This window comes from Acinetobacter sp. 1207_04 (assembly GCF_052850415.1).
Genome location: NZ_VXCQ01000011.1, coordinates 1 through 57,671 on the forward strand (window position 1 = coordinate 1; position 57,671 = coordinate 57,671).

General features: G+C 37.9%; 53 protein-coding genes and 1 other RNA gene (1 of these 54 running past the window's edge). 33 read left to right on the top strand and 21 right to left on the bottom strand.

All coding sequences use genetic code 11. From position 1 onward, the window contains the following. The 3 genes from FW754_RS10945 to FW754_RS10955 all read left to right on the top strand — a co-directional run. Window positions 1-217, top strand: a 217-nt coding sequence (locus FW754_RS10945; protein ID WP_446324659.1) for a citrate/2-methylcitrate synthase, incomplete at its 5' end; no start/stop codon positions are given. An 853-nt stretch (window positions 218-1,070) separates the two neighbouring features. Further along, window positions 1,071-1,199: a hypothetical protein gene (locus tag FW754_RS10950; RefSeq protein ID WP_446324660.1), complete on the top strand. Its 129-nt coding sequence runs from the start codon at window positions 1,071-1,073 to the stop codon at window positions 1,197-1,199. A gap of 203 nt (window positions 1,200-1,402) precedes the next feature. Continuing rightward, window positions 1,403-2,437: a metallophosphoesterase gene (locus FW754_RS10955; protein ID WP_446324661.1), complete on the top strand. Its 1,035-nt coding sequence runs from the start codon at window positions 1,403-1,405 to the stop codon at window positions 2,435-2,437. Window positions 2,438-2,521: 84 nt separating this feature from the next. Here the strand turns inward: FW754_RS10955 and glnG are convergent, their stop codons facing one another. Next, on the bottom strand, window positions 2,522-4,015 hold the full coding sequence (gene glnG, locus FW754_RS10960; RefSeq protein WP_409510580.1) for a nitrogen regulation protein NR(I): 1,494 nt from the start codon (window positions 4,013-4,015) through the stop codon (window positions 2,522-2,524). Continuing rightward, entirely contained in the window at window positions 4,005-5,111 is a 1,107-nt protein-coding gene (glnL, locus tag FW754_RS10965) for a nitrogen regulation protein NR(II) (RefSeq protein WP_419346654.1), read from the bottom strand. The genes glnG and glnL overlap by 11 nt, the downstream gene beginning before the upstream one ends. Window positions 5,112-5,496: 385 nt before the next feature. Between glnL and rimO the strand changes: the two genes are divergently transcribed. The 12 genes from rimO (at window position 5,497) to lpxA (ending at window position 17,892) form a co-directional block, all read left to right on the top strand. After that, the gene (gene rimO, locus FW754_RS10970) at window positions 5,497-6,840 is read left to right on the top strand and encodes a 30S ribosomal protein S12 methylthiotransferase RimO (RefSeq protein ID WP_409510578.1); all 1,344 of its coding nucleotides are present in this window, start codon (window positions 5,497-5,499) and stop codon (window positions 6,838-6,840) included. Window positions 6,841-6,900: 60 nt separating this feature from the next. Next, complete coding sequence (gene pyrH / locus FW754_RS10975; RefSeq protein WP_409510577.1) at window positions 6,901-7,629, top strand: UMP kinase; 729 nt, start codon at window positions 6,901-6,903, stop codon at window positions 7,627-7,629. Between the two features lie 77 nt (window positions 7,630-7,706). After that, a complete protein-coding gene (gene frr, locus FW754_RS10980; protein WP_409510576.1) occupies window positions 7,707-8,261 on the top strand; it encodes a ribosome recycling factor in 555 nt (184 codons plus the stop codon). 8 nt (window positions 8,262-8,269) lie between these two features. Then, window positions 8,270-9,019: a polyprenyl diphosphate synthase gene (uppS, locus tag FW754_RS10985; RefSeq protein ID WP_409510575.1), complete on the top strand. Its 750-nt coding sequence runs from the start codon at window positions 8,270-8,272 to the stop codon at window positions 9,017-9,019. 2 nt (window positions 9,020-9,021) lie between these two features. Continuing rightward, window positions 9,022-9,849 (top strand): phosphatidate cytidylyltransferase, encoded by an 828-nt coding sequence (locus FW754_RS10990; RefSeq protein WP_409510574.1) that lies wholly within the window; start codon window positions 9,022-9,024, stop codon window positions 9,847-9,849. Further along, entirely contained in the window at window positions 9,850-11,046 is a 1,197-nt protein-coding gene (gene ispC / locus FW754_RS10995; RefSeq protein ID WP_409510573.1) for a 1-deoxy-D-xylulose-5-phosphate reductoisomerase, read from the top strand. Window positions 11,047-11,049: 3 nt separating this feature from the next. After that, window positions 11,050-12,405, top strand: coding sequence for an RIP metalloprotease RseP (gene rseP, locus FW754_RS11000; protein ID WP_409510572.1), 1,356 nt, complete (start codon window positions 11,050-11,052; stop codon window positions 12,403-12,405). Between the two features lie 42 nt (window positions 12,406-12,447). Next, window positions 12,448-15,012 carry an outer membrane protein assembly factor BamA gene (bamA, locus tag FW754_RS11005; RefSeq protein WP_419346665.1) on the top strand — a complete coding sequence of 855 codons (2,565 nt, stop codon included), beginning with the start codon at window positions 12,448-12,450 and terminating at the stop codon, window positions 15,010-15,012. 47 nt (window positions 15,013-15,059) lie between these two features. Further along, on the top strand, window positions 15,060-15,545 hold the full coding sequence (locus FW754_RS11010) for an OmpH family outer membrane protein (RefSeq protein WP_409510570.1): 486 nt from the start codon (window positions 15,060-15,062) through the stop codon (window positions 15,543-15,545). A gap of 3 nt (window positions 15,546-15,548) precedes the next feature. Beyond that, on the top strand, window positions 15,549-16,619 hold the full coding sequence (lpxD, locus tag FW754_RS11015; RefSeq protein ID WP_409510569.1) for a UDP-3-O-(3-hydroxymyristoyl)glucosamine N-acyltransferase: 1,071 nt from the start codon (window positions 15,549-15,551) through the stop codon (window positions 16,617-16,619). A gap of 2 nt (window positions 16,620-16,621) precedes the next feature. Then, window positions 16,622-17,107 (top strand): 3-hydroxyacyl-ACP dehydratase FabZ, encoded by a 486-nt coding sequence (gene fabZ, locus FW754_RS11020; protein ID WP_409510568.1) that lies wholly within the window; start codon window positions 16,622-16,624, stop codon window positions 17,105-17,107. Then, on the top strand, window positions 17,104-17,892 hold the full coding sequence (lpxA, locus tag FW754_RS11025; protein ID WP_409510567.1) for an acyl-ACP--UDP-N-acetylglucosamine O-acyltransferase: 789 nt from the start codon (window positions 17,104-17,106) through the stop codon (window positions 17,890-17,892). Before fabZ ends, lpxA begins: the two co-directional genes overlap by 4 nt. 64 nt (window positions 17,893-17,956) lie before the next feature. On the opposite strand, the gene FW754_RS11030 is transcribed toward lpxA, so the two are convergent. Further along, entirely contained in the window at window positions 17,957-18,376 is a 420-nt protein-coding gene (locus FW754_RS11030; protein WP_446324662.1) for a YbgF trimerization domain-containing protein, read from the bottom strand. A 308-nt stretch (window positions 18,377-18,684) separates the two neighbouring features. On the opposite strand from FW754_RS11030, the gene ffs reads away from it, so the two are divergent. Next, window positions 18,685-18,781: signal recognition particle sRNA small type (gene ffs / locus FW754_RS11035), an RNA gene on the top strand. A gap of 41 nt (window positions 18,782-18,822) precedes the next feature. Here the strand turns inward: ffs and FW754_RS11040 are convergent. From FW754_RS11040 to FW754_RS11055, 4 genes are all read right to left on the bottom strand, one after another. After that, window positions 18,823-19,503 carry a regulatory protein RecX gene (locus FW754_RS11040; RefSeq protein WP_446324663.1) on the bottom strand — a complete coding sequence of 227 codons (681 nt, stop codon included), beginning with the start codon at window positions 19,501-19,503 and terminating at the stop codon, window positions 18,823-18,825. A 151-nt stretch (window positions 19,504-19,654) separates the two neighbouring features. Beyond that, a complete protein-coding gene (gene recA / locus FW754_RS11045) occupies window positions 19,655-20,695 on the bottom strand; it encodes a recombinase RecA (RefSeq protein ID WP_409510564.1) in 1,041 nt (346 codons plus the stop codon). A 170-nt stretch (window positions 20,696-20,865) separates the two neighbouring features. After that, entirely contained in the window at window positions 20,866-21,306 is a 441-nt protein-coding gene (locus FW754_RS11050) for an RNA-binding S4 domain-containing protein (protein ID WP_446324664.1), read from the bottom strand. Next, window positions 21,290-21,985: an HAD-IA family hydrolase gene (locus FW754_RS11055; RefSeq protein ID WP_446324665.1), complete on the bottom strand. Its 696-nt coding sequence runs from the start codon at window positions 21,983-21,985 to the stop codon at window positions 21,290-21,292. Before FW754_RS11055 ends, FW754_RS11050 begins: the two co-directional genes overlap by 17 nt. Window positions 21,986-22,403: 418 nt before the next feature. Here FW754_RS11055 and FW754_RS11060 point away from each other — a divergent pair, with 418 nt between their 5' ends. The 3 genes from FW754_RS11060 (at window position 22,404) to FW754_RS11070 (ending at window position 25,161) form a co-directional block, all read left to right on the top strand. Further along, complete coding sequence (locus FW754_RS11060) at window positions 22,404-23,402, top strand: putative oxygenase MesX (protein ID WP_446324666.1); 999 nt, start codon at window positions 22,404-22,406, stop codon at window positions 23,400-23,402. A gap of 85 nt (window positions 23,403-23,487) precedes the next feature. After that, window positions 23,488-24,516, top strand: a complete 1,029-nt coding sequence (locus FW754_RS11065) for a methionine synthase (RefSeq protein WP_446324667.1) — start codon at window positions 23,488-23,490, stop codon at window positions 24,514-24,516. Window positions 24,517-24,666: 150 nt separating this feature from the next. Further along, window positions 24,667-25,161 carry a flavin reductase gene (locus FW754_RS11070; RefSeq protein ID WP_409510502.1) on the top strand — a complete coding sequence of 165 codons (495 nt, stop codon included), beginning with the start codon at window positions 24,667-24,669 and terminating at the stop codon, window positions 25,159-25,161. Window positions 25,162-25,196: 35 nt separating this feature from the next. On the opposite strand, the gene FW754_RS11075 is transcribed toward FW754_RS11070, so the two are convergent. The 5 genes from FW754_RS11075 to FW754_RS11095 form a co-directional block, all read right to left on the bottom strand. Beyond that, the gene (locus FW754_RS11075) at window positions 25,197-25,895 is read right to left on the bottom strand and encodes a DUF1826 domain-containing protein (RefSeq protein WP_409510501.1); all 699 of its coding nucleotides are present in this window, start codon (window positions 25,893-25,895) and stop codon (window positions 25,197-25,199) included. Window positions 25,896-26,106: 211 nt separating this feature from the next. Then, entirely contained in the window at window positions 26,107-27,960 is a 1,854-nt protein-coding gene (locus FW754_RS11080) for an alkyl/aryl-sulfatase (protein WP_446324668.1), read from the bottom strand. Between the two features lie 163 nt (window positions 27,961-28,123). Continuing rightward, complete coding sequence (locus tag FW754_RS11085; RefSeq protein WP_409510499.1) at window positions 28,124-29,245, bottom strand: NAD(P)-dependent alcohol dehydrogenase; 1,122 nt, start codon at window positions 29,243-29,245, stop codon at window positions 28,124-28,126. A 263-nt stretch (window positions 29,246-29,508) separates the two neighbouring features. Next, window positions 29,509-30,744: an OprD family outer membrane porin gene (locus tag FW754_RS11090; protein WP_446324723.1), complete on the bottom strand. Its 1,236-nt coding sequence runs from the start codon at window positions 30,742-30,744 to the stop codon at window positions 29,509-29,511. Between the two features lie 304 nt (window positions 30,745-31,048). Continuing rightward, complete coding sequence (locus tag FW754_RS11095; RefSeq protein WP_446324669.1) at window positions 31,049-33,451, bottom strand: arylsulfatase; 2,403 nt, start codon at window positions 33,449-33,451, stop codon at window positions 31,049-31,051. 568 nt (window positions 33,452-34,019) lie between these two features. Between FW754_RS11095 and FW754_RS11100 the strand changes: the two genes are divergently transcribed. From FW754_RS11100 to FW754_RS11125, 6 genes are all read left to right on the top strand, one after another. After that, entirely contained in the window at window positions 34,020-35,783 is a 1,764-nt protein-coding gene (locus FW754_RS11100; protein ID WP_446324670.1) for a sigma-54-dependent Fis family transcriptional regulator, read from the top strand. 304 nt (window positions 35,784-36,087) lie between these two features. Further along, a complete protein-coding gene (locus FW754_RS11105) occupies window positions 36,088-37,542 on the top strand; it encodes a benzaldehyde dehydrogenase (RefSeq protein ID WP_446324671.1) in 1,455 nt (484 codons plus the stop codon). A 61-nt stretch (window positions 37,543-37,603) separates the two neighbouring features. Continuing rightward, entirely contained in the window at window positions 37,604-37,972 is a 369-nt protein-coding gene (locus FW754_RS11110; protein ID WP_419346699.1) for a cupin domain-containing protein, read from the top strand. A gap of 128 nt (window positions 37,973-38,100) precedes the next feature. Next, the gene (locus tag FW754_RS11115; protein ID WP_446324672.1) at window positions 38,101-39,096 is read left to right on the top strand and encodes a formylglycine-generating enzyme family protein; all 996 of its coding nucleotides are present in this window, start codon (window positions 38,101-38,103) and stop codon (window positions 39,094-39,096) included. Window positions 39,097-39,320: 224 nt separating this feature from the next. Continuing rightward, window positions 39,321-40,172 carry a 3'(2'),5'-bisphosphate nucleotidase CysQ family protein gene (locus FW754_RS11120; RefSeq protein ID WP_446324673.1) on the top strand — a complete coding sequence of 284 codons (852 nt, stop codon included), beginning with the start codon at window positions 39,321-39,323 and terminating at the stop codon, window positions 40,170-40,172. 104 nt (window positions 40,173-40,276) lie between these two features. After that, a complete protein-coding gene (locus tag FW754_RS11125; RefSeq protein ID WP_409510492.1) occupies window positions 40,277-41,014 on the top strand; it encodes a histidine phosphatase family protein in 738 nt (245 codons plus the stop codon). Between the two features lie 112 nt (window positions 41,015-41,126). Here the strand turns inward: FW754_RS11125 and FW754_RS11130 are convergent, their stop codons facing one another. Both FW754_RS11130 and rpsT read right to left on the bottom strand, forming a co-directional pair. Further along, window positions 41,127-42,302 (bottom strand): hypothetical protein, encoded by a 1,176-nt coding sequence (locus FW754_RS11130; RefSeq protein WP_446324674.1) that lies wholly within the window; start codon window positions 42,300-42,302, stop codon window positions 41,127-41,129. Between the two features lie 312 nt (window positions 42,303-42,614). Next, the gene (rpsT, locus tag FW754_RS11135) at window positions 42,615-42,881 is read right to left on the bottom strand and encodes a 30S ribosomal protein S20 (protein WP_409510490.1); all 267 of its coding nucleotides are present in this window, start codon (window positions 42,879-42,881) and stop codon (window positions 42,615-42,617) included. 214 nt (window positions 42,882-43,095) lie between these two features. On the opposite strand from rpsT, the gene FW754_RS11140 reads away from it, so the two are divergent. The 8 genes from FW754_RS11140 to FW754_RS11175 all read left to right on the top strand — a co-directional run bounded on the left by FW754_RS11140 (window position 43,096) and on the right by FW754_RS11175 (window position 52,335). Continuing rightward, a complete protein-coding gene (locus tag FW754_RS11140) occupies window positions 43,096-43,770 on the top strand; it encodes an NAD(P)H-binding protein (RefSeq protein ID WP_409510489.1) in 675 nt (224 codons plus the stop codon). 11 nt (window positions 43,771-43,781) lie between these two features. Then, entirely contained in the window at window positions 43,782-44,288 is a 507-nt protein-coding gene (gene rraA, locus FW754_RS11145; RefSeq protein WP_419346714.1) for a ribonuclease E activity regulator RraA, read from the top strand. Between the two features lie 51 nt (window positions 44,289-44,339). Beyond that, window positions 44,340-45,128: a glutathione S-transferase N-terminal domain-containing protein gene (locus tag FW754_RS11150; RefSeq protein ID WP_446324675.1), complete on the top strand. Its 789-nt coding sequence runs from the start codon at window positions 44,340-44,342 to the stop codon at window positions 45,126-45,128. Window positions 45,129-45,257: 129 nt separating this feature from the next. Next, window positions 45,258-45,614, top strand: coding sequence for a hypothetical protein (locus FW754_RS11155; RefSeq protein WP_446324676.1), 357 nt, complete (start codon window positions 45,258-45,260; stop codon window positions 45,612-45,614). 8 nt (window positions 45,615-45,622) lie between these two features. Beyond that, window positions 45,623-46,303 (top strand): hypothetical protein, encoded by a 681-nt coding sequence (locus FW754_RS11160; protein WP_446324677.1) that lies wholly within the window; start codon window positions 45,623-45,625, stop codon window positions 46,301-46,303. Between the two features lie 382 nt (window positions 46,304-46,685). Continuing rightward, window positions 46,686-50,144 carry a transcription-repair coupling factor gene (gene mfd / locus FW754_RS11165; protein ID WP_446324724.1) on the top strand — a complete coding sequence of 1,153 codons (3,459 nt, stop codon included), beginning with the start codon at window positions 46,686-46,688 and terminating at the stop codon, window positions 50,142-50,144. Window positions 50,145-50,380: 236 nt separating this feature from the next. Next, complete coding sequence (locus FW754_RS11170) at window positions 50,381-50,815, top strand: HIT domain-containing protein (protein WP_409510484.1); 435 nt, start codon at window positions 50,381-50,383, stop codon at window positions 50,813-50,815. A 71-nt stretch (window positions 50,816-50,886) separates the two neighbouring features. Continuing rightward, complete coding sequence (locus tag FW754_RS11175; RefSeq protein WP_409510483.1) at window positions 50,887-52,335, top strand: adenylate/guanylate cyclase domain-containing protein; 1,449 nt, start codon at window positions 50,887-50,889, stop codon at window positions 52,333-52,335. Window positions 52,336-52,425: 90 nt separating this feature from the next. Here FW754_RS11175 and fdx read toward each other — a convergent pair whose 3' ends face one another. The 7 genes from fdx to FW754_RS11210 all read right to left on the bottom strand — a co-directional run. Further along, on the bottom strand, window positions 52,426-52,764 hold the full coding sequence (gene fdx, locus FW754_RS11180) for an ISC system 2Fe-2S type ferredoxin (RefSeq protein ID WP_409510482.1): 339 nt from the start codon (window positions 52,762-52,764) through the stop codon (window positions 52,426-52,428). A 16-nt stretch (window positions 52,765-52,780) separates the two neighbouring features. Continuing rightward, window positions 52,781-54,640, bottom strand: coding sequence for a Fe-S protein assembly chaperone HscA (gene hscA, locus FW754_RS11185; RefSeq protein ID WP_446324678.1), 1,860 nt, complete (start codon window positions 54,638-54,640; stop codon window positions 52,781-52,783). A 44-nt stretch (window positions 54,641-54,684) separates the two neighbouring features. Then, window positions 54,685-55,200 carry a Fe-S protein assembly co-chaperone HscB gene (hscB, locus tag FW754_RS11190; RefSeq protein ID WP_409510480.1) on the bottom strand — a complete coding sequence of 172 codons (516 nt, stop codon included), beginning with the start codon at window positions 55,198-55,200 and terminating at the stop codon, window positions 54,685-54,687. Window positions 55,201-55,298: 98 nt separating this feature from the next. Continuing rightward, a complete protein-coding gene (gene iscA / locus FW754_RS11195) occupies window positions 55,299-55,619 on the bottom strand; it encodes an iron-sulfur cluster assembly protein IscA (protein ID WP_409510479.1) in 321 nt (106 codons plus the stop codon). 47 nt (window positions 55,620-55,666) lie between these two features. After that, window positions 55,667-56,053 (bottom strand): Fe-S cluster assembly scaffold IscU, encoded by a 387-nt coding sequence (iscU, locus tag FW754_RS11200; RefSeq protein ID WP_409510478.1) that lies wholly within the window; start codon window positions 56,051-56,053, stop codon window positions 55,667-55,669. 105 nt (window positions 56,054-56,158) lie between these two features. Beyond that, window positions 56,159-57,376, bottom strand: a complete 1,218-nt coding sequence (locus FW754_RS11205; protein ID WP_446324679.1) for an IscS subfamily cysteine desulfurase — start codon at window positions 57,374-57,376, stop codon at window positions 56,159-56,161. A gap of 1 nt (window position 57,377) precedes the next feature. After that, window positions 57,378-57,671, bottom strand: the 3' portion of a protein-coding gene (locus tag FW754_RS11210; RefSeq protein WP_409510476.1) for an Rrf2 family transcriptional regulator. 183 nt of this gene lie beyond the right edge of the window; only the last 294 of its 477 coding nucleotides appear in the window; the start codon falls outside the window, past its right edge — the gene reads right to left on this strand; it ends in the stop codon at window positions 57,378-57,380.

Here is a 57,671-nt window from a genome sequence, read left to right on the forward strand (position 1 = left end):
GTTCTGTAATGCAGACTTCTTCCATGCATCGGCATACCATTTCATGGACATTGCAACCAAGCTATTTACACCAATCTTTGTGATGAGTCGTGTAACAGGTTGGGCTGCACATGTCATGGAGCAACGTGCAGACAATCGTATTATTCGTCCAAGTGCGGATTATACGGGTCCTGAGCTGCGTAAAGTAACGCCAATTGGTGAGCGTGAAGCTGCTTAAGTTTATGAATCTTAAAGACCTCAACTATTTTCATGGTTGAGGTTTTTTTTATGATTTTCTAAATAACTAAATGGTTATTTGGAAAGTAAAATAGGTCTTCAGTGATATAACCTGTTTCTTCTAGAATTGTGAGATAAAATTTGGTTGCTGAATATGCAATTGTGTTGATTCTTCGACTCTTAAAGGGTGTAAGCACTTTTGAATTTTATCAATTTTTTTGTAGAATTGAGTGATATTTTGGTCAGTATCAATTTTTTGAGTTTGCTGGCTAAGATAAGCGATCTGACTTCAATTAATTGAGGGAGTGCTTTAGTTTGCTTTGCTGTACATGCTTTTAAATGATAATAATAGAGTTCGGTAAGCGAACACTTTCATCTTCATAATGGCGTAATCAATAAAGTTTCTGGGCATTTTGATCATAGCCTGAAAATCACAACATTTGCTTGCCACCGACTGTGGAAAAAGTAGTATCTATCGCACTCAAAGCAATAGCAATGAGCATAAAATATCTAATTTTCATAAGTGCTTCTTTTTATATATTGGTGCTATTTTCTGTTGTGCTGAAATTTCTGAAAATTTCAAAAAAAGATATTTTTTTGCTGCGTATTGGATGTGAAAAGATGATGAAATATTTGATTTTTATACGATATTTTATTTTTTTGTTTAGTGGTTTATCTGTTTATGGTATTTAATGCTTGTCATAATAATTGAATATAATCAGTTGGTTTATTGAATTTAAAAATTTATTATCAAAAAAATAAATCGTAATAATGTCATTATGAAGAGTTGAATATAAAACTTTTTTCCGTCCTATGCATTGTGTTTAAATCATCGTAAATCTAGGGAGATGGATGTGGCTGTAAATGGGCTTTCAATTGATGCGTTAGAAGCTCAGTTGAAAGAATTTGAGCCTGAAACTATTATGATTGAACGAGCGATTGAGAGTACATTGGTTTTTAAGTTAGCTAAAATAATCATTTGAATTTTGTCTTAATTCATCCACATATTCATCAGTTAGATGATCAATATTTAGACAAGGTGAGAAATTTAATGAATAATTTTGCATTTCATTTAGATGACTAATGTTTGGAAAATTGGTTAGGTGCAAATTTTTGAAAAGCATCTGCTGTGTGATGAAAACAACTGAATCTGTGTTTGTGGATAAATCTATTGTTAGGGGGATTAATGAACAACGCATTTGTACAGACATTATTCGATGAACCTCTTGATATTGTAGGTGATATTCATGGTGAAATTGAAGCTTTAAATCATTTGTTAGATGTCTTGGGTTATGATGAACAAGGTCATCATCCTGAGCAACGTAAGCTTATTTTTGTGGGTGATTTATGTGATCGTGGGGTAGACAGTTTTGCGGTGATTCAGCGTGTAAAAGCATTGGTTGAGCAAGGGAAAGCTCAATGTGTTTTAGGTAATCATGAATTAAATTTGCTGATTGATGCAAAGCGTGAGGGCAATGGTTGGTTTTTTGGTTCGCCACATGAAGATGATCATAAATCTTTTACATCAAGGCAGATAAATCATCAAGAAAGATTGAATATTTTAAATTTTTTGGCAACTTTGCCAATTGCATTAGAGTCGGAAAAGTTACGCGTTGTACATGCCTGCTGGGATCAAAACTCAATTGATATACTTAAAAGTATGCAAGGACTTGGAACTCGTCAGGCGTATGATCAATTTGTACAAATGACAGAAAATCATGTTCGTGAAACAGGCATTGCAGAACAGGCAAAACGTGAATCGGCGCAATATCGGTCACAGATGAAAAACCCACAAGCAGACATTCCATTTTTACCCTATTTGGCACAGCAAGACCTTGTAGAGCAAATGCATAACCCAATGAAAGTATTGACTTCAGGTGCTGAACTTTTGGTTGATCAGCCTTTTTATGTCGGTGGGAGATGGCGCATGATCGATCGCTCTGCATGGTGGGCGCATTATCAAGATGAAATTCCTGTGATTATTGGGCATTATTGGCGAAATTTTAAAATGACGGATGAGAAAACAGGATTTTTTAAATATATTGATGCAGTACAATGGTTTGGTCAAAAAAAGAATGTTTTTTGTGTCGATTACTCTGTGGGTAAGCGCTATGTTGATCGTCAGTATGATCGGGCATATACAAGTCAATTGATTGCATTACGTTTTCCTGAAAATATTTTGTTGTCTGAAACAGGCGAGCAATGGGAAACGAGCAATTAATAGTGGTTGTTGAACATTTTAGTGAATGTATAAAAATGCCCTGAATCATCAGGGCATTTTTTGTTAAAGTTAAATGATTACAGCTTAATCTGCTAATGCACTTTTACTGCTTTCATCTTCGTCTTCATCTTCTACAGAATCTAGACCAAGCTCTTTAAGTTTACGTGTCAGTGTATTACGTCCCCAACCGAGCAATTCAGCTGCATGACGTTTACGTCCACGAGTTTGTTGTAGTGCCGCATTAATTAAGGTTTTCTCAAACATCGGTGTAGCAATGTCGAGAATTTTCATTTCACCATTTTTAAGTTTTTGAATCGCCCATTGACCTAGCATTTCATCCCAATGATGCAGTGCAATCCGATCAATACCTGTGATCGCTTGTCCAGTTTCATCTACTTTGCTAAGTGGAATTTGTTTGAGTTCTGAAGGTAGATCCTCGGGATACACTTCACGCCCTGTAATCATTACAGTGAGCCAACGACAGGTATTTTCAAGTTGACGCACATTCCCTGGCCAAGGTAGTTGCTTGATGTATTCTTGGGTTTCAAGACGTAAGATTTTCGGACTTACGCCAAGTTCTTTGCCTGCACGGGCAAGGAAATGTTGCGCAAGCATTGGAATATCTTCTGAGCGATGTGCCAATTTGGGTATATGAATACGAATGACATTGAGTCGATGATAGAGATCTTCACGGAAGCGACCATCATGAACCAATTTTTCCAAATCTTGATGTGTCGCTGCGACAATACGTACATCCACTTTGACTGGAATATGTCCACCAACACGATAAAACTCACCATCTGCCAATACACGCAATAAACGTGTCTGTGTTTCAAAAGGCATATCGCCAATTTCATCTAGAAATAGTGTACCGCCATTGGCTTGCTCAAAACGTCCTTGACGTTGGGTATTCGCTCCAGTAAATGCACCTTTTTCATGTCCAAAAAGTTCGGTTTCAATCAAATCTTTTGGAATGGCTGCCATATTCAGTGCAATAAAAGGCTTATTGCCACGAGGTGAGTGGCGATGTAATGCATGTGCAACCAACTCTTTACCTGTGCCAGATTCGCCATTAATCAACACTGTAATGTGCGATTGCGATAGGCGACCAATGGCACGAAATACTTCCTGCATGGCAGGAGATTCACCAATAATTTCAGTTGACTGAATTGGTTGCGTGGTTTTTGCAGATTCTTGTTGTTGTAGCTTATTGATATGCAAAATTGCACGATTCACCAGTGCAAGTGCTTCATCAATATCAAAAGGCTTAGGTAAGTATTCAAAAGCCCCAGTTTGATAGCTTGATACTGCTGACTCTAAGTCTGAGTGTGCTGTCATAATAATGACAGGTAAATCAGGGTAGTTGCTTTTAACCTTTGCTAAAAAGGTTAGGCCATCAATACCAGGCATGCGAATGTCAGTCAAAATGACATCAGGCGCATTATGAGGGAGTTCATCGAGTGCAGATTGTGCTTCTTCAAAACTCGTCACATCAAAGCCTTCTTCCTTGAATGTTTTTTCCAACACCCAACGCATGGCACGGTCGTCATCAATGACCCAGATTTTATTATGTGACATGGTTTGTCTCCCAAGGTAAATAAAGGCTAAATATTGTTTTTCCAGGAACTGATTGACAGTCAATCATTCCATTATGTTGATGCATGATATTTTGTGCGATGCTTAAGCCCAAACCTGTACCACTTGCACGTGCAGTCACGAGCGGATAAAACACCGATTCGATAATATCTTCGGGAATGCCGAGTCCATTGTCTTCAATATCGATACGAAGTGTTGAGCGATGTAATGTGCCATTAATAGTGACCAGTCGCTGAATACGTGTTCTTAAAATGAGTTCAGGCTGATGGTCTACAAAGAAGTCTTTATTTTCAGTCATGGCTTGAATAGCGTTGACGCTGACATTCAACATCACTTGAATAAGTTGATCACGGTCAGCTTTGACTTCGGGTAAAGATAGGTCATAGTCACGTGTGATTTTGACTTTCTTTTTGGTTTGATTTGCTACTAGCGCACGTACACGCTCAAGCGGTTCATGGACATTGACCAATTCGTAACTTGGAAGTTGGCGTGAGCCCAGCATCGTATCTGCTAAATTTCGCAAACGATCGACTTCACTAATAATAATGTCGGTGAATTCTGCATATTGTGGATCATTTAAACTACGAGCAAGCAATTGTGTTGCGCCACGAATACCTCCAAGTGGATTTTTAATTTCATGTGCAACACCACGAATTAGTTGGCGAGCAACTTGATGTTGTTGTATGAGATTTTCTTCTTTAGATATTTTCAACATGCGATCAATTGGATTAAGTTCAATCATCAATAAGGGGTGGTAGGGCTTACCCGTATTGAGTTGTGACACACTATAGTCCACGTGCATGTCTTTAAAGTTAACATTGATGGTTGCTTCACGGCGTGTGTAAGATTGCCCCGTTTTTAATGTATTGAGTAAGGCTTCATAGGTATTAAAGTCGTCATTTGGCGCATGAAGAAGATTCATGACGGGTTGACCCGATGCTCGTAATAAACTGATGTCAAAAAGGGCTTCACAAGACGAGTTCAAATAAAAAATGTTAAGTTGACTATCGATCAGTAAAATCGCGGTGGTCATGTTGTCGACCAAAAGTCTGTAATCGATCGTTGGATATTGATCCATTCGTCCAAAATTCCTGTATTAAAATAGCGCAAAAGCAGTTTGATCTTGCATCCTTTCCTGTTCAATGTGAAAAGCTGATTCAGAAAATTTGACCCGATGTTGGGCGATTGCTGAACTGCTATAAAGCAAAATACACGCCAACTTTTCATTGTTGTTCAAGTTGATCGCTTTTTTTGATAAAAATGAACACTAAGTGTGCTTTTTAATTCCATCATTATATTGAGTATATTCACATTACAATATTTTTGAACTGTTTTGGTGCGAATTGGGTATTTTGAATATACATTGGTTGTATTTTGGTGCGTTATGCAAAGAGTGCCGTTTGCAACTGTTTTTATAATCAGAAAAGTCTTACAATACGCGGAATATAGTGGAGCATAGATTCATGAAGTCCCCCAAAGTCGGTTTTGTATCTTTAGGTTGTCCTAAGGCATTGGTAGATTCTGAACGAATTTTAACTCAGTTAAAAACTGAGGGTTATGATGTTGCATCAGATTATGATGGTGCAGATTTAGTTGTAGTGAATACCTGTGGTTTTATTGAATCTGCAGTGCAAGAATCATTGGATGCCATTGGCGAAGCCATGAGTGCCAATGGTCGTGTTATTGTGACGGGCTGTTTAGGAAAAGATGAAGCGAAAATTCGCGCGATGCATCCAAATGTCCTAAAAGTAACAGGCGCAGCAGCATATCAGGAAGTGATGGAAGCCGTACATGAGTACGTACCAGAGCCACCTAAACATAATCCGTTCATCGACCTTGTCCCTGAACAAGGTATTCGTTTGACACCAAAACATTATGCATATTTGAAAATATCGGAAGGCTGTAACCATCGTTGCACATTCTGTATTATTCCAAGTATGCGAGGTGACCTTGTTTCACGTCCAGTAGGCTCAGTTCTGTCTGAAGCTCAAGCATTGAAAAATGCAGGTGTGAAAGAAGTTTTAGTGATTTCCCAAGATACCTCAGCTTATGGTTTAGATACCAAATATAAGTTGGATTTTTGGAATGGTCAGCCTGTTAAAACTAAGTTTTTTGATATGTGTGAAGCATTGGGTCAATTGGGCATTTGGGTGCGTTTGCACTATGTCTACCCATATCCGCATGTCGATGCTGTTATTGACCTAATGGCACAAGGCAAAATTCTTCCATATTTAGATATTCCTTTTCAACATGCCAGTCCGCGCATCTTAAAATTGATGAAGCGACCAGCCCACAGTGAAAATACACTGGAACGTTTAAAATTATGGCGTGAGAAATGTCCTGATTTAGTTATTCGTTCTACATTTGTGGTCGGCTTTCCAGGTGAAACTGAAGAAGACTTCGTGATGTTGCTGGATTGGCTAAAAGAAGCACAGCTTGATCGAGTAGGTTGTTTTACGTATTCACCGGTTGAAGGTGCAACAGCAAACGATTTACCTGATCATGTTGCTGAAGAAGTTAAACAAGAACGTTATGAACGTTTTATGGAAGTTCAGCAAGCTATTTCGGCTGCGAAACTACAGAAGCGTATTGGTCAAACCATGACTGTATTGGTTGATGAATTAGACGAAGAATTCCCTGTTGCAATTGCACGCTCTTATGCAGATGCACCTGAAATTGATGGCAATGTCTTTGTTGAAGATATTGATAAATCACTGATCAAGTCAGGCGATTTACTTGAAGTTGAAATTACCGATGCAGATGAATATGACCTGTTTGCTAAACTTATTGCTGTAAAAACAGTTTAAGTTTAAGAAATTTTTAAAGATATTCAGATAAAATTAAGCTATAGATTTCGGAGTACACTCATGATGGATTCAAAAAAGCCACGTTACGAGCGCATTTTACTTAAACTTTCTGGCGAGGCGTTGGCTGGAAATAAGGACATGGGGATTGATGCACAAGTGCTTGATCAAATGTCTTTATCTATTGCACACATGGTCGGTTTGGGTGTGCAAGTGGGCATCGTGGTGGGTGGTGGTAATCTTTACCGTGGTAGCCAATTGCAAAAAGAAGGTTTGGTTGGTCGTGTAACGGGTGATCAAATGGGTATGCTTGCAACGGTGATGAATGGTTTGGCATTACGCGATGCTTTGGTACGCCGTAATATTAAAACTCGCTTAATGTCTGCATTACCAATTGGTGCTGTGGTTGAGTCGTACTCAAGTCGTGATGCAATTCGCCATTTAACGCAAGGCGAAGTATGTGTGTTTGTTGCAGGTACGGGTAATCCGTTCTTTACAACCGATACGGCTGCTTGCTTACGTGGTATTGAAATTGAATCAGATTTGATTTTGAAAGCGACTAAAGTTGATGGTGTATACAATAAAGATCCAAGTAAATACGATGATGCTGTTAAATATGACACATTAACTTTCGATCAAGTACTTGATGAAAAATTAGGTGTGATGGATTTAACGGCAATTTGCTTATGTCGTGATCATAATGTGCCCCTGCAAGTATTCGATATGAATAAATCAGGTGCATTGCTTTCTGTAGTGATGGGTGAAAAAGAAGGGACTCACGTTACAAACTAATGTACGTAAGCCTGAAAGCACTTTATACTGCTGAACTTTAATTTTTTGTTTTTGAATGAATAAGTAAGGAAGATCATATGATTAACGATCTGAAAAAAGATGCTGAAGAGCGTATGAACAAGTCTTTAGAATCTTTAGAGCATGGTTTTGCAAAGGTTCGTACGGGTCGTGCGCATCCATCAATCTTAAATGGCGTTATGGTTTCTTACTATGGTTCTGATGTTCCATTGAATCAAGTAGCAAGCGTTGGTGTTGAAGACTCACGTACTTTAGTTGTACAGCCGTTTGAACGCTCAATGGTTTCTACGATTGATAAAGCAATTCGTGAGTCTGGTCTCGGTCTAAACCCTGTGACTTCAGATACAATACGTGTACCAATGGCGGCTTTGACTGAAGAAACACGTAAAGACATGCAAAAAGTTGCACGTAATGAAGCTGAGAATGCGAAAGTTGCGATTCGTAACATTCGTCGTGATGTTTTAGGTGACATCAAAGCATTATTGAAAGAAAAAGAAATTTCTGAAGATGATGATCGTCGTGCAAGTGATGATATCCAAAAAATCACCGATAAATTTGTTGCAGAAGTTGAAAAGCGCCTTGCTGCAAAAGAAGCTGAATTGATGAAGGTCTAAGATTTACAATGACCACATCTGAAGACACGACTCTTCCGAAACATGTTGCCATCATCATGGATGGCAACAATCGTTTTGCTAAAAAGAAACAGTTACAAAAAGGCGATGGCCACCGTGAAGGAAAAAATGTTCTTGATCCTATTGTGGAGCATTGTCGCAAACAAAATATAACTGCACTCACCATTTATGCTTTTTCCAGTGAAAATTGGAATCGTCCACAGTATGAAGTGGATTTGCTCATGAAATTGCTTGAAGAAACGATTCTTGAACAAATTCCTCGCATGATTCACTTTGAAATTGCCTTGCGTTTTATTGGTGATCGCAGTCGACTTTCACCTGAGCTACGTGAATTAATGTTGCATGCTGAACAAAGGACTGCTAATTTTGTTAACATGACGTTAACAATTGCGGTCAGTTATGGCGGTATGTGGGATATCTCAAATACAGCGCGTCAACTTGCACAAATGGTAAAAGATCAAGAGTTAGAAGTTGATCAAATTGATGCTGAACTTTTTGGGCAGCATATTAGTTTGGGTGACTTACCACCTGTTGATCTACTTATTCGTACGGGTGGTGATTATCGGCTGTCGAATTTTTTATTGTGGCAAGCGGCTTACGCAGAATTATACTTTACTCAGACTTTATGGCCAGAGTTTACAGTTGAAGAGCTTGATCACGCATTTGGCGTATTTGCGGGCCGTGAACGACGTTTTGGACAAACATCAGAGCAAATCCAACAACAGAATACAGAGAAATAATAATGTTAGAGCGGATAATAACCGCATTGGTATTGGTCGCGGTAGTGCTGAGCTGTATGTTCGCTACTCCATCACCTTACCCGATGTATGTATTGATGATTCTTATGGCTGGGGCGGGTGGTTATGAGTGGTTTAAGCTCATGCCACGTGATGAGAATGACAGTGTAAATAAGCTTCAAGCAGCAGGCTTTGGTTTACTTACAGCTGGTCTTTCAGGTTTAGCACTTTATTTTGGCGACTTAGCATTATTGCTTTGGGCTGCCTCAATTCTTACTTGGATTGTAAGTGTGCATTGGGTGAAGTCTTATCCAGAATATGATGGTTGGTATAATGCAAGCCTATATGTTGTTGGATTGGTACTGATTACCGCTGCTGTCACTGCGATTTTCAATGTTTGGGAAAGTTCACCTTGGTGGCTCATGTACTTGTTCCTTTTAGTTTGGGGGGCAGACAGTGGTGCATATTTTGTTGGACGTAAATTAGGGCGTCGTAAACTTGCACCTTCAGTTAGTCCAAATAAATCCATTGAAGGTTTATTGGGTGGAATTGTTACGGTTGCCATTATTATTGTGATTGTGCAAACGGTTTACTTGAATCTAACGCTCTCACAACATATTCTTTTTCTGATTTTATCTATTGTTACTGTCTTTAGTTCAGTGCAGGGCGATTTGTTTGAATCAATGATCAAACGTCGTGCTGGAATTAAAGATTCGGGACGTATTTTGCCAGGTCATGGCGGTGTACTTGATCGAATTGATTCTTTACTTGCTGCTGCGCCGATTTTTGCAGCAGGTTTGTATGTTTTAAAACTTATTGGTGTAAATTTATAGATGTCACAATCTGTCAGTATATTAGGTGTTACGGGTTCGATTGGTTTAAGCACGCTTAAAGTTTTGGAGCAACATCCTGACAAATATTCGGTTTTTGCAGTGACGGCGTATAGTCGTATTGAAGAATTAAGCCAAATATGTAAACAGTATAGACCGAAAATCGCGGTCGTGCCTGCTGTAAGAGTAGATGAATTAAATCAATTGCTTCAAGCTATGAATATTCATGATATTGAAATTCTAAGTGGTGAGGAAGGTTTAATTGCTGTTTCACAACATACAGATGTCGATGTTGTTATGGCCGCAATTGTTGGTGCAGCAGGATTGTTACCTACATTAGCGGCTGTTAAAGCAGGTAAACGTGTTTTACTTGCCAATAAAGAAGCCTTGGTGATGTCTGGTGATATCATGATTCAAGAGGCTAAAAAGCATCAAGCATTATTGTTGCCTGTCGATTCTGAGCATAATGCGATATTTCAGTGCCTGCCTCAAAATTATTTACAGATTGAGAAACACGGTGAGCCTTTACTTGGTGTGAAGCAAGTTTTGTTGACTGCTTCAGGCGGGCCATTTCGTGATCATAGCTTAGAACAATTAAAACAAGTCACACCTGCACAAGCCTGTAAGCATCCGAATTGGTCGATGGGACAAAAAATATCGGTAGATTCAGCAACCTTGATGAATAAAGGCTTGGAATTGATCGAAGCGTGTCATTTATTTTCAATTAAAGAACATTTTGTTACAGTGGTTGTGCATCCACAAAGTATTATTCACTCTATGGTTCAATATGTGGATGGTTCAACTTTGGCTCAAATGGGTAACCCTGATATGTGTACGCCAATTGCTCATGCTTTGGCATGGCCGGAGCGTATTCAGACGGATGTGCCACCGCTAGATTTGTTCGTACAATCACGGTTGGATTTTCAAGAACCTGATTTAGTTCGTTTTCCAGCTTTAAAGTTGGCTCGCCAAGCGATGAAAAATGGTGGTTTAGCGGCTACAATTTTAAATGCAGCCAATGAAATAGCAGTTGCTGCATTCTTACAGCAGAAAATTGGTTTTTTACAGATTGCAGAAACAGTTGAATATACGCTCAATCATGTTCAAAATGGTGTTGCAGAAAGTATTGATATTATTTTGCATACAGATCGACTTGCTCGTCAGGTTGCTGAACAGCGCATTTTACAACTGGGAAGCTAAGGCATGAATGTTCTTTTTATCATTGTTGCTGCTATCTTTTTACTTGGTCCATTAATTGCCATTCATGAGTTTGGTCATTATTGGGTTGCTCGTAAATTGGGTGTTAAAGTCTTGGTGTATTCCATAGGCTTTGGTCCTGTTGTGCTTAAATGGACATCAAAAAAATCAGGTATTCAGTATCAGCTTTCGGCTTTGCCTTTAGGTGGCTATGTCAAAATGCTTGATGAGCGTGAAGGCAATGTCAGTGCAGAAGATTTACCTTATGCATTTAACCGCCAATCACCATGGAAGCGTATTGCAATTGTTGCAGCAGGACCATTGGTGAATCTGATTTTTGCAGCATTTTTATTTTGGATTCTATTTCTACCTGCTCAAGAGCAATTGAATACGCGTATTGGTAAAATTCTACCGAATACACCTGCTGCAACGATGCAACTACAAGCGGGTGATAAAATTGTAGCGATTGATGGTACTGAAACACCCAATTGGGAAAAGCTCAATTATGCATTGGTTGATCGTGTTGGTGAAACAGGGCATATCGATTTGCGAGTTGAACGTCAAGGTCAAGTACAAAATTTTGTACTACCGATTCAAGCATTCTTAAAAGATCAAACCCAATCACCTTTTGATGTACTGGGTTTTGTACCGTATCGTCCTGAAATTCCTGCTGTTGTTTTTAAACTCAGTGAAGATGGTGCGGCGATTCGTCAAGGCATGAAAGAAGGCGATAAGATTGTTGCAATTAATCAAGTGCCAATGAAAGATTGGTTTGATGTGGTGGATGTGGTACAAAAATCACCTGAAAAACTTTTGGCGATGGATGTGTTGCGAAAAGGTCAAATTGTTCATTTAAAAGTCATGCCACAGGGTAAACGTGACAATATGGGACAAGTGACTGGTATGCTTGGTGTTCAGGCGCAGACAGGTCAGGTCAATATTCCTGCAGAATATAAGCAAACGATTCAATATAATCCTGCTGAAGCTGCAGTCATGGCAGTTGAAAAAACGGGTCAAATTTCAGCGATGATTTTGAACTCCATGGTGAAAATGGTGCGTGGTTTAATTGGGCTGGATAATCTATCAGGGCCAATTACCATAGCAAAAGTGGCAGGTCAAAGTGCTGAAATGGGTTGGCAAACCTTTATTTCCTTTATGGCACTGATGAGTGTGAGTTTGGGGATTCTAAATTTATTGCCAATACCGATGCTTGATGGCGGTCACTTGGTTTATTACATAATTGAAGCAATACGTGGTAAACCTGTTTCTGAACAAATACAATTGGTTGGTTTGAAAATTGGTATGTTACTGTTGGGTAGCATGATGATACTCGCAATATTTAATGATTTTATGCGTTTATAAACGTTATAGATGGACAATTAACTTTACTGGAAAATAATAGGCATGCAGCGTTCACATTTATTTATGCCACTTGCACTTGTAAGTGCAATGGCAGCTGTACAACACGTATATGCAGCAGACGAATTTATTGCACGTGATATCCGTGTAGATGGTTTGGTTCGTTTGACTCAAAGCAGTGTACTGGCAATGTTGCCAGTCAGTAGTGGCGGTCGCATTTCAGATCCTATTATTGCAGACTCAATTCGTACGCTTTATGCAAGCAATATGTTTGATGATATCAAAGCCAGTAAAGAGAATGACGTATTGGTGTTCACTGTTGTTGAGCGACCAGTTATTTCTAAAATTAACTTCAAAGGCAATAAGCTGATTCCAAAAGAAGCATTGGAAGAAGGTTTAAAGAAAATGGGTCTTGCTGAAGGTGAGGTGCTGAAGAAGTCTGCATTGCAAACTTTGGAGACTGAACTTGAGCAACAGTATTCACAGCAAGGTCGTTATGATGCCGATGTGAAAGTTGAAACAATCGCGCGTCCAAATAACCGTGTTGATTTAGATATTAACTTTAACGAAGGTAAACCTGCGAAAGTTTTTGATATCAACGTGATTGGTAATACAGTCTTTAAAGATGATGAGATTAAACAGGTCTTCGCTGTAAAAGAAAGTGGTTGGTTGTCTGTTGTATCACGTAATGATCGCTACGCTCGTGAGAAAATGGCGGCAAGTTTAGAGTCTTTACGTGCACTGTATTTGAATAAGGGTTATATCAACTTTGACATTAATAGCTCAAATTTGAATATCAGTGAAGATAAAAAGAATATCTTCATTGAAGTTTCAATACACGAAGGCGAGCAATTCAAGTTTGGTGAAACTAAGTTTTTAGGTGATGCGCTATATAAACCTGAAGAGTTGAAAGCCTTACAACTTTATAAAGATGGTACAACTTATTCGCAAGAAAAAGTGAATGCTGTTAAGCAGTTATTGCTTCGTAAATATGGTAATGCAGGGTATTACTATACTGAAGTGAACGTTGTTCCTGAAATTAACAATGAAACTCATGTGGTTGATTTAAATTTTTATATCAACCCTGGTCAGCAAGTGACAGTACGCCGTATTAACTTCTCAGGAAACACTAAAACGGCTGATGAAGTATTACGTCGTGAAATGCGTCAAATGGAAGGTGCATTGGCAAGCAATGAAAAAATTGATTTGTCAAAAGTCCGTCTAGAGCGTACGGGTTTCTTTAGTAAAGTGGATGTTAAACCTGTACGTATTCCAAATGCACCCGACCAAGTCGATTTGAATGTTGAAGTTGAAGAGCAACATTCAGGTACAAGTACTTTAGCGGTAGGTTATTCGCAAAGTGGTGGTATTACCTTCCAAGCAGGCTTAAGTCAAACCAATTTCTTGGGCACAGGTAATCGTGTTGCTATTGATCTTTCGCGTTCAGAAACACAAGATTATTATAACTTAAGTGTAACCGATCCATATTTCACGATTGATGGTGTGAGTCGTGGTTACAATATGTATTACCGTAAAACCAAACTGGATAATGACTATAACGTTAATAATTACGTTACAGATAGCTTTGGTGGTGGTTTGACTTTTGGTTACCCAATTGATGAAAACCAGAATGTCAGTGCAGGTTTAAACATTGACAATACTAAAGTGACCACAGGTCCATATGTTTCGACTTATGTGCGTGATTATCTGTTAGCAAATGGTGGCAAGAAAAACCATGAAACGAGCTATTGCCCGACAGATGACAATGGTAAGTCGCAAATGCAGGATATCACTGAGAAAGATCCTGTAACAGGTAAGGATGTGATCACGGGCGTTAAATGTGCTGTGGAGGAAATTCCTTACGGTGATGAGTTTGAGGGTGAGTTTTTAACCTATAACTTAAACTTAGGTTGGTCTTATAACACATTAAACCGTCCAATTTTCCCGACCTCAGGTATGTCACATCGTGTAAATGCTGAAATTGCATTGCCGGGTAGTGATGTTGAATATCAGAAACTAACCTATGATGCACAAGCTTATTTCCCATTAGGGCGTGATTTTGTATGGCGTGGTTATGGTAAGTTAGGTTACGGTAATGATTTACCATTCTATAAAAACTTCTATGCTGGTGGTTATGGTTCAGTACGTGGTTATGATAACAGTACGCTTGGACCGAATTATCCGGGCGTAACGTATAATGAACGTCATACTAAAGATTACGATCCTGAGGAAGTGGGTGGTAATGCTTTGATTCAGTTCGGTACTGAAATTGCACTACCTGTTCCATTTAAGGGTGATTGGGCTCGTCAAATTCGTCCTGTGATTTTTGCTGAGGGTGCACAAGTTTTTGATACGAATTGTAGTACCGCGCAAGGCACTTTATATCTTCAGGGTGATTCGGAAGGTTCAAAAGATCCAGGTGTCGATGCAAAACAATATTGTAAAGATAACTTTGACTTCGATTTAAGTAATATGCGTTATAGCGTAGGCGTAGGCTTTACGTGGATTACGATGATTGGTCCATTATCACTGAGTTATGCATTCCCATTGAATGATAAACCAGGCGATCAAACCAAAGAAATTCAGTTTGAAATCGGCCGTACTTTCTAAGTGCGGTCATCCGATTACTGTTTTAATGTATAACTAAAGGAATGATGATGAAAAAAATGAAAGTTGCATTATTAAGTTTGGCGATGGGTATTACAGGTTTAACACATGCTGCGGGTTATGGTGTTGTTGATATTGAAAAAGTGGTTGAAAGTAGCACGTATTTGAAACAACAAAATGCAGCGCTTGAGCAAACAGTAAAACCACAAACGGCTAAACTTGAACAAATCACCAAAGATATTGAGGCATTAAAGCAAAAAGCTCAGGCTCAAGGTGCAAATGCGCAGCAAATTAATGCGCAGTATCAAGCGAAAGTGACTGAATTCCAAACGATTCAACAAAGTGTGCAAACAAAAGTTCAGTCTACAATCCAAAATACAAATTCCGTATTTGAAACACGTGTAAAGCAGGCTGCTGAACAATTGCGCACTGAAAACAGTCTTGATCTTGTATTGAACAAGAATACAGTGATTGCATTTGACTCGAAGTATGATTTAACTGCTAAAATGATTCAAAAGGTTAATGCAATCAAATAAGCAATGAAATCCAATCGTTTTCAGCTTGATGAATTGGCTCAGCTCGTTAGAGGTGAGTCAATTGGTCAACACAATCTTGTACTTGAAAATCTTGCCAGTTTAGAACAGGCACAGCCCCATCACATTGCGTTTGTGAATGGTGAAAAATATATAGAGGCAGCACAAGCTTCAAAAGCAGGGGCATTAATTATTCCTGCTGTTTTACAGTCAAGACTGACAGCTCATCAAAACTTTATCATTGTTGATAATCCTTACCTCGCTTTTGCGATGCTGACGCATGCATTTGAAATAAAAGTACAAAAACGTGGTATTGAAAGCACTGCACAAATTGACCCTTCTGCTATTGTTGCTGATGATGCCTATATTGGGCATTACACGGTGATTGGTGAAAATTGTGTGGTTGGAGCAAATACGATTATCCAATCGCAAGTTAAAATAGATGATGGTGTAGAGATTGGTAAGGATTGCTTTATTGATTCACATGTCACGATTACTGCTGCGAGTAAATTAGGTAATCGAGTGCGTATCCATGCCAATACAGTCATTGGTGGAGAAGGGTTCGGCTTCGCACCTTATCAGGGAAAATGGCATCGTATTGCACAATTGGGTTCGGTTCAGATTGCAGATGATGTCCGAATCGGCTCAAATTGTAGTATTGATCGTGGTGCTTTGGATGATACGATTTTAGAGCAAGGTGTAATTATTGATAACCTTGTGCAAATCGCTCATAACGTCAAAGTTGGTGCACACACTGCGATTGCTGCGAAGTGTGGTGTCGCAGGAAGTAGTACGATTGGCAAAAACTGCGTGCTTGCTGGTGGTGTCGGTATCGTTGGTCATATTTCATTGGCTGATAATGTGACAATTACAGGAATGTCAATGGTCACAAAAACTATTTCTGAAGCCGGATCTTATTCTTCAGGAACAGGTTTGTTTGAATCAGGACAATGGAAACGTACCGTGGTTCGCCTTCGACAATTAGCAGATGTGCCATTGACCCGAATTGTGAAAAAGCTTGATGATATGCAAACTCGCATTGAGTCTCTTGAAACAACTTTAAAGTCGCGTAAATAATTATGTCTGAGTTAAAATCATTACCATTTGCAGTACCTGAACTTCCTATGCAGGTACAGACCATCCGTGAGTATCTTCCACACCGTTACCCATTTTTATTGGTTGATCGTGTGACTGAGGTTACTGAAAATGCCATTACTGGTTATAAAAATGTTTCTATTAATGAAGAATTTATGCAGGGACATTTTCCAGGCTATCCAATTATGCCGGGTGTACTGATTGTTGAAGCGATGGCTCAGATATCGGGTGTGCTTGGTTTTATTATGAATGGCGAAAAGCCACGTCCAGGTTCATTGTTTCTTTTTGCGGGTGCCGAAAAAATACGATTTAAAAAACAAGTCGTACCTGGTGACCAACTCGTGCTAAAATCAGAATTACTCATGCAAAAACGTGGCATTTACAAATATTTATGTACTGCCAGTGTAGACGGCGTGGTTGCAGCAACCGCTGAAATTATCATTTCTCATCAGAAATTAGAGCAGGCATGAGCAATAAAGATTTAATCCATTCAACTGCAATTATTGACCCATCAGCCGTGATTGCGGCTGATGTTAAAATTGGGCCGTATTGTATTATTGGTCCCAATGTCAGCATTGGTTCAGGTACACAGCTCCACTCACACGTTGTTGTGGGTGGGTATACTCGAATTGGTGAACACAACGAAATTTTTCAATTTGCCAGTGTAGGTGAAGTTTGTCAAGATTTAAAATATCAGGGCGAAGAAACTTGGCTTGAAATCGGTGATCATAACAAAATTCGTGAACACTGTAGTTTGCACCGTGGTACTGTGCAAGATAAAGCATTGACTAAAATTGGTAGTCATAATTTATTGATGGTCAATACACATATTGCACATGATTGTGTGGTGGGTGATCACAATATTTTTGCTAACAATGTCGGTGTAGCAGGGCATGTTCACATTGGTAGTTTTGTTATCATTGGCGGTAACTCAGGTATTCATCAATTCTGTAAGATTGATTCTTACAGCATGATTGGTGGTGCATCATTGATTTTAAAAGATGTTCCTGCTTATGTGATGGTGTCAGGCAATCCTGCACATGCATTTGGTATGAATGTAGAAGGTATGCGCCGTAAAGGTTGGTCTAAAAATACAATACAAGGTTTGCGTAGTGCATTTAAGCTGATTTATAAATCAGGATTGACTACAGATCAAGCGATTGAGCAAATCCGAGCAGAAATTTTGCCAGAAGTTGCAGAAGTACAGTTACTTATTGATTCGTTGACTAAGTCAGAACGTGGTGTTGTACGTTAAGCACGGATACAAAATGGATTAAAATAAAAAAGACATCTTTAAGATGTCTTTTTTATTTGGCTGTTTATTTATTAGGTACAGTTGGAACTGGACTAAGTGGAATTGTTTGTTGTGGAGCTGTCGTCATTTCTTGAGTAACTTCAGTTTTAGGCTCAGTTGCTTCTTCTTGTGCTGTATCACTATCTGGATCTAGGCGTTGGTTGAGAAGTTCTAAGCGTTGATCTAAGTCGGTATATTTGCTCGTAAGTTCTTTAGTTAGCTGTTCAATGGCATAATCTTGTTCTTCAATTTTGCCTCGTAATGCACGGACTTGATTTTCAAGATTCTGATTTTTTTGTAATAAATCCCAATTCATATTGCTATTGTTTGGGGTGTTGCTATTAGAGGCACTTAATCTGCTTAATGAGTTAGATTCAATCGGAACAGCATAAAGTGTCGCTGCGCTGAGGAGTGAAATTGCGAGTAAAGCATGCTTTCTGAGCATAATGAAATCCATCTTGAACTACAGATACGTATTTACTTATTTTTGATAAGGGGACGCATCAAAATAATATGATGAACTCATTTAAAACGGCTCTGCCTTGAATTGCAAGTGGCTTTTACAATGTCGCCATATATTGGTTTAAATCATGGATGTGATGTAATCGAAATCGGGGAAACATACTCATTTAAGCTGTATAAATTAGATTTGGCGAATAAATACTCAAACGAATGAATAACTTGCTTAAAATTAAAATACGCACTTGCAAGATGTAAAAAAATCTCTATACTCTCTTCTTGTAATGGTAGCCCCGCTGGTGGCTTCGCAATTGTAATCTGAGAACCCCGCCAGGACCGGAAGGTAGCAACGGTATCAGAACTATGATGTGCCGGAGTTTTGCTAGTGGGGTTGCCACCATAATTAAAATAATATTTATATTTGCTCTTAATTTATTCTTCTCTTCTTGATATTGCTTTCATAATCGCATCCATTTCAAAACCTCGATATTGTAAAAAACGGATTTGTTTTGCTTTGATTTTTGGATCTTTACTCACTTCTGTACCGTATTTTTTTACTTTGAGTTGATAGGCTTCTTCATACCAATCAATTTCGTTCATATCGTGTTTGGCAAGCTCGCTATCAATACTTTTTGCTCTGAGCGCTAACTTGATTCGATTTGGACCTTTTCCTTTGCGTATTTGGCTTCTTACGAGCATTTCAGCAACACGTTGATCGCTTTGGTAATTCTCTCTAGAAAGTTCATCTACAAGCGTATTTACTTCATCTCGATTTTCAGCATATAAAGCGAGTTTTTCAATTAAATCTTTTTTTGAGTATTCTCTACGGGTCAATACAGCAAAGGCGTATGAGCGCAGGCGAGTGCCTGTAAGTCCTATTTTTTGTGCTTGTGTGGAGGTATTATCTTGAGCATTAGAGTCAATATCAGAATCATTGCTATTCTGAGTCTGTTGGCGTAGAAATCGCTTATTGTGCTGATTGGCTTTAAATCGTAAAGCATCTTGATCTAAATTTTCTTCATTGGTTGTTGAAACATGCTCAGGATGCGCTTCTCCAAACTGTTGTTTGAGGGCATCATAATCAATAAGTTTAGTAAATTTGGATTCGGTCATGTCTATTCAAAAAATTTAAAAAGTGTCTTTCATGTCAAGTGTAACGCTGAACGGAAAGGGTAAATGCATTATTCTGCATTAAATAGGTTTGGTATATAAAAAACGCCCCGAAGAGCGTTTTGTATTAATTGTTTAGATTAATGGTGATGATTTAAGCATCAAGAAATTCAGGTTCTTCTTCATCTTTTTCATCAGTAGGTATTGCAGTCGTGAGTAGCTGTTCACGAATGAGTTTTTCTAACTCTTCTGCAATGTGTTTATTTTCTTCAAGGTGACGAATCACATTATTTTTACCCTGACCAATTTTTTCGCCTTTGTAAGAATACCAAGCGCCAGCTTTATTGACCAATTCTTGTGAAACGGCAAGATCAATTAATTCACCTAAATGGTTTACACCTTTACCGTACAAAATTTGGAATAATGCTTCACGGAATGGCGGCGCCATTTTATTTTTCACAACTTTAACGCGCGTTTCAGAACCAACAATTTCATCGCCTTCTTTAACTTGACCAATACGGCGAATGTCCAATCGTACAGAAGCATAAAACTTAAGAGCGTTACCACCTGTTGTGGTTTCAGGGCTACCAAACATCACGCCAATTTTCATACGAATTTGGTTAATGAAGATCACCATACAGTTTGAGCGCTTTGCATTACCTGTAATTTTACGTAGTGCTTGGCTCATCAAACGAGCTTGTAAGCCCATGTGTGAATCACCCATCTCGCCTTCAATTTCAGCTTTTGGTGTGAGTGCTGCCACAGAATCGACAACAATCATGTCAATTGCACCTGAACGTACCAACATGTCAGCAATTTCTAAAGCCTGCTCACCATGATCGGGTTGAGAAACCAATAGGTTGTCAATATCGACCCCTAATTTACGGGCATATTGTGGGTCAAGTGCATGTTCAGCATCAATAAAGGCACATGTGCCACCTGCTTTTTGACATTCAGCAATCGCTTGTAAGGTCATGGTTGTTTTACCTGAAGATTCAGGACCATAGATCTCAACAATACGACCTTTCGGTAAGCCACCAATACCAAGTGCAATATCAAGCGTTAAAGAGCCTGTAGATACTGCTTCAACTGCTTGTACCGTATTGTCACCTAAACGCATGACGGTGTTTTTACCGAACTGTTTCTCAATTTGGCTGAGTGCTGCGTTCAGTGCCTTACTTTTATTATCATCCATCTCGTAACCTCAAAAACGATGTATATCACTAATAACTTAAGTGGATGTCTTAGATTCAGTCTTTGTCCACGACAGCCATAGTGACAGAAAAAACTTTTCTCTTCTATGTTTATTTGGATTGTAGCGACATGATGTGTCGCACTATCTGCATGCCTGATTTAAGTCTGGAACTAGTCATCCAAATACGACCATTGTTGGTCAAATTGCTGATCATTGTCCTGTTTAAACCTGTTGATGTCGCGACGGTCTTTTTTACTTGGACGATGTTCGGGTCGAGCAAGATTATGCAATTTTCTCTGTGAGGAAAGCAACTCACGACGAGCAATACTAACTTCAGTTTCTTCATAAAGTTGTTGGGCAATGGGTGCACCACCACGTACCGCTGATAATGCCTTAATTTGCACCGTTTTTTGCTCAAAGCCTTGGCGAATTGTGAGTTCCATACCGACACGAATTTCTTTTGAAACTTTTACACGCTCACCATTTAAGTAAACTTTACCGCCTTCGATAGCATCTTTTGCAATGGAGCGGGTTTTAAAAAAACGCGCTACCCAAAGCCATTTGTCTACACGCATCGATTCCGTTACAGGTGATTCAGGCTGTTTTGACATTGAATTCCTTTTGAATAGTAATTGAGGTTTCAATCAGTGGGAGTAGTTCGGTAAGATTTTGAATTGCAGGGTAATTTAAATCATGAGCTTGGCGTGCAGCACGACCACTTGAAGGTTGTACAATGGTAATGAGTTGGGTGATTCCAAATTTTTCAGCACCTTGAAGCACTTTTTCAGTGTCATCAATCATCATTGCATATTGTGGATCAAAATCATGTTTTTGCTGCAAAATTTCCCAAAACTCTACAAATTCTTTGGAATAACCGATTTCTTCACTACTAATCATGACTTCAAAATAAGGGCTTAAATCAATATTTTCAAGTTTGAGTTGTAAACCCGCCTGATCTGCATTGGTCAGTAACCAACAGCGATAGCCATGTTGTTTTAATTGTTCTAAAAGTTCAAAACAGCCCGGACGAGGTGCAATCTTTTCTTGATTGTCGTATTGCAGTTTCAGTACATCGACTTCGACTTTTTCTGTCCAATATTTAGAGGAATACCAACACAGCGTGTGATTGTGTTGTTGGTAGAAGGTATGAAGTATTTCTTTGCTTTCTTCAAGTGTACATTGATGTGTTTCGGCATGACGTTCAGGTAAGCGAGTATTCCAAATTAAATCGTCAAAAGCTAAATCGAGAAGGGTACCATCCATATCGAACATAAGGATAGGTTTCTGCATTTAAAATTCTCCAATGGTTTTTAAAGTTCAAATAAATTCGCATAAGCCTTATAAAATAAAGGAATTTTATGAAAATTCACCTAATCTAATCTATTCAAATATTTTCAAAGTTTAACAAAGATCTTTACGTTACAAACATATTTGTGTACATAATTTTATCTTCTCACTCTCACAAAATGCTCATACATGTTGATGAGGTGTCAGAACAAAAAATACTTCGTCATCCTTCTACATAAGAAGGTAAATAATCATTTCTTTTAATCGTTTTATGTCGCTCATTATTAATCCAATAAATTATTAAAGTGAATTTTACTCAGTATTGACTTAGATTAAATCATTTTTATTCATGTATTAGTTCATGTATCTTTAGCTCATTCAAGAAAATTATGTTTTATCTCAGAAATTAGGGGCGAGCACCATGAGTCAAAAATTCGCATGTTCAATTAAGCGCATTCGTTTCGATGAAAATTATCAACCTGCTGACAACACACGTTTGACAACAAACTTTGCCAATTTAGCTCGTGGTGAGCATCGCCAAGAAAATTTACGTAGAACTTTGGCAATGATTAACAACCGCTTTAATACCTTGGCGAGTTGCGATAATCCAAATGCTGATCGTTATTCACTTGAAATTGATATTATCTCAGCAGAGATTGATATTGAGGGAAATGGAAATACGTTCCCTTTTATTGAAACACTCAAAAGCACAATCATTGATCATCAAACGAATGAGCGTATTGAAGGCATGATTGGCAACAGTTTTTCTTCTTATGTACGCGATTATGATTTTAGTGTGGTATTGCCTGAACTCGGTTTTAAAATCAATGAAAAACCTGAGTACTTTGGTGATTTACACGGCAAGCTTTATCAGCATTTGGTCAATTCAGAGGTTTTTAAAACAGAATTTAAAAAACAACCTGTGATTTGCTTGAGCGTTTCGACTTCAAAAACGTATTACCGTACAGCAAATATTCATCCTGTGCTTGGTGTGGAATATAAAAATGATGAATATTCGCGTACTGATGAATATTTTAAAAAAATGGGTTTAAGTGTGCGTTACTTCCAACCTAAAAATGCGACGGCACCGTTGGCATTTTATTCAGCAGATAACTTATTGACTGACTATACCGATTTTGAATTAATCAGTGCGATCAGTACCATGGAAAGCTTCCAAAAAATTTACCGCCCTGAAATTTATAATACTAACTCGGTTGCAGGTTTGGTTTACCAACCAAGCTTGGATTTTCAGGATTTTTCATTGACTCGTGTGGTTTATGATCGTGTTGAGCGTGGTCAGTTGGCAGTAAAACAAGGTAAGTGGACGGAAGAAAACTTTATCAAGCCGTACAAAGACATTCTTGAGCAATGGGCTGAAAAGTTTGTTGCTGTAAATGCGAAGCAAGAACACGCAGCTTGATTGACCGAATAGATTAAAGAACAGCATTTTAAAGCATATTACTTTACAGACTTAGTTTTAAAAACATTGAGATAGAAGATTAGACATGGCAATTTTACTCCCAACATCAACAGCAGGCAGCTTACCAAAACCATCTTGGTTAGCAGAACCAGAAAAACTTTGGTCACCTTGGAAATTACAAGGCGATGAATTACTGGAGGCGAAACAAGATGCTTTGCGTTTATCTTTGCAAGAACAGCAACATGCAGGCATCGATATTGTCAGTGATGGTGAACAAACCCGTCAGCATTTTGTCACGACATTTATTGAACATTTAGATGGTGTGGACTTTGAAAAGCGTGAGACAGTGCGTATCCGTAATCGTTATGATGCAAGTGTGCCATCTGTTGTGGGTGCTGTAAGTCGTCAAAAACCGGTATTTGTTGAAGATGCAAAGTTTCTACGTAGTCAAACCACACAACCGATTAAATGGGCACTTCCTGGTCCAATGACGATGATTGATACGTTATATGATGGTCATTATAAAAGCCGTGAAAAATTGGCTTGGGAATTTGCTAAAATTCTCAATCAAGAAGCACTTGAGTTAGAAGCTGCAGGTGTAGATATTATCCAGTTTGATGAGCCAGCATTTAATGTATTCTTTGATGAAGTGAATGATTGGGGCGTGGCGACATTAGAACGTGCGCTTGAAGGTTTGAAGTGTGAAACTGCGGTACATATTTGCTATGGTTATGGCATTAAAGCCAATACAGATTGGAAAAAGACTTTGGGTTCAGAATGGCGTCAATATGAAGAAGCCTTTCCAAAATTACAAAAATCTAAGATCGACATTATTTCACTTGAATGTCAAAATTCACATGTGCCAATGGATTTAATTGAATTGATTCGTGGCAAAAAAGTGATGGTCGGTGCGATTGATGTGGCAAGCAATAAGGTTGAAACGCCTGAAGAAGTTGCCAATACTTTACGCAAAGCGCTTCAATTTGTAGATGCTGATAAGCTATATCCATCAACCAATTGTGGTATGGCACCACTCGCACGTGAAGTGGCACGTGGTAAACTGAATGCTTTAAGTGCTGGTGCTGAAATTATTCGTAAAGAACTCTCAGCTTAATTCGGTTCTTTTAAGAAGAGAACTTTTAAGAATTGAGTTTTTCAGAATAAGGACAAGCTATGATGATTTGATCGACCATTTTGATTGATCAAATCATTATTTGCTCATTCCGACTTGAAATAAGCAAAATTCAAATTTGAGATTGAAAAGATGATTGAAGCGACTGACTTTAGAAATGCAATGTCTTTGTTAACGACTGCTGTTAATGTCATTACGACAAAAGGCGAGACAGGAATGCATGGATTTACGGCATCTGCTGTGTGTAGTGTGACCGATACACCACCGACATTGTTGGTTTGTATGAATCAATCTTCTCGTTCTTATACTCATTTTATGGAAAATGAAATTTTGTCTGTGAATGTATTAGGTTCACAACATGAACACATCTCAAATGCATTTGCCTCAAGTAAATTTAATTCTGAACAACGCTTTAAGCTAGGTTCTTGGGCAAAGCTAGAAACGGGTGCACCGATATTAAAAGATGCGTTAGTCAGTTTTGATTGTCAGATTGAGCAAATTCAGGAAGTCGGAACACATAGTATTTTTATGTGTCGTGTGGTTGCTATTCAGCACAGTCAGCAAGATGAAAGTTTAGTCTATTTTAATCGCGCTTACCATTCGGTTGGGCAGGTAGAAACCGCATAACTTTTAGATTTATTGAGTAAAATTTGTAGCTTTATTTAACAAATCAGCAGTAATCGAAACTCACCATCTTTTTCAACAGGTGCTCTATGTACACATGGTAAGACCTGTTGTTTTGGATGTTCTACCGCTAAACGCCACAGATGCCCTGAGCCCAAGTTTACGGGTTGTGAATTTTCTTTGGCTTGATAATGCAGATCAAAACAATAATCTGTTAAGAAAGCTTCAAACTCATCTTCTGTACCTTCATATATTTCTTTAAGTTTTTCTCTAATACTTGGAATGCTAATTTTTTGCTCAACCTGATTATTGGGCAAAATATCACTTGCAGGGCCATAATAAGTACATAAAAAAGTATTGGTTTCAATGGGTGCACGGTCTACATGAAATGAATATACATCAGTTGAAATGAAATCAAACTCATCATCTCGTTCATAATTTTTAAGCAAATTTAGAGAGGGGGATGCACCGAAATCGCTTAGTAGTTGGATGTCATTAAGAATAGTTTCTCTTGCAATATGACCTTGTTCTGAAAGTTGTAACGCGGAAAGATCTTCAATCGAAATTTCAGTTATATTTTCTATTAAATCAAGCTTTGACACGATTTCCTTAAAGTCGCCAAGCAAATTTCTATGCCAACAGATTGCGTTCATATTGCCATGGAAATTTGAATTGACCAATGTTGCAAAACTAGAAACTACACTGATTTGATCACTATCGGAAAACGTATTTTGCATATTTGTGTTAAATAAAAAAAATATGACTGATCATAACATTCAGTTTGATCGAGATGTTGATGTAGCCAATCTTTATGAGTATCGAATTTTAAAATAGCATTTAATTAGGTGGTAAAATAAACATTAAGCTCTGAAATAATCAATGATTTCAGAGCTATTTTCTAATTTTAAAAACAATTCATATAAATTATTATTGAATAGGTATTAGCGTTTAATACAATAAATTAATAGGTGTATTTTTAAAATCAAAGTTATTAAAAAACTGTTGCTCGGCAGGATTTTCGACTTTTTTAGCACTATTCATGATGGCGATTAAATCCGTTTTTGAAATCTTTAAAACCATCTTTTTTCCCACAGATTTAGCATCGACCACTTTATAATTCATTACTGAATTTTGAAGAGAGATTTCATATAAATCAGTTTGATCAATCTGCATATACACCGTGTTATCTGAGGCATCAATCTTTATTAAGGTCGATAATTTTTCTAAAAATGCAGTCGTAGGGGCGTGCTGTAAAATTGCAGACATATCAATTTTTTTACGGTCATAACTTGATTTTTCATTGCGTAAATCTTTTGCTGCACTGATATAAAAATTACGCCAAGACACCGATTCTGCATCATAACCTAAAGTTAAATAGACATCGGCAAGTGCTTGTTTTGCAGCTTCATTATTAGAGTTTACATTCAAAATATGATTTAAAAGCTCAGCCGCCCAACGAGGTTCATCTTGTTTTTGTGCATTTAAGGCTGACTTGAGTACTGCTTGCTCACCACCCATCATGCTGACATATTTTAAGCTACGTTGTTTTCTTGGTAGCATGTCTAAATTGGCAGGGTTACCATCAAACCATCCAATATAGTATTGATAAATACCTTTGACATTATGTTTGATACTGCCGTAGTAGCCACCCATCGAGAGGTGTTTATTTAAATTTTCAGGCAGTTGAATTTTTTCGGCAATTTCATCTGCAGTATAGCCTTGGTTCATCATTTTTAAGGTTTGATCATGTAGAAATTTATACACATCACGATGTAATGTAATAAATTCAGAAATTTCTTGATTTCCCCATACAGGCCAATGATGTTGCGAAACTAAAATTTCAGTTTTGGCTTGATTATTATACTCTTTTGCTTCATTTAGATATCGGATCCATTTTAAGGTATCGCGAGCCTTAGCTCCTCTTAAAGTGTATAAATTGTGCATGGTATGCGTAATGATTTCTGAACCACAATAAAGTTTTTTGCTCTCAATGCTAAAGGTTAATTCAGATGGTGCTTCTGAGTCAGGGACATTAAAAAAATTTATCTCGATCCCATCGATATTGAGTTTTTGCTCAGGTTGATCAATTAAAATGGTCGGTTGGGCAATGGTAACTGTGCCAAAAGACAATCCTTTACCTAAGCCACTATCAACCAATTGTTTTTCATTGACATCTAAATTCATACCAAACATATAAGACGCACGTTTTCCCATAATTGGGCCTGCCATAATATTTTCATTCGTTGCGGCATCCATGAAGCCCGATGGTGCAATGATTGGAATGTTTTTATCTTCCATAAAGGCTGCGACACCACCAAAATGGTCATAGTGACTGTGAGTTAAAATAATCGCACTGATTTTTTTATGACCTAATTGCGCACGTAAAAATTTAAGCGCAGCAGCCGCGGTTTCTTTAGAAGCGAGGGTATCGACGATGATCCATCCTGTTTTCCCTTCAATGACGGTAATATTGGCTAAGTCAAAACCTCTTAGTTGCCATACGCCTTCGGTGACTTTAAATAAGCCGATATTTTGATTTAATTTTGCTTGAGTAAGTAATTTTGGATTGATGCTATTGCCTGAGTAATTTTTTAAAAACTCATAATCATCATACGACCAAATCAGTTTACCTTGCTCATCCGTTAATGTGCTGTATGGACGAGCTATCAAACCGCGTTGTGCATTTCGCTCATCTTGCTTGCGCTCAAGCTGTGGTATTTTCTGTGGTTCAACTGATGTTGCATAACTGTGTTGCACCAAAATGCTTGCACTGAGTAAAAGAAGCGACAATCCTTGTTTCATGGTGAATCCTAATAAATTTTTGAACGTCATCAGCATTAAAAATCTTAAATTTTTAATTGGCTTATGTACATCATGGGGTGTGAAGTTTGTTTAAATATGAAAATAGATGCACATAAAAAAGCGATTGCATGATGAGTCCATACAATCGCAATTCAATCTATATTTAAGGCTGTACAATTCTGATAATTGGTTTGAGTGTGATACCGCTTTGACTATCTAAAGCAGCTTGATTTATATTTTCAAAGTCATAAAATTTCACTAATTTATCAAAAGGAAATAATCCTTTTTGATATAAATCAACTAATTGTGGAATAAAGGTTTTTGGCACACTACTGCCTTCAACAACACCAACAATGCTTTTACCACCAAGTAAAAGGTCATTGACATCAAACTGCGCCAATGTCCCTAGAGGAGGCGCACCAACAATTGCTAATTTTCCTAAAATACCTAGAGCATCTATGCCTTGTTTTAAAATTTCAGGACGACCTGTCGACTCTAAAGCGAAAGTAACACCACCTTCTGTTATGTCTTTAATGGCCTGTACAGAATCTACATTCTTACTGTTAATGACATGTGTTGCACCAAGTTCTTTGGCAAGTTCTAATCGACTTTCTACAATATCGACGGCAATAATTGTGGTTGCACCACAAATTTTAGCGGCTAAAAGTGCGCTTAAACCTACGGCACCTGCACCAAAGGTGACAAAGCTACTTGCTGGTGTTACTTTTAAGTTATTCATGACAGCGCCTGCACCTGTTTGGATGCCACAACCTAAAGGGCCAAGTAGTTCTAAAGGTGCATTTTTATCGACTTTAATTGTGTTATTTTCAAGGCCTAGAGCGTAGGTTGAAAATGAAGACTGCGCAAAGAAATGATCGTGAACATTTTCATGATTATGTCTGCAAATTGCATTTTCACCTTGTGGATCTGCACCGCTAAAATTACGTGCAAAAAATTCGCTACAATAAGCAGGCGCACCTGAGCTACATTGTTTACATATCCCACAGTAGCCATAACTTAAAACGACATGGTCACCAACAGCAAGGTCTTTTACATTCTCACCAATAGCAGTAATAATGCCTGCGCCTTCGTGCCCTAAAACAGCTGGTAATGGCACAGGGTAATATTGATCTCTCACGATAAGATCAGTATGGCACATTCCTGTGGCAACGACTTTAACAAGCACTTCATTGCCTTGTGGTGGTCTGATTTTTAAATCTTGTAAAACAAAATCTGCGCCTTGACCTTCTGTAACCGCAGCTTGAATATCTATTAAATCAGTCATTTTCATCTCCTTGATGTGACCTATATTGTTTTGGTGATATTAATTTCAGTATGTTAATAAAGCTAACTTAATCAAAAAGTGTGCCAATTTTAACCAATTGATTATTAAGGATTTAAATTGGAATGTGGTGTTCGATTTGTGGACGAGTGTCCAAAAAACAGACATTGAGTTTTTATTGTACAGCGTGATTCAACAAAAAACTTGTCCTTGTGATCAAGCGATTGCAGGGACAGAGAATATTCATTTCAATAAAGGTGAACGATTTATTTAAATTTCCACGTGTAATCAATATTGAAACGGGTTTCATTGGCAGATTTAAATGTTGGTTTTACACCGTGATTATTATCATAATTTGCATAACGACCACGGAAATTTAAACCTTTAAACACGCCTGTTTGTACTTGATACATCAAATCAAAGCCCAATTCTTTTTCATGCAGTTCTTTATTTTCTAGCCCTGCAATATGGTCAAGGTTAATGTCTTGACCATAAGTGTAGCGTGTCATGGCTCTTAGTCCTGGAATATAATTTTTAAAATTATAATCATAGCGAATAGTGTAGGCCTTCTCATTTTTATTGAGAAAATCCGTTGCCCAAGAGTCCATATAAGTTGCAGTTTCGCCACTACTTAAGTAAGGCATTGCGGTATCGCCAGAGTTATGAATATAGCCTGCACTCAATTTATGATTATTTTGAGAAACACCGAAAACTAAATTGCCATGATGGTTATCAATATTACCTGTAAGCTGTTTTCCTTCATCAAGGGTGCGGAAATAACGAAAATCGGTAGACAGACTCATTGCATCATTGATGGGGTAACTGTGATTAAGCCCAGTATAATATTGTTGATAAATATCATGAAAATTGGCATGAAATAAGGTAATTTCTGTCTGTGGATTCAATGCATAATTGGCGCCTATATAATAAAGGTAATCGCTTGAAATAGGTTTAAAACGTCCATTAGCAGAGATCAATTTAATATCTTCATAATTGGTCGAATCTCGCTGATTGACTTGATCTAAGTACGTCATTTCGAGTTTGAGATTTTTAATATCTTTTGAAACCAATTGAACCCCATGATAAGACTGAGGTAGGGCACGGCTAAACGAGGCAATGACCACAGGTGTTTTTGGAAATAATGTACCGTATTTTAATTCCGTCTCTGCATATTTGAATTTTGCAGTTGCGCTAATTTCAGCAAAGCTACTCTCCGGTTTTCCCGTGATAGGATCAAGCGGTAACATACTTGTGCCCCTTGAATGCTCTGCATCTCCCCACAATTTGAACCCTAAACCTGCATAAACATCAAGCCCTGTACCAATTACACCTTTGGTATAACCTGAATTCATATTGAGCATAAAACCTTGAGCCCATTCTTTAGAGGCAGGTTGAGCAACTCCTTCACCCATATAATTACGATCGATATAGACATTCTTTGTGGTCAATGTCACTGTAGATTGATCGATAAAATTTGCGTGTGCAGGATTGATGGCACACATGCTTAGTGCAAGTAAGGTGAAATTAAAATGTTTCATGTTGTCATATTCCTTGAGGAGGTAAAAAGCAACGATCCTGTTGCTCGGTTATGAAGTGCAGATGCTTAAGTATTGATTTGTTTTGGTTTTTAAGGGTTTTGACCTAAAAAAGCCATAAAGTACCCATGACTCTTCAAAAATTGAAAAATCAGAAGCGAAAAAACGAAGTTTTACTCAGGATTTATAACGACAAATTTAAAAAATCTGCCGTAGGAATCCAATTGAAGAGGCTAAAAACACAAGATTTTTAGCCAAAATTTAGCCGACCTTAAGGGGTATATTTCACATTAAGATTGTTAATTTTTCCGTTATAGGCAAATGGTGCTTGGTCATAGTAAGCCGAGGAAACAGGTGACCCGACATCTGAACCAATATCAAAAGTTTCATTCACCGTAAAGCCGAAAGAGACCAATTTCGGAATAGTGCCTTGTGCAATAGCTTTACCATTAACCAAAATTTGTAAATCACCTGAAGATAAATGCTTGATCCCATCTACCGATGGTTTTTTATTGAGTTTAACTTCAATCTTTAAATCGCCTATCGGAAGTTTTTCCGCACTTTTGAGTTTGGTACGCTCAATTTCGAAGGCGTTATATTCATAATGTAAATAACCATCTTGAATAAATAAGCTCACACCGCCACCGAAGCCACCCATTGCAAACAATACGCCATTGGCATTGTCAGGGTTTTTAACATCAATCGTTAGGTTATTATTTCTGCTTGCCAAACGTGGTGCAGTAAATTCAGGGATACGTGTAATAACCGATTTATAATTATATTCGGTGGCAGGATTGACCAACATTTTGTCAGGATGAATCATGGTATACAGTGCACCACCAATCGGTAGATTTTTATTGGCACGAGATTCTTCCATAAAGTTATTTTTTAACTCTTCTAATTTTTGAGGATATTTTCTTGCTAAATCATTGGCTTGGGTGAAATCTTCTTTAAGATTATATAATTCCCAAACGTCTTTGTTAGGTGTCCAAGTTGCCATGCCTGGATTAGTTGCACTCCAAGGCACACGAGGTCCAAAGGTTCCTGCCATCCAACCATCTTTATAAATGGCACGACTGCCCATAATGTCAAAGAATTGGGTGTGTTTTTGCCCTTCAGCTTTGGCATTGTTAAAGGTATATGCCATGCTGACACCATCTAAGGTATCTTGCGTAAAACCATTGACCACTTTGGGTGGGGTAATGTTTAGAATCTCATAAATGGTCGGAGCAATATCGTTGACATGATGGAATTGGCTACGCATTTTTGCATCAGCTTCAATTTTTTGTGGCCAAGAAACTGCTAAAGGCTGACGTGTACCACCTAAAGTCGATGCCACCAATTTAGTGCCTTTAAATGGCGTTGAACCTGCCCAAGCCCAACTTGCATGATACATGCTACTGGTTTTAGCTGTACCTAGCGCATCAAGTCCGCCCAATTCTTCATTTAAAACACGGATATGATCATCAATTTTACTTGGAATACGGTTCAATACGAGCATTTCACTGATAGTACCTTGGAGACCTTCGGCACTTGAGCCGTTATCGCCCCAGATATAGTAGACTAAAGTATTGTTTCCAATCCCTACCTCATCAAGACCATCGAGCATACGTCCAACGTTATAATCAGTATGTTCAACAAAACCTGCGAAGACTTCCATTAAACGTGTTTGAAATGCGCGTTCATTCTGCGGGATACTTTCCCATGCAGGCAACGAGTCAGGGCGTGGCGTGAGTTGTGCATTTTTAGGAATAAACCCTAATTTTTTTTGTCTTGCAAAGGCTATTTTTCGATATTCATCCCATCCTGCATCAAACTGACCTTTGTATTTATTTGCCCACTTTTGATCGACTTGGTGTGGCCCATGTACGGCACCAGGTGCCCAATACATGAGTAATGGTTTATTAGGATTTAAGGTTTTTTGGGTTTTCATCCAACCAATCATATTGTCGGTTAAATCATCGGTTAAGTGATAAGCACCCTGTGAAGTTTTGGCAGGTTTATCAACATATTGGGTATTTAAAATTAAAGATGGGTCATATTGAGAAGCTTCTCCGCCAAAAAATCCATAAAAATGTTCAAAACCATAATGTGTTGGCCAATAATCAAATGGTCCTGCTTGGGTCGTGTGTGCCGTTGGTGTATTATGCCATTTACCAAAAGCTGCAGTGCTATATCCATAATTTTTAAGGACTTCCGCGAGTGTTGCAGAGGTTTTTGGAATGACACCACTAAAACCATCCCAATCATTGGCAAGTTCAGTGATTTGTCCATTGCCGACACGTGTGTGGTTACGACCTGTAAGCAAAGCCGCACGAGTAGGTGAGCACATTGCCGTGGAGTGGAATTGATTATATGAAATCCCTTGTTTAGCAACACGGCTCAGGTTGGGGGTATGGATTAAACCACCATAGGTATCGGGAATACCCGGACCGACATCATCCAAGAGAATAATTAATATATTTGGTGCATCGGCAGGGAGTTTTTGTTGTTCGATTCTACGAATATGAGTAGATTCTTCCATCGTATCTTTTGCGATACTTGCTGAAGGTGCCAAAGGAAAAGGCAAGATATCCTGTGCAATGGTGATGACAGGCACGCCCAAAAAAAGGCTCGTTAAAGGAAGAATAAAAAGACAGGTCGGTTTAATCTTAAATTTACTTAAAATTTTCATCAATGTAGTTCCCTTACATCAAATATAAAAAAGTTATTCGGCTATGTATGGGGCACACAGCGCTCCGTTCTAATCACTTTATTAGCATGAAGCATGCCAATAGATTAAATGTTATTAAATCAATAATTTGAGTCTATATGTTCGGTTCTTATGTCTAGATATTTAACGAATTATTTTCGAGGTGTCCAAATTTAAAACACAGGATTGAAAATAATTTGACATTATATAAACGTAACTCATTTGAGAATTTATATTCTCAAAAAAAAAATTTAATTTGATATGAATAAAATTTTGAATTAATTCAGTTAGTTTTTTTGGGGTATGTGCTTAATATTAAATATATGAATTGATTATCAATGCTTTGTTTTTAATTTTATATATAGATTTTAAATGTATTTAATTATGCTTTAAATGACTATTATCAAGTATTCCTATTTATTTTATAATCTATAGATAATATTAAGTCATCATTTGAAATAAATAAATTTGTCTTATGCAATGATATTGAATGCAAATGATTATTTGTTGTATTTATCGATCATTATATTATGTTCTTAAAGGGATTTTTATGAATAAATTGATTGAGTTGCTATCATGGGAAAGCATAAAGTATGATTTTTTTGAATCAGGTATTCGACCTGAACTTGAACTAGATCAGTTGCCCATTCTAGATTCATGGCAAAAAGCTAAAAATGCAGGTTTGACTCCATATAATTCTATCATTAATAAACAAAATTTTGAGATTCAATCATTAAGTTATGATGATCAACAACTTGCTCGATTAACACAGCCTTATCTCGAAAATATTTTTAACTTATATAAACAACAAAGTATCAGTGTTTTTCTGATTAATAATATGGGTTTAATTGTAAAAGAGTTACATGATGACTCTACTGATGGTTTATATGAATTTCTGAAAGTAGGTCGAGTGGTCTCAGAGGAAAACTTTGGTACGATTGCACCGATTTGCAGTATAGATTCACGTTTACCAATTGCTTTAAATGGGCATCAGCATTATTTAAAAGAATTTTCTTCATTTTCATGTGCTTCTGTGCCTATTTTTAATGGGCGAGGCGATATTCTTGGTGCTTTAGATATTACCTCTAAAATTTCAATTGCAACAGGGAATTGGCTGAATCATTTATTATATCAGTCTTATAAATTTGAAAATGAATTTATTCGTACTACACAAGAAGCAACGTATTTTTTATATTTTCAAAATACTCCCGATTTAATCGGTGGTGCTTATTCAGGTTTAATTGCATTTAATCAGAATGGTCATATTACGCATATGAATCAGGTGGCAAGTCAGTTGATTGGCTGTCAGGTGAAAGATGCTTTAGGCACTGAAATTAATCAAATTTTTGTCAATATAGAATCAATTATGCATCACAGCAATGATATCCATTTATTGAAGAAAAATGATCATGCATTTTGTTATGCCAAAGTGATTCATCCACAAAAAAATACGAGTCAAATGGCGGATGTTAAATTACAGAAATGTATCCGCGCCATTCAAGCGGATATTCCTATTTTAATTACGGGAGAAACAGGGACAGGGAAAGAGTTTTTAGCGCAACAAATTCACGATCAATTTAAAAAACAGCCTTTTATTTCAATTAACTGCGGTGCAATTCCTGATAATTTACTTGAATCTGAATTATTCGGTTATGAAGGTGGTGCTTTTACTGGTGCAAAAGCTAAAGGGCAGATTGGCTTGGTAGAAATGGCAAATGGCGGTTTCTTATTTTTAGATGAATTGGGTGATTTACCTATTCACTTACAAGTCAAAGTTTTACGTGTGTTGCAAGACAATACGTTTTATCGAGTTGGTGGTCGAACTGCATTAAAATCTAATTTTAAACTTATTTGTGCAACCAATCGAAACTTGAAAGATTTAGTCGATCAAGGATTATTTCGTAGTGATTTATATTATCGTATTCGGGGTTATGAAATTGAGTTGAGTCCGTTGAGAGATCGGAATGATAAGCTCACGATTGCAAATACTATTTTGGAAAATTTAGGTGATTATCGCTATTCAGACAAAGTTAAAGCGCAGATTTTAAATTATGCATGGCCGGGGAATATTCGTGAATTAATGAATGTGCTGAAAGTATCCGCGGTTTTTTCAGAGGATTCAATGATCACCGAATTACTGTTACAGGATAAAGGGCAAGTGACAACACCTTTACAGATTCAGTCAACATCAGACCTAGATGGATTAACACGAGAAACCATTAAACGTGTTTATCAAGAAGAAAATATGAATGTGACGAAGGTTGCCAAGCGACTTAATATTTCAAGATCAACGGTTTATAAATATCTAAATTGATGCTGATAGCGCAGTGACTACATACTTATTCACTGCATTTACTTCATTTTTTGTTGCGGATGAAAAAGCAAAAATAGAGTGTCTAGGATTTGGACAGATTGCTTTTAGGATGTGTGAAAAATATAGACAATAAAATATAAAATTTCATATGTTTATGATTTTTATAAAAATAAAATTTGGCATGCTATATGCATATATTCAATATATCTAACACAATATATTGGTTTTTACCTATATTGGAAGGGATTTCGACGTAAATCGTGATTGTGTTTTGATCACATTTCAATGAGTTAAGGATAGAAAAATGAGTATATTAGCAACTGAAATTTGGGAAAATCGTTTTTTTAATGGTCAATGGACAGTCGCAAAAAAAAACTATGCGGTGACTGAAGTGGCAACAGGCGATCCATTGGGTGTCATGGGCTATGCTCAACCAAGTGATGTTCAGCACTCTGCACAACAAGCGAAAATCGCTCAAGAAAAATGGTGGGCATTGTCATACCAAGAACGTGCACAAATTTTTGAAAATGCAATTCAAGTGGCGATTGATCATAAAGCTGACATCATCGAATGGCTGATCAAAGAAAGTGGTTCGATTGTCATGAAAGCAAATTTTGAAACCGATTTAGCCATTCAATCGCTGAAAAATGCGATGATCTTACCATCGAGTGTTCAAGGTTCAGTACTTCCAACGCAAAATGGAAAATTAAGTTTGGCAAAGCGTCTGCCACTAGGTGTAGTTGGTGTGATTTCACCTTTTAATTTTCCATTGTATTTAGCGATTCGTGCGGTTGCTCCTGCCTTGGCATTGGGTAATGCCGTGGTGTTAAAGCCAGATGAGCGTACAGCAGTGAGTAGCGGTTTTGTCATCGCACGCATTTTTGAACTTGCAGGTTTGCCAAAAGGTTTACTGCATGTTTTACCGGGTGGTGCTGAGGTTGGCGAAGCTTTGGTCAATGATTCGAATATTGCGAGCATTCAGTTTACAGGTTCAACTGAAGTAGGTCGTATTATTGGTGCAGGTGCAGGGCGTACACTGAAAAAAGTATCTTTAGAATTAGGCGGTAAAAACTCACTGTTAATTTTAGATGATGCTGATATTGAACTTGCGGCACAAAATATTGCTTGGGGTGTGTTTTTGCATTCAGGTCAGATTTGTATGACTTCAGGTAAAATATTAATTCATCAATCGATTTTTGAAGCAGTAAAACAACGAGTAGTTGAAAAAGTCCAAAAATTGAAAATGGGCAATCCAATGGATCCAAGCGTGAATATTGGTCCATTAATCAATCAAAGACAGTGCCAACGTGTCGAAGGTCTAGTTCAAAGTGCGATTACTGCAGGTGCAAAACTAGAAGTGGGTGGCAAAGCAAACGGTGTATTCTTTGAGCCAACAGTGTTGTCTCAGGTTACGCAAGATAATCCTATTTTCGAACAAGAAATTTTTGGCCCTGTCGCTGTACTTATTCCATTTGCAACAGATGAAGAAGCGATCGTCTTGGCTAATATGGGCGATTATGGTTTGTCTGCTGGCATTATTACCTCAAATGTCAGTCATGGCATGCAAGTGGCACAATCTTTAAAAGTCGGTCTATTACACATTAATGATCAAACAGTCAATGATGAAACACTGAATCCATTTGGTGGTTTTGGTGCATCAGGTAATGGTACGCGCATTGGTGGCCCTGCAAATGTGGATGAATTTACCCAATGGCAATGGATGACGATTCAGGCACAAGCGCCGAATTACCCATTTTAATCATTACTCATTTTTAACGTAATGAATTGATATCATTTAATGGAATAAACAGGAGTTTCACATGGAGAGTCATTCACAAGTGATCACAATGGATAGCAATCGTATGCCTTGGCAGGAATTACCTATTCCTGAACTTGATGCAAGTATTTTTATGAAACCGTTGTTTTTAGACAATATGACGGGGATGTCAATTTCTAAAGCCTGTTATAAAGCGGGTTTTATGAATAAATCTCATACGCATCATTGTGCGCATGGCATGTATGTTTTAGATGGCATTTTAGTGACTTCGGTTGGTGAATTTGCTCCAGGAAGCTTTGTATGGTTTCCTGAAGGTGAAACCATGTTTCATGGTGCTCAAGAAGATAATGATGTGACTTTTTTATTCATTACCGATAAGAACTTTGATATTCAGTATAACGATCTTGAATAATAAGCATTGTTTGAAATAAGCCAAAAGATGCATTTTTTGGCTGAGATTCAGTTGCGCTATCGAATATAGCGTAGCTGAATTTTATGAAGTTGCTGAAATATTTTGACTTAGCGTATTGAGTAAATGCCATGAAAAATAAATCCCTCTTAACTTATGTGCTCAGCCTAGTCGCCGTTGTGTTACTTTCGGGTTGTAATGCCAAAACGGATTTAAATGCAACTGAGCAAAGCAAAACTGCTTTGGGAACTTTAGAGAAATGTCAGGCTTATAGCGGCTTACCGCAACAATGGTTGCAAAATAAACATGCAGGTATGGTACGAATCTCAGGTGGAACTTTTCAAATTGGGAGTAATGATCATTATCCTGAAGAACGTTCATTACTGAAAAGTGAAAGAAAAGTGGATGATTTTTGGATCGATGCCACCGAAGTCACCAATGCACAATTTCGAAGTTTTGTTCAAGCTACAGCTTATGTGACGGAAGCTGAAAAACAAGGTGAAGCTGCTGTATTTACACCACCTACGCAAACAGTGGGAGAATTAACATGGTGGCAATTGCAAGCCAATGCCAATTGGAAACAACCAACAGGGCCGAATTCTAAACCCATCGCTGAGCATGAACCTGTTCGCATGATTACGCTAAAAGATGCTATGGCGTATGCAAAATGGTTAGGTCGTGATTTACCCACGGAAGAGCAGTGGGAATATGCCGCCAAAGCCTTTAGTCATCAACGTGATGTAAGTGCTTCTTTAGATAAAGATCATGTAAATGCCAATGTATGGCAAGGTGAATTTCCATATCATAACGATCAAACTGATACTTTTGCAGGTGTGGCACCTGTAGGATGCTTTGCTGCCAATGGATTTGGACTTTATGACATGATTGGAAATGTGTGGGAATACACCCAAACGCCATTCGTAGGTAGCCATGACGACCATATGGGGATAGAGCAACAATTGCATGCACATAAACCGCAGGCATTTAATAATTATACCATTAAAGGTGGTTCATACTTGTGTGCAGACAATTATTGTGCACGATATAGAGCTGCGGCACGACATCCGCAAGAAAGCGATTTGGCGATTAGCCATGTTGGTTTTAGGACGGTAAAGTCGAGTGAGTGATACGGAGGATCGTATTGAGTGAAATGCAGTATGTTATAGATGATAAAATTATTGTGAATTCAACTAGTATGATTTTGCGTGCGTATAGCGATCATAAATTTACTCAATTTTAAGTGATGTTCTAAGATTTTCAATAGATGCATTATTGAAGGTTTTATCAGCTACAATATGAAATTCAAAAATGCATGCTGATAGAATCAATTCGCTTAGGACAGGTTTTTGCTATGTTTATAACAACTCAAGTACCGCAAGATGAACAAATTTTAAAACTTGTGCCGATTATGGCAAAGGCGAGTCAGATTCTACTTGAGGAATATCAAAACTATTGTGATGGTCAGGCATTTAATATTGAGCGCAAAAATGATGAATCGCCTGTCACACAAGCAGATTTGAGAGTTAATACGTATTTGATAGAGCAATTGGCAAAAATTACACCCGAATTGCCTGTGTTGTCCGAAGAAAGTGACAATACTGAACGACATACGTGGGAAATGTGTTGGATGCTTGACCCTTTAGATGGAACTAAAGAATTTATTCATAAACGAGATGAATTTACTATTAATTTGAGCTTGATCCAAAATCATCAAACCATTTTTTCAGTGATTGCTGTACCGACTGAGCAAGTGATGTATTTGGGTTATTTAACCGAGCTTCCTTATAAATATTCATTTGTGACGGAGCGTTGGGAGCGTTACAACAAGTTTAAAGAAACTCAGCAAGATGCCATTCAAGTGGGTTTAAGCCACAGTAGTAAAAATTCGAAATATCAGCAATATATTGATTATCTTGAACAAGAAAATCCAGTTATGCGCCGTGAGGCAGGCAGTGCTTATAAGTTTTGTATGATGCTTGAGGGTGAAATTGATATTTATCCACGGTTTCATCCAACATCAGAGTGGGATACAAGTGCAGGACAGGGCTTACTTGAAAGTATTGGTGGTGGATTGGTGAGTCTAGATGCTCAACCTTTTATCTATAATCAACGAGATACCTTATTAAATGCAGGTTTTATTGCTTATCGGAATGAGGATAATAAACAACTCGCTTTAGATGCATTGCAGAATGTTTCTGTGTGACATTTACAGCAATATTGAATTATGAAAATGTGGCATGCTTTACACGTTTTAGTGTCGGTCAATAACTGTTATAGTGAATGACCCTTTATGCCATTCGAGAAATTATGTCGCTTAATTTACTGCCTGAAAGTATGCTCAGAGCAATGGATTTACTGCCGACAGCTCAAGTGCCTGTCACCTTATTTACACGACATTCATTGCGTGAAATTGTGGATGGTCGAGGTTTGTCAGGATATGACTTACAACTGACCTCTCAGGGGCGAGAACTTGCATATGCATGGGGAGAATGCCTGATTGAAAATACAGATCGTGTGATTCAGCACTGTATTTCAAGTCCAATCCAGCGTTGTGTCGATACTGCTGCATTGATGATTGAGGGTGCAGATGCAGTTTCTGCTAAAAATAATACTCATCATATTGAAATTATTGAACAAGGCTTATTGGTTGAGCCAGGTAGTTTTGTGCTTGATATTAAGCAAGCAGCACCTTATTTTCGTGAACAAGGTGCATTAGGTTTTATCAATAGCTTTGTTAATAATGCTTTGCCTGGAATGAAACATTCTATTCGGGGTGTTCTGGATGTACTTGAATTAATTTATGAAACTCACCCAACCAATAACAATGGTTTAAGTTTGGCTGTAAGCCACGACACTATTTTGGCCGCAATTATTGCAGTGATATCAAGACGTACCCACATTGATCAATCGGAATGGCCTGAGATGATGGAAGGTTTATTTGTATGGTTTGAGGGGGATGATTTTGCAGACAGTCAACTGAAATGGGTTTGGCGAGGCCAGTTGGGGTCATTGTCTATTCGGGAGTTTCAGCGCTTAGAGTGGTAAAGTGCTAGAGAAAATAAAATTTAAAAATGGTGGTTTTCGTGTACTGGTCTATAAAAAGTAGGTTATAGAAAGTCTTAACCTACTTTTTGATGATTTAAACATGTTAATCGTATTATATTTCAGCATCGCCTGTGCTTAAATCAAGCCAATATTTTGCTTGTCTGATATCTTTTTTAGTGCCTATTCCTTGCTCATACATTTCGGCTAAACGACGTTGTGCATCTTCGTGTCCTGCTTCGGCTGCGAGTTTGTAATATTTAAAAGCCTGTTTATTATCTGTTTTAATTTTATCACTATTATCGTAAATTTCAGCGGCATTAAAATAGCCTTCATCTGAACCTATTTCACCAGCTTTTTTATACATCTCTAAAGCAGTTTGAATATCATTGCTTTGTTTATAAATAAGACCAAGATTTTCGTAAGCAATTTCATTACCTAATTTAGCAGCTTGCTTGTAGTAAGCAATAGCTTTGGTCATATCTGTTTGAATGTTATCTTGACCATCATGGTAAATAACTCCAAGGCTATTGAGTGCATAGGCATGGTTTTGGTTTGATGCGAGTGTTAAATATTCGACAGCTTTTTTAGCGTTTGGTTGTATTTCTTCCAAGCCATCTTGATAAATTCGTCCAAGTTGATATTGGGCTTCCGCATGATTTTGTTTTAAGGCTTGTTCATACCAATAAAGAGCTTTTTTAGCATTAATTTCAACACCCTCTGTACAGCCAAGATGATAGGCATTGGCAAGTTCGAGTTGTGCATCAAGATAACCCTCTTTGGCAGCTGTAGTAATGAAAGAAAGCCCTTTATTCACATCTTGTTTGATGCCTTGTCCATCTAAATACATTTTGCCAACATTATATTTGGCTTTGGAAAAACCCAAGTTCGCGGCTTTTAAAAACCATTTCATGGCTTCTGGATTATTTTCTTCAACGCCGAAACTATTATTATATAAATAACCAATGCTATTCATACCTGATGGGTTATTTGCAGCGGCAGCTTTTTTTGCCCATTGCATTGCGAGTGCATAATCAAAATAATCAGCTTCTTCATCCATATATTGGCGTGCGAGTTCAGCTTGTGCAGGAACATGACCTGCTTCAGCAGCAGATTTAAGCAGTTCAAAGGCTTGTGCATACTTCTCTTGTTTGAGTAAGACTTCAGCTTGTTGAAATTGTGTAGTTGATACGTCTGATGTGGCAAAGCTAAGACTTGATGTGGTGAATAGTAAAGCACAAAGTAAGTTTTTTGCTATAAAGAGAGGAGTATTTGCTTGTATTTTTATCATATCGTAGATTATTAATGTAATGAATTATAGAAATAATATGTCAAATTTGAATGTAAAACCATAAAAAATATAAAGTGGTTATCAAAAAATAATAGCCAAAAGAAACAAATCCGCTTTGAATGAATTTAAATAATAAAATGGTGGAAAAACAATTTTAAAATTGAAATGATTTAGTTATTTTTTAAATTTAGTATTACGTTTTTAATCGCTAATTTTTTACGTTTGAATCTGTTTTATTTTCAACGATTAATGACCAAGATTGTTTTTACAGACACAAAAAAAGCCCTTGCGGGCTTTTTTCACATGCATAAATTAGTTAGCTAACGCTTTAACTTGTGCATTTAAACGGCTCTTATGACGAGCAGCTTTGTTCTTATGGATGATGCCTTTATCAGCCATACGATCGATTACTGGAACAGTCGCTTTGTAAGCTTCTGTTGCAGCTGCATGTTCGCCAGTAGCGATTGCAGACAAAGTACGTTTGATGTAAGTACGAACCATAGAACGTAAGCTTGCGTTGTGTTTACGTGCTTTAACGTTTTGACGAGCACGTTTTTTTGCTTGAGCAGAGTTTGCCACTCGTGCACTCCTTGAATTAGATTGGTCTGGGCGGGCTGAAATAACAACTGAAAACCAACATCAGAAGATTTTCACCAGCCCGTAAACGAGTGCCACATTGTGATTAAATGGAGCGCTAAAGTCAAGTCCTGACAGAGTTTGGCTACATTTTTGATGCAGATTTTTCCGAATTAAATCGATAGATTAGGCAGATTGAAAGGGGAATGCTTAAAAAATGACAAATTCGATTAAAAGTGTAATTGTAATAGGTGCAACGGGTCTAGTCGGGAAAAGCTTAATAAAACAGCTGAATCAGCACCCTTTTTGTGAGCAGATTACGGCGGTAGTACGTAAAGAAGATCAAGCGCTGAAAAAATACGCAAAGGTAAGACAGTTTATTATTCATGACTCTTTTTTATTAAGTGAAGATGACGTGAAGGGCTATAGCCAAGCTTTTAGTTGTTTGGGCACGACATTGAAAAAAGCAGGCTCAAAAGAAAATTTTTATCATATTGATTTTGAGATGAATGCACATTTTGCAGATCTTATTGCTAAAACAGATGCACATTATCTTTTGGTGAGTGCAATGGGTGCCAATCCATCATCACGAATATTTTACAATCAAGTCAAAGGCCGCTTGGAACAATATATACAACAACTTGGTTTGCAGCGCGTGTCGATTATCCGTCCATCGCTTTTATTGGGAGAGCGTGAAGAGTCACGAATCCTTGAAGATGCGACACAAAAGTTGTATCGAAAATTCTCAAAATTTGTACCCGATACCTTCAAATATAAGCCTGTGACCGCAGAGCAAGTGGCTCATACTATGGTCGATGCAGCGCAAAGTCAGAATATTCCATTTGAAATTTATGATAATTTACGCATACAGCAACATAAATCAACGATATAAGGAAAACAAACATGCCCGTTCCATTTGTGACTTGTGATTTACTTGATGATAATCCTGAAAAAGATATTCAAACACTTATTCCGTCAATGGATGGACGCTTTTTCCAAAGTTATGGCGCACGTAAAACCTTTGGTGGTCAAATTGTTACAGTAAAATGCTTTGAAGATAATTCACGTGTAAAAGAGTTGTTAGCGACTGACGGTACAGGAAAAGTACTTGTGGTTGATGGTGGGGCTTCTATGCGATGTGCGCTGATGGGCGATATGATTGCAGAATCAGCAGTGAAGAATCATTGGAATGGTGTGGTTATTTATGGTTGTGTCCGTGATATTGATGCACTTGCAGAACTTGATTTAGGGGTGCATGCATTGGCAGCAATTCCACGAAAAAGTAATCGTAAAGGCATAGGCGAAGTGGATGTGCCATTGTATTTTGGTAGTGTAAGCTTCAATTCAGGTGAATATATCTATGCAGATAATAACGGAATTGTGGTTTCAAAAGAAAAATTGGTCGATTGATCATTTATAAGATAGATAAAAACCGGGTAAGAAAAACCCAAGGATAGCAAAATGGTGCATCATCAAATTAAAGTAGTACAGGCTTTAGCATCTACAATTACTGCAGGTGGTCGAGGGGCAAATGGCACAGCATTTCCTATTCAACCTGAAAAAGCTTTAAAGTTGTATGAGTTTGAGGGGTCACCATTTTGTCGCCGTGTACGTGAAGTTTTAACTTTATTGAACTTGGATTATGAAGTGTATCCATGTCCAAAGGGTGGCACCAAATACCGTAAAATCGTTAAAGAACAAGGTGGTAAATTACGTTTTCCATATTTTGTCGATGAAAATACTGAAACGGCAATGTATGAGTCGGTTGATATTGTAGATTATTTATTTAAACATTACGGTAAAAGTGGTACGACACCGAAAAAATATGCACATTATCCAAAATATCCTGTAGTGGCTTTTGCAGGAACATTGATTAATGGTGCGCGTGGTGTATGGATTGATAAAAAAATTATTAATCGGGAAGCGCCAAAAGAACTTTTGGAATTGTGGGGATTTGAGGCAAGTCCTTATACTCGTGTGGTACGTGGTGTGTTAACTGAGCTTGAGTTACCATTTGTTTTTCATAATGTTCCAAAAGAACGTTGGCAGGATCAAGGACCATCAGTTCTACGTTTAAAACCGGGTAAATATATTCCGCTTGCAGGTGGTAAGCGTGAAAAAGTTGTACCTGTGATGGGGCGTCAAAAGAATGATATTCAAGTGCCGTATTTGGTTGATGTAAACACAGGAGCTCAATTGTTTGAGTCAGAAGCGATTGTGAAATATTTACAACAGCAATATGGCGTTTAATTTTCAGTTTAAAAAGCATCCGTAAAGGGTGCTTTTTTATTACTTATTAGAATAGCCTAAGCATTCTAAGTTTTATCATTTATCAAATCAGATTAAACTTCATTTATTGTTAATGTCTGAGATTGAAAGATGCTGAATAAGCTGACAGATTTATTTAAGAGTAAAGAAACCAAAGCAGAAGAAGTGTTTTTGCAAGGAAATAACATTGTATTTAATGCTGAACAGGGTTTTATTGTTGATGGCGTTATCTTAAATATTGAACTGAAAGAACGTCTAGAATACTTTTCGAATCGTAAACTAAAAAATTTTGATGATTTAAATGCTTTATTTTACAAAGCCATTTTAATCAATGAAAAAATTGATTTGGAAATTGCATCAGGGAGATACATAGCACGATTAGGTAATACAGAGGAAAATTTAAAACAATTTAAGAAAATTATTCAGAAACTTAATGACTATTATAAAGAATTTAAAAGAGATAAATAGGAGGGAAAATGGGGATTTCGGCGGGTGGTCTAATTATTCCGTTTAAAGGAACTCTGCAAGAAGCAGTTGCATTGGTCGAAAAGTTGAATAATACAAAGCTTTATAAGAGCTCTGAAATATATTTGGATACACGACTTATTGAAAATTATAGTTTGGCATTTATATCAGATCATTTAATTATCTATCATGCAGATTATTCACTTTCAATGTTTGAAGAAGAGCAATGGAGCAAGAAGTTAAGTGAACTAGGCCTTTTAGATCAGCTGATTGTATTCGGTATGTTTGATAGTGGTGGTTACTATGTTTATGGTATTTTTGAAAATGCTCAGCTTATTCGTTCAATTTCACAAAATGAAGATGAAGGAATTAAGCAAACTGGAATATTATCCGCTTTTGAAGCGAAATGGTTAAATGCTACTGTTTTTTATGAGCTTGAATATGAAGACCATGATGGAGAATGGCAGACTAAAAATATTGAAGGGGCAGATTTTGATGCAGATTCGATAGAAGAGTGGGAAGAAGGAAACATTTGTAAAGTTTACTATATAGATGATCATGAAAATGCTGTACCTCAGCATGATATGGTTTATTTTCTGTTTTCCGAACTAAGTGAACAGATTCTGGGGTGCAATATTTTGAATGTTGAAAATATAAAGTATGTAAATATGAGTACGATAAAGCCTTTATAAAAATGAAAACAACTTCTTAGGATATCGCTAAAGTTGTAGCTGAAATAGAAGATTATTATGTTGTGCTTGCTTTTACATCGGATGATTCAGTAGAACCCAAATGATTTGATTTTGATGCAGAAGTAATTTGCTTGAATTTGCATTGATCTGAAAGGAATCTAATAGATTATAAAAATGATTGAAGTTTATGCTTAAAGCCTGATATTGAAAAATATTGAGTTTATTTTCTTAATTACGCTGCGTGGCAACATTAATTTACGAACGATCGAAGAAATTTTAAAACTTGTATCTCAAATCAATCAACAAGATAAAACAAAATCACTCAACTGTATAAAATCATCATGCTAAACTATCGTCCATGTCTTTTAGACCTTATGCGATTATGTTTAAACAAGCAATCTCTGACCTCAATCTAAAACAACTTAAAGCTGGCGAAAAGCGTTGGATCGGCTCAATGCTAGGTTCATCAGCCGCCTTATTATTTAAAGAAATATCAGAGCAATCCGAACAATTATTGGTACTCATTGGGAAGAATAATCAGCATTTAGGGCAGTTGGAAAGCGAGTTAGAGTTTTATGGCATAAAACCTACGGTTTTTCCAGATTGGGAAATTTTACCTTACGATCGATTATCACCGCATCAAGATATCGTCTCTGAACGCTTATCTATTTTGGCAAACATGCCAAAGAAAGGGATTTTACTGGTTTCCGCGACAACTTTAGCTCAGCGTGTGGCACCAACCTCGTGGGTGCTGGGTGAGCATTTTGATATTAAAGTTGGACAGAAGTTTGACTTAGAACAACAAAAAATGCGCTTGATCCAAGCGGGATATCATTTGGTCGATACCGTCTATGACCATGGTGAATTTGCTGTACGTGGCAGTATTATGGATATTTATGCTTCGGGGCAGAGTGCGCCGATTCGTATCGATTTATTTGATGACGAAATTGATAGCTTAAAATTCTTTGATCCAGAAACACAGCGCACAACCGATAAACTTGAAAATTTTATTGTGCTTCCTGCAAAAGAATTCCCATTGAAAAAAGCACGATCAGTGTTTCGTGATCGTTATGCTGAAAGTTTTCCAACAGCAAATCCGAAAAAAAACCCGATTTATCAAGATGTCATGGAAGGCATTGCATCTCCTGGTCTCGATTTTTATTTCCCGCTATTCTTTAGTCCTGAAGCAATGAAAGCGCAAAGTAGCCTGACATCGTACTTACCAAGTAATGCTATTGTCATTACAGACCAATATATTGATGAAGGTCTAGTGAGTTTTTGGAAAGATGTCATGCGACGTTATGAAGATCGTCGTCATAATATTGATCAGCCGTTATTGCCACCTGAGCAAATTTTTATTCAACCCAATCAGTTGTATGAATATTTCAATCAATTTCCAAGAATTATTGCATCGAATGAGCCAATAGAAGTCAAAGCAGGCGCTTTCAATTTACATGTGGAAGAACCTGCTAAGCTTCCTGTCGATCCTAAAAGTGAGCAACCCTTTAAGGTTGTGAAAAAATATGTCGATGATGCCAATCATCCTGTTTTGCTCGTTGCAGAAAGTGCAGGTCGCCGTGAAACCTTAAAAGATGCATTACGTGCGAGTTTGGGTGAAATTCCTGTGGTTGAAAATTTTGCTGCTTTTCAGCAATCAAACTTTTCAGTTGCCATTACCCATGCGCCACTTGATCGTGGTTTAGTGATTACCGATGATTTATCTGTTATCTCAGAAAATCAGTTATATGAACATCGTGTGGTACAGCGTCGCCGTAAACGCCAACAAGAAGTGTCTGAAGAATTCTTAGTTAGAAGTCTAACTGAATTAAGTTTAGGTGCGCCTGTAGTGCATATAGATCATGGTGTGGGACGTTATGCTGGTTTGGTGACGCTGAATATTGATGATCAAGATTATGAGTTTTTACAGCTGAACTATGCAGATGATGCCAAAGTTTATGTCCCTGTAACCAATTTACATTTGATTAGTCGTTTTAGTGGTGGTGATCCTGATTTAGCACCACTGCATAAATTGGGCACAGATGCTTGGAATAAGGCAAAACGTAAAGCACTTGAACAAATTCATGATGTTGCGGCTGAGTTATTACATATACAGGCGCGCCGTCAGTCGAAACCAGGTATTAGTTTTGAACTTGATCAAAGCAGTTATATGCAATTTTCAAGTGGATTTGCTTATGAAGAAACCTTAGATCAGGCAAATGCGATTGAAGCAACTTTGCATGATATGCAATTGGCGAAACCAATGGATCGTTTGGTCTGTGGTGATGTGGGCTTTGGTAAAACAGAAGTTGCGATGCGTGCAGCTTTTGTTGCTGTACAGAACAATAGACAAGTGGCTGTGCTTGTCCCGACAACATTGCTTGCACAGCAACATTATGAATCCTTTAAAGATCGTTTTGCTGATTGGCCCATTCGTATAGAGGTTTTATCACGTTTTGGAACAAGTAAAAACCATACCAAAACCATTGCTGATTTAGCAGATGGTAAAGTCGATATTGTGATTGGTACGCATAAAATTTTGCAGGAAAATATTCAGTTTAAAAATTTAGGTTTAATGATTGTTGATGAAGAGCATCGCTTTGGTGTGCGTGATAAAGAGCGTATTAAAGCCATGCGTGCCGATGTTGATATGCTCACTCTCACTGCGACGCCTATTCCAAGAACGCTGAATATGGCATTTAGTGGCATGCGTGATTTATCCATTATTGCGACACCACCTGCTCGTCGTTTGGCAGTAAAAACCTTCATTAATGAACAAACTGACGACACCATGAAAGAAGCAATTTTGCGTGAAATATTGCGTGGTGGGCAGGTTTATATTTTACATAATGAAGTCGATACGATTGAGCGAGCAGCGGAAAATGTTAGAAATTTAGTGCCAGAAGCACGTGTAGCCGTAGCACATGGGCAAATGCGTGAACGTGAACTCGAACAAGTCATGCAGCAGTTCTATCATAAAGAATATAACGTCTTGGTGTGTTCAACGATTATTGAAACAGGGATTGATGTTCCAAATGCCAATACCATCATTATTGAACGTGCTGATAAATTGGGCTTGGCTCAACTGCATCAGCTTCGTGGACGTGTAGGACGTTCACATCATCAAGCTTATGCATATTTAATGGTGCCATCAATCAAAGGCTTAAAGGGTGATGCAGAAAAACGTTTAGATGCGATTTCTCGTGCCTCAACTTTGGGTGCAGGTTTTATGCTTGCGACTGAAGATTTAGAAATTCGTGGTGCGGGTGAGCTTTTGGGCGAGCAACAAAGTGGTTCAATGAATGCCATTGGCTATAGTTTGTATATGGAAATGCTTGAGAAAGCGACTAAAGCCATTCAACAAGGTAAAACACCAAACTTTGATGCACCATTATCATTGACTGCTGAAATTACTCTGCATATGCCTGCACTAATTCCCGATGAATATTTGGGTGATGTGCATCAACGCCTCATGTTTTATAAACGGATTAGTAATACTGATACACAAGAAAAACTCGATAATATTCGCATGGAATTGATAGATCGTTTTGGTGTGCCTCCACAACCCGTTAAGCAATTGTTTAGCGTGCATCAAATGCGCATTAAAGCTGAACAATTGGGTATAACCAAAATTGATATTGGAAAAAATGGCGGGGCAATTGAATTCTCTCCTGATACGCCTGTTCAAGCCATCAGTATTATTCAATTAATGCAAAAGCACCCAACATGGTTCCGTATGGAGGGGGGGCAACGTCTACGAGTTATGGTCATGCTTGATGAAGCAGATAAGCGAATTCAGTTTATGACCGACTTATTGAATAACCTGCTTAGTGAAATCAAATAGGCTCAGATTGTTCAGTTAATGTGTATATTTTTTTAATTTAGAGTATCTAACTGAACAGTCAGAAAATTTTTATAGTAGTGCTTGAAATATTATCGAGATTGTTTAAAGTAGAGCTGTGATCTATTACAGCTCAAACATGATTTATTTGTACTAAAACACAATACTAGCAATATTCACACTAAAACTGATGTGTTAGTATTACTTCATCATTCTAATTTTGCGTCATTTATAAAGATATGTTTAGTTTGCATCCACAACTTGCTCAAGATACATTTTTTGTCGGCGATTTTCCGCTTTCAACATGTCGTTTAATGAATGATATGCAATTCCCATGGCTTATTTTGATTCCACGTGTACCTGGAATTACAGAGCTATATGAATTGAGCCAAGCTGACCAAGAACAATTTTTACGTGAATCAAGTTGGTTATCGAGCCAATTATCACGTGTTTTTCGTGCAGATAAAATGAACGTCGCTGCACTTGGAAATATGGTGCCACAACTACATTTTCATCATATAGTACGCTACCAAAATGACGTTGTTTGGCCACAGCCTGTATGGGGTACACCTGCTGTACCGTATTCAAATGATGTGTTGGCACATATGCGCCAAACACTGATGCTTGCTCTACGCGGTCAAGGGGATATGCCTTTTGATTGGCGTATGGATTAAGTTGAAATAAGTACAAAATAAAGGTACTCGCAGGAATAGAGTACCAATCTGGGATTGGAGTGAAATAGTTCGTGCCATTTGATCGCATGCTTGATAAAGAGCCTGAGCAATTTGAAGTTTTTCTTCGTGCGATAGGCTACACGATCATCAGTCTAATGGTGACGATTTATTATTTCACTTCACCTATTGCAAATTATCAGATTTACTTTCCTTTATTTTTACTGTTTATTTTTTTGATTAGTCCACGTTTATCGCGTTGGATTCAATATAGATTTGACAGTAATGTTCGTAAAAATGTTTATTTCCTAATTGATGTTGTGGTTGTGGCAGTGGCCTTAGCTGCAGTACATCTGAGTTTAGTTGTATCATTTGTCTGTGTTTTTGCATTGGTTTATACCGCACTTAATAGCAAAATTTCATTTCTCATTGCTTCACTTTCTTGGCTTATTGCAATTATTGTTTTTTACCTAAGCATTATTTTTGTATTTGGTTTTGATGATTATTTTCAGCAAACAAGCCCTGAGCTCTCTGTTGTTGCTTTTATGAGTATTATGCTCTTTATCTGTATTGGTAATTATTATCAAAGTCGCCGTGTTATACAGATTGATCAACAACGTGAAAACTATTTTAATGAAATGAATCGCTATATTGAATTGTCTAATCAACTCAGTCGTTATGCGCCTTTACAGTTGTGGCAGTCCATTATGCGTGGTGAGTCGGAAGCAAAACTTGAATATAAGCGTAAAAAAATCACGATTTTTTTCTCAGACATTCAGGGTTTTACTGAGCTTTCAGAATCCCTTATTCCTGATGATTTAGCATTTTTACTGAATGATTATTTGAGTCATATGACTGAAATTGCCAAGCAGTATGGTGCAACCATTGACAAATTTATGGGCGATGCCATCCTAATTTTCTTTGGTGATCCAGATTCGCAGGGTGTAGAACAGGATGCGCGTAACTGTATCGAAATGGCACTGATGATGCGCCAACAGATGAAATTTTTACGTGAGCGTTGGGTGAAAATGGGTTATGCACCATTACATGTTCGCATGGGGGTGAGTACAGGATATTGTCACGTTGGGAACTATGGTGCGGTACATCGTATGGCGTATACCATTGTAGGGCGTGATGCGAATCTTGCTGCACGTCTACAAAGTGCTGCTGATATTGATGAAATTCTAATTTCTGATGAAACTCATCGTTTAATTAAAAACTTTTATCTTTGTGCACCGCAAGAGCCGATTGAACTGAAGGGTATTCAAGGTCTTGTAAAAACTTGGCAGGTGATGGAGCGTTATTCTCAAAGTCGCAATGAAAATCAACAGTGGTTTGATTATGAGTATAAAGGCTTTCATTTGGTGTTGAATCTTGAAGAAGTACAAAATTTTGAATATTCAGAACTTATTCAAGTAATGGAAAAAATGGTTAAACGTATTCAAATGCAACAGCAATTGACTAATTCTCAGGGTATTGCAAAATTAAAAGTAGAAGATGAAGTCGACTTGCCAACACATTGATGCTAAATTTTTTATTTATTTGGTATAAAAGAAAGTAAAAAAACCACTCAATTTGAGTGGTTTTAATCTTTAAAACTATATCGTTTTAAATTAATGATTTTCAGATGCATGGTTGAGTGTATATTTTGGAATTTCAATTTCCAAATCTTCATCTGTAATTTTTACTTGGCATGACAGGCGAGAATCGGGTTCTAAGCCCCAAGCACGATCGAGTAAGTCAGCTTCAATATCATCCATTTCTTCTAGATTATCGAAACCTTTGCGAACGACAACGTGACATGTTGTACAGGCTTTAGACATGTCACAAGCATGTTCAATTTTGATGCCATTTTCAAGTAAGCTTTGGCATAAATTTGCATCCGCTTTCACTTCAAACTCAGCACCATTCGGACAAATCGTTGCATGTGGTAAGATTTTAATACGTGGCATAGTCTTGTCCTATAAATTAGTTTGAGTTTGACCAATCATCCAATCGTGTACCTTTGAGGGCTTCATCGATATGTTGATTCATTCGTGCTGCTGCAAAAGCATCGCTGTGAACTTTAAGCTGTTCGACTGCATGCTCAATCGATTGAATCTGATCAGTTTCAAGTTGTGTCTTGAGTTGCTCGGCAGCCTGATGAATTGCATTGAGCTGTTCTTTCGTGAGTAGCGAAGCATCGGCTTTGAGTGCTTGTTCTAATGCTTCAAGTTCTCGACGTGCTTCTACTTTGGTTTCATTTAAGTGACGAAGGTTTTTATCTTCTTCAGCAAATTTATAACCATCAAGAAGTAAACGCTGTGTATCATCATCAGATAAACCATACGATGGTTTGATGTCAATCTGGGCATGTACACCTGAAGAGGTTTCTCGTGCAGAAACAGCCAATAGACCATCGGCATCTACTTGGAATGTTACTTCAATACGCGCTTGACCCGCTGTCATTGGTGGAATACCGCGTAAGACAAAGCGTCCAAGACTACGGCAATGTTCAACTAAATCGCGTTCACCTTGTACCACATGAATCAACATTGCCGTTTGACCATCTTGATAGGTGGTAAATTCTTGGCGACGTGCAACAGGAATTGGGGTGTTGCGAGAAATTAGACGCTCAACCAATCCGCCCATGGTTTCAAGACCGAGAGAGAGTGGTGTTACATCAAGCAGTAATGAGCCATCAAGACTGTTGCCAATCAATTGATTTGCTGTGATTGCAGCACCAATTGCAACGACTTCATCGGGGTTGATAGTGCAGAGTGGTTCTTGATTAAATACATCACGTACAGCATGCTGTACGGCATAAGAACGTGTTGAACCACCGACTAAAACAACATTTTGAATATCATCAAGTTGTAATTTGGCATCACGTAATACACGTTTGCAAACACTAATTGTTTTGTCTAAGGCAACTTTGATAATCGCTTCAAATGTTGCACGATCTAAAGCAATGTGGTGATCAAGAACTTTAAGATCAACACTTTGTGCATCACTTAACGCTTCCTTGGCTTTACGTGCAGACACCAAGAAATGTGCATATTCAGCATCATCTAAAGTCTCAATATTGAGTTGTTTTTTTGCCCATTTGACAATCAGGCGATCAAGGTCATCACCACCGAGTGCGGTGTGTCCGCCCGTCGCTAAAACTTCAAATACACCTTGAGAGAAGCGTAGTACTGAAACGTCAAAAGTACCGCCACCTAAATCGTAAATCACATAGTTACGATCGGTTTCTAAGTTGCTGTCTTGATCTAAGCCATAGGCTACAGCAGCAGCAGTCGGTTCATTGAGTAAGCGTAAAACATTGAGACCTGCAAGTTGTGCAGCATCACGGGTTGCTTGACGTTGTGCTTCGTCAAAATAAGCAGGAACCGTAATCACTGCACCATTAATTTCGTTACTTAAACTGTCTTCTGCACGAATTTTAAGTTGCGTTAAAATTTCAGCTGAAATTTCTACAGGTGTTTTACGTCCCTGAGCAGTTTCAAATGCAGGCATTTGATTATCTTCACCGACAAGGGTGTAAGAGTGTTGAAATTTAATATCTGCTTTTGAGCGACCCATGAAACGTTTAACTGAACTTATTGTGTTTTTCGGATCAGTGGTCAGAAAGGGTTTCGCTGCATCGCCATATTCCGTTGAGTTTTTGGAATAGTGAACAATAGAGGGAAGTAACACGCGATTTTGTGCGTCAGGAAGAACTTTTGCCTGACCAGAACGTACGGTGGCAACCAAAGAGTGTGTGGTGCCTAAATCGATACCGATCGCAATGCGGTGTTCGTGTGGCGCACTTGATTGTCCGGGTTCTGCAATTTGCAAGAGTGCCATTGTGTTACATCCTTAACAAAAAATAAATCTAAAAATAAACAGTATTAAAATTCATCATCAAGATCAAAATCTTCATCATCAAGAAGTTGATCTTCAGCTTTATCAATATCATTCATGACTTTTTGGAAAAAGCGCAGTTTACGTACAGTATCACGTGCATCTGCCCATTCTTCATGTGTATAGTCAAGTTTAAACTCTCGGACTAAACCATCCATCCATTGTTGAACTTCTTTTTTTAAAGATTGAAGTTCTGCGGTATCGAATGCTTCATCAAGCTGTTCACGAATTTCTAACGCTGACTGTAAAAATTCAAAATCACTGATCGATTGATCGAGATGGTGATCTTGTTTTTTTAAAGACAGTAAATACGCAGCACGACTATCGACATTTGACAAGACTTTATAAGCTTGATTGATTTCGCTTGATTTGATGAGCGCACGATCTTTGTCTTCAGCTTTATCTGGATGATATTGCTGTTGTAATGCTAAGAAATTGGATTTCAGTAGAGCAAGATCGATATCGAGTTCAGTTGGGAGATTAAATAACTCAAAATGACTCATGGGAGAGGTGTCCGCAATGATATGTTTAAAAGCATGGTATTGAATGTAATTAAAACAGTGTTGGACACTGTTTTAATGTAAAAAGAAACCAAAGGGCATTATACAGTGAATGATTCACCGCAGCCGCATTCGCCTTTTTTATTGGGATTGTTGAACTCGAAACCTTCATTTAGACCATTTTTAACATAGTCCATTTCCATGCCATCAAGATAGACAAGGCTTTTCGGGTCGATAAAAACTTTAACACCAAATTGTTCAAACATTTGGTCATGCGTATCAATATCATCAACAAACTCTAATACATATGCCAAGCCTGAACAGCCCGAAGTTTTCACACCAAGACGAATACCTTCACCCTTACCGCGATTGCTTAAGTAATTGCTGATATGAGTTGCAGCATTTTCAGTTAAATGGATCATGAAAACTCCGTTAAATAATCATCTGTATCGAGTGAAAACAATCGATATTAAGCTTTGGTTTTTTTGCTACGGTAATCTTCAACAGCAGCTTTAATTGCATCTTCTGCAAGTACAGAGCAGTGTACTTTTACAGGAGGAAGTTCAAGTTCAGTTGCAATATCAATATTTTTGATTGATTGTGCTTGATCAAGAGTTTTACCTTTAAGCCATTCAGTAACTAAAGAGCTAGAGGCAATTGCAGAGCCACAACCATAAGTTTTGAAACGAGCTTCTTCAATGACGCCGTTATCATTAACTTGGATCTGTAAGCGCATCACGTCGCCACATGCAGGTGCGCCGACCATACCTGTACCTACGTTTTCTGCATCTTTATCTAACACACCAACATTACGAGGGTTTTCGTAATGATCAATTACTTTTTCGCTATAAGCCATGATGCTTCTCCAGAACTCGGGGTCAGCCGTTGATAATATGTATTGCTACAAGGTTAATGTGGTGGCATTGCACTGAGTTTCAATGCAATGCGTGTATTGAGGGAATTAGTGTTCAGCCCACTCAACCGAGCTTAGGTCAATACCATCTTTATACATATCCCAAAGTGGAGATAGTGCACGAAGTTTTTCAACGGCAGCTTTACTGATTTTAATTACGTGATCAATGTCTTCTTCAGTTGTATAGTGACCAAAACTGAAACGGATTGAGCTGTGTGCCAATTCGTCAGAAAGACCTAAAGCACGTAAAACATAAGAAGGCTCAAGTGTTGCAGAAGTACATGCAGAACCGCTTGATACGGCAACATCTTTGAGTGCCATCATTAATGATTCACCTTCAACAAAGTTGAAGCTTACGTTTAAGTAGTTAGCAACGTTATAAACAGGGTGGCCATTTAAGAATACTTGTTCAAGGTCTTGTAAGCCATTCCAAAGTTTGTCACGAAGTACGCGTAAACGTGTTTGTTCAGCAACTAAAGTTTTGCCTGCTAATTCAAATGCAGCACCCATACCTACGATTTGATGGGTTGCAAGTGTACCTGAACGCATACCACGTTCATGACCGCCACCGTGCATTTGCGCTTTGATACGGATACGTGGTTGACGACGTACATATAAAGCACCAATGCCTTTCGGGCCATATGCTTTGTGACCAGAGAAACTCATCAAGTCAACTTTCATTGTGCTTAGGTCAATTTCAACTTTACCGGCAGCTTGTGCGGCATCAACGTGGAAATAAGTTTTGTTGGCACGAGTTAATTCACCAATTGCAGCAACGTCAGTGATTGTACCAATTTCGTTGTTGACCATCATCAGTGAAACAAGAATTGTATCTGGGCGTAAAGCCGCTTGTACCATTTCAGGGGTAATTAGACCTGTGCGTTCTTCTGGTTCTAAATAAGTGATTTCAAAACCATCTTCTTCAAGCTCACGGCAAGTATCTAAAATGGCTTTGTGTTCAATTTTACTCGTAATAATATGTTTGCCTTTCGAGCCATAAAACTCAGCAATACCTTTTAATGCTAAGTTATCTGACTCTGTTGCCCCTGAAGTCCAAACGATTTCACGTGGATCAGCTTTAATTAAGTTAGCAACTTGTTCACGTGCATATTCAACTTTTTCTTCTGCCTGCCAACCATAAGCATGTGAGCGAGACGCTGCGTTACCAAATGTCCCGTCAAACGTCAGGCATTCCATCATTTTTTCCGCAACCTGTGGGTCTACAGGCGTGGTTGCTGCATAATCAAGATAAATAGGACGTTTCATGTCAAATACCTGTAACCGATAAAAGGGCTGAATCAAGATGACTCGATGATGTTTGGCGTAGTGCAACAGTTTGAACGTTGTCACGTGCAACAAGATCGGCAAGTGTGATTTTTGCTAAATAATCGGCAATGTGGTGGGAGAGTTCTTGCCATAGGTCATGTGTTAAGCACATTGCACCATTTTGGCAGTTGCCTTTATGGTCACATCGTGTTGCATCAACCGTTTCATTGACAGCTTCAATAATCGCTAAAATCGTAATTTCTTCAGCATTACGCGCAAGATGGTAACCACCATT

Coding starts and splice junctions, on each gene's coding strand:
- FW754_RS10955 (WP_446324661.1), top strand. CDS start 1,403: ATGAACAACGCATTTGTACAGACATTATTCGATGAACCTCTTGATATT.
- glnG (WP_409510580.1), bottom strand. CDS start 4,015: ATGTCACATAATAAAATCTGGGTCATTGATGACGACCGTGCCATGCGT.
- glnL (WP_419346654.1), bottom strand. CDS start 5,111: ATGGATCAATATCCAACGATCGATTACAGACTTTTGGTCGACAACATG.
- rimO (WP_409510578.1), top strand. CDS start 5,497: ATGAAGTCCCCCAAAGTCGGTTTTGTATCTTTAGGTTGTCCTAAGGCA.
- pyrH (WP_409510577.1), top strand. CDS start 6,901: ATGATGGATTCAAAAAAGCCACGTTACGAGCGCATTTTACTTAAACTT.
- frr (WP_409510576.1), top strand. CDS start 7,707: ATGATTAACGATCTGAAAAAAGATGCTGAAGAGCGTATGAACAAGTCT.
- uppS (WP_409510575.1), top strand. CDS start 8,270: ATGACCACATCTGAAGACACGACTCTTCCGAAACATGTTGCCATCATC.
- FW754_RS10990 (WP_409510574.1), top strand. CDS start 9,022: ATGTTAGAGCGGATAATAACCGCATTGGTATTGGTCGCGGTAGTGCTG.
- ispC (WP_409510573.1), top strand. CDS start 9,850: ATGTCACAATCTGTCAGTATATTAGGTGTTACGGGTTCGATTGGTTTA.
- rseP (WP_409510572.1), top strand. CDS start 11,050: ATGAATGTTCTTTTTATCATTGTTGCTGCTATCTTTTTACTTGGTCCA.
- bamA (WP_419346665.1), top strand. CDS start 12,448: ATGCAGCGTTCACATTTATTTATGCCACTTGCACTTGTAAGTGCAATG.
- FW754_RS11010 (WP_409510570.1), top strand. CDS start 15,060: ATGAAAAAAATGAAAGTTGCATTATTAAGTTTGGCGATGGGTATTACA.
- lpxD (WP_409510569.1), top strand. CDS start 15,549: ATGAAATCCAATCGTTTTCAGCTTGATGAATTGGCTCAGCTCGTTAGA.
- fabZ (WP_409510568.1), top strand. CDS start 16,622: ATGTCTGAGTTAAAATCATTACCATTTGCAGTACCTGAACTTCCTATG.
- lpxA (WP_409510567.1), top strand. CDS start 17,104: ATGAGCAATAAAGATTTAATCCATTCAACTGCAATTATTGACCCATCA.
- FW754_RS11030 (WP_446324662.1), bottom strand. CDS start 18,376: ATGCTCAGAAAGCATGCTTTACTCGCAATTTCACTCCTCAGCGCAGCG.
- FW754_RS11040 (WP_446324663.1), bottom strand. CDS start 19,503: ATGACCGAATCCAAATTTACTAAACTTATTGATTATGATGCCCTCAAA.
- recA (WP_409510564.1), bottom strand. CDS start 20,695: ATGGATGATAATAAAAGTAAGGCACTGAACGCAGCACTCAGCCAAATT.
- FW754_RS11050 (WP_446324664.1), bottom strand. CDS start 21,306: ATGTCAAAACAGCCTGAATCACCTGTAACGGAATCGATGCGTGTAGAC.
- FW754_RS11055 (WP_446324665.1), bottom strand. CDS start 21,985: ATGCAGAAACCTATCCTTATGTTCGATATGGATGGTACCCTTCTCGAT.
- FW754_RS11060 (WP_446324666.1), top strand. CDS start 22,404: ATGAGTCAAAAATTCGCATGTTCAATTAAGCGCATTCGTTTCGATGAA.
- FW754_RS11065 (WP_446324667.1), top strand. CDS start 23,488: ATGGCAATTTTACTCCCAACATCAACAGCAGGCAGCTTACCAAAACCA.
- FW754_RS11070 (WP_409510502.1), top strand. CDS start 24,667: ATGATTGAAGCGACTGACTTTAGAAATGCAATGTCTTTGTTAACGACT.
- FW754_RS11075 (WP_409510501.1), bottom strand. CDS start 25,895: ATGCAAAATACGTTTTCCGATAGTGATCAAATCAGTGTAGTTTCTAGT.
- FW754_RS11080 (WP_446324668.1), bottom strand. CDS start 27,960: ATGAAACAAGGATTGTCGCTTCTTTTACTCAGTGCAAGCATTTTGGTG.
- FW754_RS11085 (WP_409510499.1), bottom strand. CDS start 29,245: ATGACTGATTTAATAGATATTCAAGCTGCGGTTACAGAAGGTCAAGGC.
- FW754_RS11090 (WP_446324723.1), bottom strand. CDS start 30,744: ATGTGTGCCATCAATCCTGCACACGCAAATTTTATCGATCAATCTACA.
- FW754_RS11095 (WP_446324669.1), bottom strand. CDS start 33,451: ATGAAAATTTTAAGTAAATTTAAGATTAAACCGACCTGTCTTTTTATT.
- FW754_RS11100 (WP_446324670.1), top strand. CDS start 34,020: ATGAATAAATTGATTGAGTTGCTATCATGGGAAAGCATAAAGTATGAT.
- FW754_RS11105 (WP_446324671.1), top strand. CDS start 36,088: ATGAGTATATTAGCAACTGAAATTTGGGAAAATCGTTTTTTTAATGGT.
- FW754_RS11110 (WP_419346699.1), top strand. CDS start 37,604: ATGGAGAGTCATTCACAAGTGATCACAATGGATAGCAATCGTATGCCT.
- FW754_RS11115 (WP_446324672.1), top strand. CDS start 38,101: ATGAAAAATAAATCCCTCTTAACTTATGTGCTCAGCCTAGTCGCCGTT.
- FW754_RS11120 (WP_446324673.1), top strand. CDS start 39,321: ATGTTTATAACAACTCAAGTACCGCAAGATGAACAAATTTTAAAACTT.
- FW754_RS11125 (WP_409510492.1), top strand. CDS start 40,277: ATGTCGCTTAATTTACTGCCTGAAAGTATGCTCAGAGCAATGGATTTA.
- FW754_RS11130 (WP_446324674.1), bottom strand. CDS start 42,302: ATGATAAAAATACAAGCAAATACTCCTCTCTTTATAGCAAAAAACTTA.
- FW754_RS11140 (WP_409510489.1), top strand. CDS start 43,096: ATGACAAATTCGATTAAAAGTGTAATTGTAATAGGTGCAACGGGTCTA.
- rraA (WP_419346714.1), top strand. CDS start 43,782: ATGCCCGTTCCATTTGTGACTTGTGATTTACTTGATGATAATCCTGAA.
- FW754_RS11150 (WP_446324675.1), top strand. CDS start 44,340: ATGGTGCATCATCAAATTAAAGTAGTACAGGCTTTAGCATCTACAATT.
- FW754_RS11155 (WP_446324676.1), top strand. CDS start 45,258: ATGCTGAATAAGCTGACAGATTTATTTAAGAGTAAAGAAACCAAAGCA.
- FW754_RS11160 (WP_446324677.1), top strand. CDS start 45,623: ATGGGGATTTCGGCGGGTGGTCTAATTATTCCGTTTAAAGGAACTCTG.
- mfd (WP_446324724.1), top strand. CDS start 46,686: ATGTTTAAACAAGCAATCTCTGACCTCAATCTAAAACAACTTAAAGCT.
- FW754_RS11170 (WP_409510484.1), top strand. CDS start 50,381: ATGTTTAGTTTGCATCCACAACTTGCTCAAGATACATTTTTTGTCGGC.
- fdx (WP_409510482.1), bottom strand. CDS start 52,764: ATGCCACGTATTAAAATCTTACCACATGCAACGATTTGTCCGAATGGT.
- hscA (WP_446324678.1), bottom strand. CDS start 54,640: ATGGCACTCTTGCAAATTGCAGAACCCGGACAATCAAGTGCGCCACAC.
- hscB (WP_409510480.1), bottom strand. CDS start 55,200: ATGAGTCATTTTGAGTTATTTAATCTCCCAACTGAACTCGATATCGAT.
- iscA (WP_409510479.1), bottom strand. CDS start 55,619: ATGATCCATTTAACTGAAAATGCTGCAACTCATATCAGCAATTACTTA.
- iscU (WP_409510478.1), bottom strand. CDS start 56,053: ATGGCTTATAGCGAAAAAGTAATTGATCATTACGAAAACCCTCGTAAT.
- FW754_RS11205 (WP_446324679.1), bottom strand. CDS start 57,376: ATGAAACGTCCTATTTATCTTGATTATGCAGCAACCACGCCTGTAGAC.